General features: G+C 53.8%; 38 protein-coding genes, 6 tRNA genes, 6 rRNA genes and 1 pseudogene (1 of these 51 running past the window's edge). 40 read left to right on the top strand and 11 right to left on the bottom strand.

Going from position 1 to position 57,671, the window contains the following annotated elements:
- The 15 genes and pseudogenes from tuf to B9Z35_RS00075 form a co-directional block, all read left to right on the top strand.
- A pseudogene (gene tuf / locus B9Z35_RS00005) lies at positions 1 to 350 on the top strand (elongation factor Tu); the annotation flags it as partial.
- 11 nt (positions 351 to 361) lie between these two features.
- Positions 362 to 435, top strand: a tRNA-Trp gene (locus tag B9Z35_RS00010).
- Positions 436 to 534: 99 nt separating this feature from the next.
- The gene (gene secE, locus B9Z35_RS00015; protein ID WP_108281656.1) at positions 535 to 918 is read left to right on the top strand and encodes a preprotein translocase subunit SecE; all 384 of its coding nucleotides are present in this window, start codon (positions 535 to 537) and stop codon (positions 916 to 918) included.
- On the top strand, positions 918 to 1,514 hold the full coding sequence (gene nusG, locus B9Z35_RS00020; RefSeq protein WP_108281657.1) for a transcription termination/antitermination protein NusG: 597 nt from the start codon (positions 918 to 920) through the stop codon (positions 1,512 to 1,514). The genes secE and nusG overlap by 1 nt, the downstream gene beginning before the upstream one ends.
- A gap of 115 nt (positions 1,515 to 1,629) precedes the next feature.
- Positions 1,630 to 2,061: a 50S ribosomal protein L11 gene (rplK, locus tag B9Z35_RS00025; protein WP_108281658.1), complete on the top strand. Its 432-nt coding sequence runs from the start codon at positions 1,630 to 1,632 to the stop codon at positions 2,059 to 2,061.
- A gap of 1 nt (position 2,062) precedes the next feature.
- On the top strand, positions 2,063 to 2,758 hold the full coding sequence (rplA, locus tag B9Z35_RS00030; RefSeq protein WP_108281659.1) for a 50S ribosomal protein L1: 696 nt from the start codon (positions 2,063 to 2,065) through the stop codon (positions 2,756 to 2,758).
- A 263-nt stretch (positions 2,759 to 3,021) separates the two neighbouring features.
- Positions 3,022 to 3,522, top strand: coding sequence for a 50S ribosomal protein L10 (gene rplJ, locus B9Z35_RS00035; protein WP_108281660.1), 501 nt, complete (start codon positions 3,022 to 3,024; stop codon positions 3,520 to 3,522).
- A 39-nt stretch (positions 3,523 to 3,561) separates the two neighbouring features.
- On the top strand, positions 3,562 to 3,936 hold the full coding sequence (gene rplL / locus B9Z35_RS00040) for a 50S ribosomal protein L7/L12 (protein WP_108281661.1): 375 nt from the start codon (positions 3,562 to 3,564) through the stop codon (positions 3,934 to 3,936).
- A 258-nt stretch (positions 3,937 to 4,194) separates the two neighbouring features.
- Positions 4,195 to 8,307: a DNA-directed RNA polymerase subunit beta gene (gene rpoB / locus B9Z35_RS00045; protein WP_108281662.1), complete on the top strand. Its 4,113-nt coding sequence runs from the start codon at positions 4,195 to 4,197 to the stop codon at positions 8,305 to 8,307.
- 29 nt (positions 8,308 to 8,336) lie between these two features.
- Positions 8,337 to 12,563, top strand: coding sequence for a DNA-directed RNA polymerase subunit beta' (gene rpoC / locus B9Z35_RS00050; protein WP_108281663.1), 4,227 nt, complete (start codon positions 8,337 to 8,339; stop codon positions 12,561 to 12,563).
- A 74-nt stretch (positions 12,564 to 12,637) separates the two neighbouring features.
- Positions 12,638 to 13,195, top strand: coding sequence for a hypothetical protein (locus B9Z35_RS00055; RefSeq protein WP_108281664.1), 558 nt, complete (start codon positions 12,638 to 12,640; stop codon positions 13,193 to 13,195).
- Positions 13,192 to 14,532: a 16S rRNA (cytosine(967)-C(5))-methyltransferase RsmB gene (rsmB, locus tag B9Z35_RS00060; protein WP_108281665.1), complete on the top strand. Its 1,341-nt coding sequence runs from the start codon at positions 13,192 to 13,194 to the stop codon at positions 14,530 to 14,532. The genes B9Z35_RS00055 and rsmB overlap by 4 nt, the downstream gene beginning before the upstream one ends.
- Before the next feature lie 10 nt (positions 14,533 to 14,542).
- Entirely contained in the window at positions 14,543 to 15,148 is a 606-nt protein-coding gene (locus B9Z35_RS00065) for a DUF4390 domain-containing protein (protein ID WP_233246431.1), read from the top strand.
- Complete coding sequence (locus B9Z35_RS00070) at positions 15,145 to 17,424, top strand: ATP-binding protein (protein WP_108281666.1); 2,280 nt, start codon at positions 15,145 to 15,147, stop codon at positions 17,422 to 17,424. The genes B9Z35_RS00065 and B9Z35_RS00070 overlap by 4 nt, the downstream gene beginning before the upstream one ends.
- A 21-nt stretch (positions 17,425 to 17,445) precedes the next feature.
- Positions 17,446 to 18,114, top strand: coding sequence for a response regulator (locus B9Z35_RS00075; RefSeq protein ID WP_108281667.1), 669 nt, complete (start codon positions 17,446 to 17,448; stop codon positions 18,112 to 18,114).
- A gap of 20 nt (positions 18,115 to 18,134) precedes the next feature.
- Here B9Z35_RS00075 and B9Z35_RS00080 read toward each other — a convergent pair whose 3' ends face one another.
- Positions 18,135 to 18,746: a hypothetical protein gene (locus B9Z35_RS00080; RefSeq protein WP_108281668.1), complete on the bottom strand. Its 612-nt coding sequence runs from the start codon at positions 18,744 to 18,746 to the stop codon at positions 18,135 to 18,137.
- 162 nt (positions 18,747 to 18,908) lie between these two features.
- On the opposite strand from B9Z35_RS00080, the gene B9Z35_RS00085 reads away from it, so the two are divergent.
- Positions 18,909 to 18,984: transfer RNA gene (locus B9Z35_RS00085), tRNA-Phe, on the top strand.
- Positions 18,985 to 19,039: 55 nt separating this feature from the next.
- Here the strand turns inward: B9Z35_RS00085 and B9Z35_RS00090 are convergent.
- On the bottom strand, positions 19,040 to 21,133 hold the full coding sequence (locus tag B9Z35_RS00090; RefSeq protein WP_108281669.1) for an ATP-dependent helicase: 2,094 nt from the start codon (positions 21,131 to 21,133) through the stop codon (positions 19,040 to 19,042).
- Positions 21,134 to 21,196: 63 nt separating this feature from the next.
- Between B9Z35_RS00090 and B9Z35_RS00095 the strand changes: the two genes are divergently transcribed.
- Entirely contained in the window at positions 21,197 to 22,165 is a 969-nt protein-coding gene (locus B9Z35_RS00095; protein ID WP_108281670.1) for an AEC family transporter, read from the top strand.
- Here the strand turns inward: B9Z35_RS00095 and B9Z35_RS00100 are convergent.
- The 5 genes from B9Z35_RS00100 to B9Z35_RS00120 all read right to left on the bottom strand — a co-directional run bounded on the left by B9Z35_RS00100 (position 22,136) and on the right by B9Z35_RS00120 (position 28,900).
- A complete protein-coding gene (locus tag B9Z35_RS00100) occupies positions 22,136 to 22,477 on the bottom strand; it encodes a ferritin family protein (RefSeq protein WP_108281671.1) in 342 nt (113 codons plus the stop codon). The genes B9Z35_RS00095 and B9Z35_RS00100 overlap by 30 nt on opposite strands.
- Positions 22,478 to 22,567: 90 nt before the next feature.
- Complete coding sequence (priA, locus tag B9Z35_RS00105) at positions 22,568 to 24,751, bottom strand: primosomal protein N' (protein ID WP_108281672.1); 2,184 nt, start codon at positions 24,749 to 24,751, stop codon at positions 22,568 to 22,570.
- 347 nt (positions 24,752 to 25,098) lie between these two features.
- Complete coding sequence (gene hemE, locus B9Z35_RS00110; protein ID WP_108282739.1) at positions 25,099 to 26,205, bottom strand: uroporphyrinogen decarboxylase; 1,107 nt, start codon at positions 26,203 to 26,205, stop codon at positions 25,099 to 25,101.
- 25 nt (positions 26,206 to 26,230) lie between these two features.
- Positions 26,231 to 26,635 (bottom strand): CoA-binding protein, encoded by a 405-nt coding sequence (locus B9Z35_RS00115; RefSeq protein WP_108281673.1) that lies wholly within the window; start codon positions 26,633 to 26,635, stop codon positions 26,231 to 26,233.
- A 33-nt stretch (positions 26,636 to 26,668) separates the two neighbouring features.
- Positions 26,669 to 28,900, bottom strand: a complete 2,232-nt coding sequence (locus B9Z35_RS00120; RefSeq protein WP_108281674.1) for a protein-disulfide reductase DsbD — start codon at positions 28,898 to 28,900, stop codon at positions 26,669 to 26,671.
- 71 nt (positions 28,901 to 28,971) lie between these two features.
- Here B9Z35_RS00120 and B9Z35_RS00125 point away from each other — a divergent pair, with 71 nt between their 5' ends.
- Entirely contained in the window at positions 28,972 to 29,793 is an 822-nt protein-coding gene (locus B9Z35_RS00125) for a creatininase family protein (protein ID WP_108282740.1), read from the top strand.
- Positions 29,794 to 29,804: 11 nt separating this feature from the next.
- Here the strand turns inward: B9Z35_RS00125 and B9Z35_RS00130 are convergent, their stop codons facing one another.
- The 3 genes from B9Z35_RS00130 to B9Z35_RS00140 form a co-directional block, all read right to left on the bottom strand.
- A complete protein-coding gene (locus tag B9Z35_RS00130; RefSeq protein WP_108281675.1) occupies positions 29,805 to 30,473 on the bottom strand; it encodes a histidine phosphatase family protein in 669 nt (222 codons plus the stop codon).
- A 74-nt stretch (positions 30,474 to 30,547) separates the two neighbouring features.
- On the bottom strand, positions 30,548 to 31,453 hold the full coding sequence (locus B9Z35_RS00135; protein ID WP_108281676.1) for a DMT family transporter: 906 nt from the start codon (positions 31,451 to 31,453) through the stop codon (positions 30,548 to 30,550).
- Positions 31,454 to 31,506: 53 nt separating this feature from the next.
- Positions 31,507 to 33,408 carry an ATP-binding cassette domain-containing protein gene (locus tag B9Z35_RS00140; protein ID WP_108281677.1) on the bottom strand — a complete coding sequence of 634 codons (1,902 nt, stop codon included), beginning with the start codon at positions 33,406 to 33,408 and terminating at the stop codon, positions 31,507 to 31,509.
- A gap of 474 nt (positions 33,409 to 33,882) precedes the next feature.
- Between B9Z35_RS00140 and B9Z35_RS00145 the strand changes: the two genes are divergently transcribed.
- From B9Z35_RS00145 to rrf (B9Z35_RS00190), 10 genes are all read left to right on the top strand, one after another.
- A 16S ribosomal RNA gene (locus B9Z35_RS00145) occupies positions 33,883 to 35,417 on the top strand.
- 99 nt (positions 35,418 to 35,516) lie between these two features.
- Positions 35,517 to 35,593, top strand: a tRNA-Ile gene (locus tag B9Z35_RS00150).
- A gap of 19 nt (positions 35,594 to 35,612) precedes the next feature.
- Positions 35,613 to 35,688, top strand: a tRNA-Ala gene (locus B9Z35_RS00155).
- A 347-nt stretch (positions 35,689 to 36,035) separates the two neighbouring features.
- Positions 36,036 to 38,912, top strand: a 23S ribosomal RNA gene (locus B9Z35_RS00160).
- A 115-nt stretch (positions 38,913 to 39,027) separates the two neighbouring features.
- Positions 39,028 to 39,140, top strand: a 5S ribosomal RNA gene (rrf, locus tag B9Z35_RS00165).
- A 371-nt stretch (positions 39,141 to 39,511) separates the two neighbouring features.
- Positions 39,512 to 41,046, top strand: a 16S ribosomal RNA gene (locus B9Z35_RS00170).
- A 99-nt stretch (positions 41,047 to 41,145) separates the two neighbouring features.
- A tRNA-Ile gene (locus tag B9Z35_RS00175) sits at positions 41,146 to 41,222 on the top strand.
- A 19-nt stretch (positions 41,223 to 41,241) separates the two neighbouring features.
- A tRNA-Ala gene (locus B9Z35_RS00180) sits at positions 41,242 to 41,317 on the top strand.
- A gap of 347 nt (positions 41,318 to 41,664) precedes the next feature.
- A 23S ribosomal RNA gene (locus B9Z35_RS00185) occupies positions 41,665 to 44,541 on the top strand.
- 115 nt (positions 44,542 to 44,656) lie between these two features.
- A 5S ribosomal RNA gene (gene rrf / locus B9Z35_RS00190) occupies positions 44,657 to 44,769 on the top strand.
- Together the 16S, 23S and 5S rRNA genes with 4 tRNA genes alongside form the textbook arrangement of a ribosomal RNA operon.
- Positions 44,770 to 44,828: 59 nt before the next feature.
- Here the strand turns inward: rrf (B9Z35_RS00190) and B9Z35_RS00195 are convergent.
- A complete protein-coding gene (locus B9Z35_RS00195; protein ID WP_233246432.1) occupies positions 44,829 to 45,806 on the bottom strand; it encodes an MBL fold metallo-hydrolase in 978 nt (325 codons plus the stop codon).
- A 164-nt stretch (positions 45,807 to 45,970) separates the two neighbouring features.
- Between B9Z35_RS00195 and B9Z35_RS00200 the strand changes: the two genes are divergently transcribed.
- From B9Z35_RS00200 to B9Z35_RS00255, 12 genes are all read left to right on the top strand, one after another.
- Positions 45,971 to 46,645 (top strand): GNAT family N-acetyltransferase, encoded by a 675-nt coding sequence (locus B9Z35_RS00200; RefSeq protein WP_233246433.1) that lies wholly within the window; start codon positions 45,971 to 45,973, stop codon positions 46,643 to 46,645.
- Positions 46,646 to 46,713: 68 nt separating this feature from the next.
- A complete protein-coding gene (locus B9Z35_RS00205) occupies positions 46,714 to 47,598 on the top strand; it encodes an HlyC/CorC family transporter (RefSeq protein WP_108281679.1) in 885 nt (294 codons plus the stop codon).
- Between the two features lie 3 nt (positions 47,599 to 47,601).
- Entirely contained in the window at positions 47,602 to 49,236 is a 1,635-nt protein-coding gene (gene lnt / locus B9Z35_RS00210; RefSeq protein WP_108281680.1) for an apolipoprotein N-acyltransferase, read from the top strand.
- A 64-nt stretch (positions 49,237 to 49,300) separates the two neighbouring features.
- Positions 49,301 to 50,206, top strand: a complete 906-nt coding sequence (glyQ, locus tag B9Z35_RS00215; protein ID WP_104797084.1) for a glycine--tRNA ligase subunit alpha — start codon at positions 49,301 to 49,303, stop codon at positions 50,204 to 50,206.
- A 17-nt stretch (positions 50,207 to 50,223) separates the two neighbouring features.
- On the top strand, positions 50,224 to 52,353 hold the full coding sequence (gene glyS, locus B9Z35_RS00220; protein WP_108282742.1) for a glycine--tRNA ligase subunit beta: 2,130 nt from the start codon (positions 50,224 to 50,226) through the stop codon (positions 52,351 to 52,353).
- Between the two features lie 9 nt (positions 52,354 to 52,362).
- On the top strand, positions 52,363 to 52,956 hold the full coding sequence (gmhB, locus tag B9Z35_RS00225; protein ID WP_108281681.1) for a D-glycero-beta-D-manno-heptose 1,7-bisphosphate 7-phosphatase: 594 nt from the start codon (positions 52,363 to 52,365) through the stop codon (positions 52,954 to 52,956).
- A complete protein-coding gene (locus tag B9Z35_RS00230) occupies positions 52,956 to 53,702 on the top strand; it encodes a 1-acyl-sn-glycerol-3-phosphate acyltransferase (protein ID WP_108282743.1) in 747 nt (248 codons plus the stop codon). The genes gmhB and B9Z35_RS00230 overlap by 1 nt, the downstream gene beginning before the upstream one ends.
- A gap of 10 nt (positions 53,703 to 53,712) precedes the next feature.
- Positions 53,713 to 54,768 (top strand): M48 family metallopeptidase, encoded by a 1,056-nt coding sequence (locus B9Z35_RS00235; protein WP_108281682.1) that lies wholly within the window; start codon positions 53,713 to 53,715, stop codon positions 54,766 to 54,768.
- Positions 54,769 to 54,828: 60 nt separating this feature from the next.
- A complete protein-coding gene (locus B9Z35_RS00240) occupies positions 54,829 to 55,260 on the top strand; it encodes a MerR family DNA-binding transcriptional regulator (RefSeq protein WP_108281683.1) in 432 nt (143 codons plus the stop codon).
- Positions 55,257 to 55,706 (top strand): PaaI family thioesterase, encoded by a 450-nt coding sequence (locus B9Z35_RS00245; protein WP_233246434.1) that lies wholly within the window; start codon positions 55,257 to 55,259, stop codon positions 55,704 to 55,706. The genes B9Z35_RS00240 and B9Z35_RS00245 overlap by 4 nt, the downstream gene beginning before the upstream one ends.
- Before the next feature lie 17 nt (positions 55,707 to 55,723).
- A complete protein-coding gene (locus B9Z35_RS00250; protein WP_108281684.1) occupies positions 55,724 to 56,905 on the top strand; it encodes an isovaleryl-CoA dehydrogenase in 1,182 nt (393 codons plus the stop codon).
- Positions 56,906 to 56,953: 48 nt separating this feature from the next.
- On the top strand, positions 56,954 to 57,671 hold the beginning of the coding sequence (locus B9Z35_RS00255) for an LTA synthase family protein (protein ID WP_108281685.1). It continues 1,277 nt past the right edge of the window; only the first 718 of its 1,995 coding nucleotides appear in the window; its start codon is at positions 56,954 to 56,956; its stop codon lies off the right edge, out of view.

The raw sequence follows: 57,671 nt of genomic DNA on the forward strand, positions 1-57,671 counted from the left end.
TGCGCGGTACAAAGCGCGAAGACGTGCAGCGCGGCCAAGTGCTGTGCAAGCCAGGTTCAGTCAAGCCACACACTCACTTCACAGCTGAGATCTATGTGTTGTCTAAAGACGAAGGCGGCCGCCACACTCCATTCTTCAACAACTACCGTCCACAGTTCTACTTCCGTACGACTGACGTGACTGGTGCTATCGAGTTGCCAGAAGGCAAAGAGATGGTGATGCCAGGTGACAACGTGTCGATCACTGTGAAGTTGATCCACCCCATTGCGATGGAAGAAGGCTTGCGCTTCGCTATCCGCGAAGGCGGTAAGACTGTTGGCGCTGGTGTGGTTGCTAAGATCATTGCCTAGCCATTAGATTTAGGGGCGTAGCTTAGTGGTAAAGTTGCGGTTTCCAAAACCGTCGATGGGGGTTCGATTCCCTCCGCCCCTGCCACTAAAGCCTTAAAGCTCTGTGGTTTACCAAGCCCGCCAAGATGGCGGGCTTCGGTGTCTTAATCAACGCATAAAAAACGGTACAGGAAAACCCTCATCCATGTCTGCAGCAAATATTGAAAACGTCTCGACGGCCGCCGACAAGGCCAAGCTGGTCTTGGTGGTGGCATTGGTCGTGGCTGCTTTGGGCGGTTTTTACACGCTGTCTGAGCAAGGTGCGATCGTTCAGTGGTTGACATTGGTCGGCGGTTTGGTTGCTGCGGTAGTGGTGTTCTTGTTGTCGTTGCCAGGTCGTCAATTGGTGGCTTTTGGTAATGATGCGTGGCGTGAAGTTAATAAGGTCGTGTGGCCAACTCGTAAAGAGTCCACTCAAATGACTTTGTATGTGTTCGCCTTTGTGGTGATCATGGCGCTGTTCTTGTGGTTGACCGATAAGACCCTTGAATGGGTGTTTTACGACCTGATTCTGGGCTGGAAAAAATAATGAGCGACATCATCGACAACGCCGCAGCTGATGCGGCTGCAACGCCACCTGCTTACGTGAATCCAGATTTGCGTTGGTATGTGGTTCATGCCTATTCCGGCATGGAAAAAGCCGTCGAACGAAATATCCGTGAAAGTATTGCGCGCGCTGGTATGGAAACCAAATTCGGTCGCATCTTGGTGCCTACCGAAGAAGTGGTGGAAATGAAAAACGGTCAGCGTCGTACCGCTGAGCGTAAGTTCTTCCCAGGCTACGTGTTCGTCGAAATGGTGATGGATGACGATACATGGCACTTGGTGAAGCACACGAATAAAGTGACAGGTTTTGTGGGTGGTGCTAAGAACCGCCCTGCGCCTATTTCTGAGGCGGAAGTCCAGAAGATCGTGAGCCAAATGCAAGACGGTGCGGACAAGCCTCGTCACAAAGTTGAGTTCATGGTGGGCGAGTTGGTGCGTGTCAAAGAAGGCCCGTTCACCGATTTCAATGGTTCAGTCGAGGAAGTTAACTACGAGAAAAGCAAAGTGCGCGTCTCGGTCACCATCTTCGGTCGCGCAACACCCGTCGAATTGGAATTTGGTCAGATCGAAAAGACCTGATCGGTTCAAAAAAAGTTTTTTGGTTTGGTGCTTCCCGACTCGGTGCCAAACATGTGAAGTGAGTCGTTAACCCCGGGGAGTTCGCAAGAACGTTTGCACCCGCAAGGAGAAAAGCATGGCGAAAAAAATCGTCGGTTTTATCAAGCTGCAAGTTCCAGCAGGTAAAGCTAATCCATCGCCACCTATTGGCCCAGCATTGGGTCAACGTGGTTTGAACATCATGGAATTCTGCAAGGCGTTCAATGCCCAAACCCAAGGCGTTGAGCCAGGTTTGCCATTGCCAGTGGTCATCACTGCGTTTGCAGACAAATCCTTTACTTTCATCATCAAGACGCCTCCAGCGACTACCTTGATCAAGAAGGCCATCAAGTTGGACAAGGGCTCTGCCCGTCCTCACGCTGACAAAGTTGGCAAGATCACTCGCGCTCAGCTCGAAGAGATCGCTAAAACTAAGATGGAAGACTTGAATGCTGCCGACTTAGACGCAGCTGTTCGCATCATCGCCGGCTCTGCCCGTTCGATGGGCGTGACTGTGGAGGGCGTGTGAGATGGCCAAGTTGACTAAAAAACAAAAAGCCTTCGTGGGCAAGGTCGAAAGCACAAAGCTCTACGCTTTGGTTGATGCTTTGGGCATTGTCAAAGAGTGCGCCACTGCCAAGTTCGATGAGTCTATCGACGTGTCTGTGCAACTCGGTATCGACGCTAAGAAATCTGACCAAGTGGTGCGTGGCGCCGTGGTCTTGCCTAACGGCACTGGTAAAACTGCCCGCGTGGCCGTGTTCGCCCAAGGCGCTAAAGCTGAAGAAGCTAAAGCTGCTGGTGCTGACGTGGTTGGCATGGACGACTTGGCTGCTATGGTCAAGGCCGGCGACATGCCTTTCGACGTGGTGATTGCTGCTCCTGACGCGATGCGCGTTGTGGGTACTTTGGGTCAAATCTTGGGCCCACGTGGTCTGATGCCTAACCCCAAAGTCGGCACCGTCACACCAGACGTCGCTACCGCTGTGCGCAATGCCAAAGCTGGTCAAGTCCAGTTCCGCGTTGACAAAGCCGGTATCGTGCACAGCACCATCGGTCGTCGTTCATTCGACACCGACAAGCTGCAAGGTAATTTGGCTGCATTGGTCGAAGCTTTGAATAAAGCCAAGCCAGCATCCAGCAAAGGTGTTTACCTGCGCAAAGTTGCCGTGTCCTCCACCATGGGTGTGGGCGTGCGCGTTGATGTGCAAACTGTTGGCGCTTAAGGCGACGACTTTGAATCTGAGCGCGCAAGTCGCGCTCAAAAATCCGAGCCACGTGAAAGCATGGCTCAGAGTGGTGGGCTGAGGCAACTTCTCGAAGTTGCACAGGCCATCCAAGACCGTTGGTGTGGGGCTTGATCCCACTTAATTGAATGACCAACGCAGATGGCGATCCCGCTCGACGGAATTCTTCCTGACAGTTAGGTCGCTGCAAAAGTGGCGTGTCAACGGGTATAGACCTGAAGACACATTTAAAGGAGTAGACCTTGAGTCTTAATCGCAGTGAGAAAGAAGCGGTCATTTCAGAAGTGACCACGCTCGCCGCCCAAGCTCAAACGCTGGTGATTGCGGAATACCGCGGCATCACGGTCGCTGACATGACTAAATTGCGCAACCAAGCGCGTAGCAATGGTGTGAGCCTGAGCGTGTTGAAAAACACACTCGCACGCCGTGCTGTGACTGGTAGCTCATTCGAAGTCGTCGCTGACCAGATGACCGGCCCGCTGATCTATGGCTTCTCTGTTGACGCAATCGCTGCCGCTAAGGTGGTGGCTGAGTTCGCGAAAACCAACGACAAGTTGGTGATCCGTGCTGGCGTTTACGGTGGTAAAGCTTTGGACGCAAACGGCGTTAAGCAATTGGCAAGCATCCCTTCGAAAGAAGTGTTGTTGGCTCAGTTGTGTGGCTTGTTGATGTCGCCTATGTCTCGCACCGCAGTGGTGTTGGGCGCATTGGCTGCTCAAAAAGGCGAAACAGCTGCCGCTTAATGCGCAGCTCGTGTTTTAACTAATTGTTAGGAAATAAAAATGGCATTCGATAAAGACGCATTTTTGACCGCGCTCGACAGCATGACGGTCTTGGAACTCAACGAATTGGTGAAAGCCATCGAAGAGAAGTTTGGCGTGAGCGCTGCAGCTATGGCTGCTCCCGCTGCTGGCGGCGGTGGCGGCGGTGCTGCTGCTGAAGAGAAGTCTGAATTCAACGTTGTGTTGACAGACGCTGGTGCAAACAAAGTGTCCGTGATTAAAGCAGTTCGCGAAATCACCGGTCTGGGCTTGAAAGAAGCCAAAGACATGGTTGACGGCGCTCCAAAGGCTGTGAAAGAAGGCGCTTCTAAGGCTGACGCTGAAGCCGCTAAGAAGAAGCTCGAAGAAGCTGGTGCTAAGGTTGAACTGAAGTAATTCGGTTCGCTTTCGAGGCTGGAGTGTCCCGTTAAGGGCCTCCAGCCTTCTGTGCTTACAGAGCACACCCAAAAGCAGGTCGAAATTAACCTTCTTTTGAGTGTCTTCTGACCCCAACTGCAGAAGATGCCTTGGTTCGGGTTGCGTGCAATGCGCAACCGTCCGCCAACGCTGGTAGAGGCCAGCCGCCAAGCCTGACGTGTGGGACGTGATGTCCCATGCTGAAAACAGTTCTGAAAGATCAAGCCCGGAGATCTCATGGCCTACTCATACACCGAACGCAAGCGTATCCGCAAGAGTTTCGGCAGCCGCGACAGCGTGCTGGAAATTCCATATTTGTTGCAAATGCAAAAAGACGCGTACACCGCGTTCTTGCAAGCTGACGTTATTCCTAAAAAGCGTACCAACGAAGGTCTGCAAGCTGCTTTTGAAGCTGCATTCCCAATCGTGTCGCACAACGGTTTTGTCGAGATGAAATATCTCGAATACAACTTGGCCAAGCCCGCCTTTGATGTGCGTGAATGCCAAACACGTGGTTTGACTTTCTCTTCAGCTGTGCGCGCACGCGTGCAACTCATCATTTACGACCGTGAGTCTTCGACACCACAGTCCAAAGTGGTCAAGGAAGTGAAAGAGCAAGAGGTCTACATGGGCGAAGTGCCTTTGATGACGGACAAAGGCTCCTTCATCATCAACGGTACAGAGCGCGTGATCGTGTCTCAGTTGCACCGTTCTCCTGGCGTGTTCTTCGAACACGACAAGGGCAAGACACACAGCTCTGGCAAATTGTTGTTCAGTGCTCGCATCATCCCTTACCGCGGTTCATGGCTCGATTTCGAATTCGATCCAAAAGACTTGCTGTACTTCCGCGTCGACCGTCGCCGTAAGATGCCAGTGTCTATTCTGTTGAAAGCCATTGGCTTGACTCCAGAAACCATCCTCGCGAACTTCTTCGTGAACGATAACTTCCGCTTGATGGACAGCGGCGCACAAATGGAATTTGTGGCCGAGCGTCTGCGTGGTGAAGTGGCTCGCTTTGACATCACTGACAAAGCTGGCAAAGTGATCGTTGCCAAAGACAAGCGCGTGACTGCACGTCACACCCGCGAGTTGGACGAAAGCAAAACCACGCACATCAGCGTGCCAGAAGACTTCTTGATTGGCCGCGTGTTGGCCAAGAACATCATCGACAGCGACACCGGCGAATTGATTGCCCGTGCCAACGATGAGTTGACAGAAGCCTTGCTCAAGAAATTGCGCGAAGCCGGTGTGCAAGAGCTGCAATGTATCTACACCAACGAACTCGACCAAGGTGCGTACATTTCGCAAACGCTGCGTACAGACGAAACCGTGGACGAATTCGCTGCCCGCGTGGCCATCTATCGCATGATGCGCCCAGGCGAGCCACCGACAGAAGACGCAGTGCAAGCCTTGTTCCAACGTTTGTTCTACAACCCAGACACGTACGATTTGTCGCGCGTGGGTCGTATGAAGTTCAACGCCAAAGTGGGCACTGCTGAATCAACAGGTCCTATGGTCTTGACCAACGACGACATCTTGTCAGTGGTGAAGATCTTGGTGGACTTGCGTAACGGCCGTGGCGAAGTTGATGACATCGACCACTTGGGTAACCGTCGCGTGCGTTGCGTGGGCGAATTGGCCGAAAACCAATACCGTACAGGTTTGGCACGTATCGAAAAAGCCGTGAAAGAGCGTTTGGGCCAAGCCGAGCAAGAACCGCTCATGCCTCACGACTTGATCAACTCCAAGCCCATCTCTGCTGCGCTCAAAGAATTCTTCGGCGCATCACAGTTGTCACAGTTTATGGACCAAACCAACCCATTGGCCGAGATCACGCACAAGCGTCGCGTCTCTGCTTTGGGTCCAGGCGGTTTGACGCGCGAACGTGCAGGCTTTGAAGTGCGTGACGTGCACGTGACCCACTACGGTCGTGTGTGCCCTATCGAAACACCAGAAGGTCCAAACATTGGTTTGATCAACTCTTTGGCTTTGTACGCCCGCTTGAACGAGTACGGTTTCATTGAAACCCCATACCGTCGCGTGGTCGATGCCAAAGTGACGATGGACATCGATTACTTGTCCGCCATCGAAGAAGGCAAATACGTCATCGCTCAGGCCAACGCGGCTTTGGACAAAGACGGCAAGCTGACTGGCGACTTGGTGTCTGCCCGTGAAAACGGCGAATCCATTTTGTGCGGCGCAGAGCGCATCCAGTACATGGACGTGTCTCCAGCGCAGATCGTGTCAGTGGCGGCCTCTTTGGTTCCGTTCCTCGAGCACGATGACGCGAACCGCGCTTTGATGGGTGCCAACATGTCACGCCAAGCCGTGCCAGTGTTGCGTCCAGAAAAACCAATGGTCGGTACCGGTATCGAGCGCGTTGCTGCGGTCGACTCGGGCACTGTGGTAACTGCTACTCGCGGTGGTGTGGTTGATTACGTTGACGCAACCCGCGTTGTGGTTCGCGTGAACGACGCTGAAGCACAAGCTGGCGAAGTGGGCGTGGACATCTACAACCTCATCAAGTACCAACGTTCTAACCAAAACACCAACATCCATCAGCGTCCGATCGTCAAGCGTGGCGACAAGATTGCTAAGGGTGACGTGGTGGCTGACGGCGCTTCAACTGACCTCGGCGAAATCGCCATCGGTCAAAACATGTTGATCGCTTTCATGCCTTGGAACGGCTACAACTTCGAAGACTCGATCTTGATCAGCGAGCGCGTGGTGGCAGAAGACCGCTACACCTCGATCCACATCGAAGAACTCGTGGTGATGGCTCGCGACACCAAGTTGGGTGCAGAAGAAATCACACGCGATATTCCAAACTTGGCTGAGCAACAACTCAACCGTTTGGATGACTCCGGCATCATCTACGTGGGTGCAGAAGTGCAACCCGGCGACACACTGGTCGGCAAGGTCACGCCAAAAGGCGAAACCACGCTCACACCAGAAGAAAAACTGTTGCGCGCGATCTTCGGCGAGAAAGCCAGCGATGTGAAAGACACATCACTGCGCGTGAGCCAAGGTTCGCAAGGTACGGTTATCGACGTGCAAGTCTTCACGCGTGAGGGCATCGTGCGTGACAAACGTGCTCAGCAAATTATTGATGACGAACTCAAGCGTTTCCGCCTCGACTTGAACGACCAGCTCCGCATCGTGGAAGCTGACGCGTTTGACCGTATCGAAAAACTCTTGAACGGCAAAACAGCCAACGGTGGTCCTAACAAGTTGGCCAAGGGCAGCAAAATCGACAAGGCCTACTTGGCATCTGTCGAGAAGTTCCACTGGTTCGACATCCGTCCTTCTGATGAAGAAACTGCAGGCCAGTTGGAAAGCATCAAGAACGCGATGGAACAAACCCGTCACAGCTTTGACTTGGCCTTCGAAGAGAAGCGCAAGAAGTTGACGCAAGGCGACGAATTGCCAGCAGGCGTGTTGAAGATGGTCAAGGTCTACTTGGCAGTCAAGCGTCGCTTGCAGCCTGGTGACAAGATGGCCGGTCGTCACGGTAACAAGGGTGTGGTGTCAAAGATCGTTCCGGTCGAAGATATGCCTTACATGGCCGATGGCACACCTTGCGACATCGTGTTGAACCCCTTGGGCGTTCCTTCACGTATGAACGTGGGTCAGGTGTTGGAAGTTCACTTGGGTTGGGCTGGTAAAGGTATCGGCCAACGCATTGGCAACATGCTCCAAGAGCAAGCCAAAGCTGCTGAAATCCGCGCCTTCATGGAAGAGTTGTACAACGGTTCTGGCCGCAAGGAAGACCTGAGCAAGCTCAACGACACGCAAATTGTCGAGATGGCTGGCAACTTGACCAACGGTGTTCCATTTGCAACCCCCGTGTTCGACGGCGCTGCAGAAGAAGACATCCGCACCATGTTGAAGTTGGCTTACCCAGATGACATCGCCAAGGCGAAAGGTCTGACAGCCACACGTACACAAGCAAACTTGTTTGACGGCCGTACTGGCGAAGCTTTCGAGCGTCCAACCACCATCGGCTACATGCACTTCTTGAAGCTCCACCATTTGGTCGATGACAAGATGCACGCACGTTCTACCGGTCCATACAGCTTGGTCACACAGCAGCCGCTGGGTGGTAAGGCTCAGTTCGGTGGCCAGCGTTTCGGTGAGATGGAGGTGTGGGCTTTGGAAGCTTACGGCGCGTCTTACACATTGCAAGAAATGTTGACCGTCAAGTCCGACGACGTGCAAGGCCGTACCAAGGTGTACGAGAGCATTGTCAAAGGCGAGCACTCGATCGAAGCGGGCATGCCCGAATCGTTCAACGTGTTGGTCAAAGAAATTCGTTCATTGGGCATCGACATTGAGTTGGACCGCGCTTAAGCGGTTTGACGAAAAGAAGGATTTAAAACATGAAATCATTACTCGACCTGTTCAAGCAGTTCACGCCCGATGAGCATTTCGATGCCATCAAAATTGGCATGGCTTCTCCTGAGAAGATCCGTTCATGGTCTTTCGGCGAAGTGAAAAAGCCAGAAACCATCAACTACCGTACCTTCAAGCCTGAGCGCGATGGTCTGTTTTGCGCCAAGATCTTTGGCCCGATCAAAGACTACGAATGCTTGTGCGGCAAATACAAACGCCTCAAGCACCGTGGCGTGATTTGCGAAAAGTGCGGCGTTGAAGTCACACAAACCAAAGTGCGTCGCGAGCGTATGGGTCACATCGACCTGGCCGCACCTTGCGCACACATCTGGTTCTTGAAGTCACTGCCGTCACGTTTGGGCCTCGTGTTAGACATGACCTTGCGTGACATCGAACGCGTGTTGTACTTTGAAGCCTATGTCGTGACCGATCCCGGCATGACACCTTTGAAGAAATTCGCCATCATGTCGGAAGACGACTACGAAGCCAAAGTGGTGGAGTACGGTGACGAATTCATCGCCAAGATGGGCGCTGAAGGCATCAAAGATTTGCTCGAAGGTCTCGACCTCGACGTTGAAATCGAGAAGTTGCGCAACGACCTGACTGGTTCAGAACTCAAGATCAAGAAAAACGCCAAGCGTTTGAAATTGATGGAAGCGTTCAAGAAGTCTGGCATCAAGCCCGAGTGGATGGTGTTGTCTGTCTTGCCCGTGTTGCCACCTGATTTGCGCCCTCTGGTGCCTTTGGATGGCGGTCGTTTTGCGACCTCCGATTTGAACGACTTGTACCGTCGCGTGATCAACCGTAACAGCCGCCTGCGTCGTTTGCTCGAGCTGAAGGCGCCTGAAATCATTGCACGCAACGAAAAGCGTATGTTGCAAGAAGCCGTGGACAGCTTGCTGGACAACGGCCGTCGCGGCAAGGCCATGACAGGTGCTAACAAGCGCGCCTTGAAGTCATTGGCTGACATGATCAAAGGCAAGAGCGGTCGTTTCCGTCAAAACTTGTTGGGTAAGCGCGTCGACTACTCGGGTCGTTCAGTGATTACCGTCGGCCCAACTTTGAAACTGCACCAGTGCGGTTTGCCAAAGTTGATGGCACTCGAGTTGTTCAAGCCTTTCATCTTCTCGCGTCTCGAAGCCATGGGCATCGCGACCACGATCAAGGCTGCGAAGAAAGAAGTCGAATCCGGTTCAGCCGTGGTGTGGGACATCTTGGAAGAGGTGATTAAAGAGCACCCTGTCATGTTGAACCGTGCGCCTACGCTGCACCGCTTGGGTATTCAAGCCTTTGAACCTATCTTGATCGAAGGTAAAGCCATTCAGTTGCACCCACTCGTCTGTTCAGCGTTTAACGCCGACTTCGACGGTGACCAAATGGCCGTTCACGTGCCTTTGTCTGTGGAAGCACAGATGGAAGCTCGTACCTTGATGCTCGCTTCGAACAACGTGTTGTTCCCAGCTTCGGGCGAACCTTCTATCGTTCCTTCACAAGACGTTGTGTTGGGCTTGTACTACGCCACCCGTGACCGTATCAACGGCAAGGGTGAAGGCTTGGTGTTTGCCAACGTGCCCGAAGTGCAGCGTGCTTTGGACGCCGGTGTGGTTGAGTTGACTGCCAAAGTCAGCGTGCGTATCACCGAGTGGACCAAAGATAAGCAAACAGGCGAATTCAACGAAGTGACCAAGTTGGTGGACACCACTGTGGGTCGCGCGTTGTTGTCTGAGATTTTGCCTAAGGGCTTGCCATTCGATGTGATCAACAGAGCGTTGAAGAAGAAAGAAATTTCTAAACTCATCAACGTTGCGTTCCGCAAGTGCGGTTTGAAAGACACCGTGGTGTTTGCCGACAAGCTGTTGCAAAACGGTTTCCGTTTGGCCACACGCGCTGGTATCTCGATTGCGATTGACGACATGTTGGTGCCACCAGAAAAAGGCGGCATCATCGCGGCGTCTGAAAAAGAAGTCAAAGACATCGAACAACAATACGTGTCTGGTTTGGTGACTTCTGGCGAGCGTTACAACAAGGTGGTCGACATCTGGGGTAAGGCTGGCGACGCTGTGTCAAAAGTGATGATGGACCAACTCCGCAAAGAGAAGACCATCGACCGTCACGGTAACGAAGTCGATCAAGAATCGTTCAACTCCATCTACATGATGGCCGACTCTGGCGCTCGCGGTTCTGCCGCTCAGATCCGTCAGTTAGCCGGTATGCGTGGTTTGATGGCCAAGCCTGACGGCTCCATCATTGAGACCCCTATCACGGCGAACTTCCGTGAAGGTCTGAACGTGTTGCAGTACTTTATTTCCACCCACGGTGCACGTAAAGGTCTGGCCGACACCGCGTTGAAGACAGCGAACTCAGGTTACTTGACACGTCGTTTGGTTGACGTGACGCAAGACTTGGTCGTGACCGAAAACGATTGCGGCACAACCAATGGTCAACTCATGCGCGCCATCGTTGAAGGCGGTGAAGTGATTGAGTCCTTGCGTGACCGTATCTTGGGTCGCGTTGCGGCTGATGATGTGGTGAGCCCAGAGTCTCGCGCTGTGTTGGTCAAAGCTGGCGTGATGCTGGACGAAGACATCATTGACGAAATCGAAGCCGCAGGCGTTGACGAAGTCAAAGTGCGCACCGCATTGAATTGCGAAACACGCTTTGGTTTGTGCTCCATGTGCTACGGCCGTGACTTGGGTCGCGGCGGTTTGGTGAACAACGGTGAAGCTGTCGGCGTGATCGCTGCTCAGTCCATCGGTGAACCCGGTACACAGCTGACCATGCGTACGTTCCACATCGGTGGTGCCGCGTCTCGTGCAGCCGTGGCTTCTAGCGTCGAAGCTAAGTCGAATGGTGTGATTGGTTTCAACTCCACCATGCGTTATGTGTCCAACACCAAGGGCGAGTTGGTGGTGATTTCTCGCTCCGGCGAAATCATCATCCACGACGAACATGGTCGCGAGCGTGAGCGTCACAAAGTGCCGTATGGTGCGATTCTGTCGGTCAAGCCAGACCAGGCCATCAAGGCTGGCGTCATCTTGGCCAACTGGGATCCATTGACACGACCCATCATCACTGAATTCGCCGGTAAGGTGCAATTCGAAAACGTCGAAGAAGGCCTCACGGTTGCTAAGCAGATGGACGAAGTCACAGGCTTGTCCACCTTGGTGGTGATTGACCCGAAACGTCGCGGCTCGACCAAAGTGGTTCGCCCACAGGTCAAGCTGATCGATGCCTCTGGCAAAGAAGTGAAGATTCCTGGCACAGACCACGCGGTGACGATTGGCTTCCAAATCGGCGCGTTGATCCAAGTGCGTGATGGCATGGATGTGGGCCCAGGCGAAGTCTTGGCACGTATCCCTGTTGAAGGTCAAAAGACCCGCGACATTACCGGCGGTTTGCCACGTGTGGCCGAACTGTTCGAAGCCCGTTCACCCAAAGACAAGGGTATGTTGGCTGAGATGACCGGTACTGTGTCGTTTGGTAAAGAAACCAAAGGCAAGGTTCGTTTGCAGATCACTGATCCAGAAGGCAAAGTGTGGGACGAACTCATTCCTAAAGAGAAGAACATCTTGGTCCACGAAGGCCAAGTGGTCAACAAAGGCGAGAGCGTTGTGGACGGCCCAGCCGACCCACAAGACATCTTGCGTTTGCTCGGTATGGAAGAGTTGGCTCGCTACATCGTCGACGAAGTGCAAGACGTTTACCGCTTGCAAGGCGTGAAGATCAACGACAAGCACATTGAAGTGATCGTGCGTCAAATGCTGCGTCGTGTTGTGGTCGAAAGCGTGGGTGATTCCAACTACATCGCTGGCGAACAAGTTGAGCGTTCTGAGATCCTCAACACCAACGAAGCACTGCAACGTGATGGCAAAGTCCCAGCGACTTTCACCAACTTGTTGTTGGGTATTACCAAAGCTTCCTTGTCGACCGACTCGTTCATCTCTGCGGCTTCTTTCCAAGAAACCACACGTGTGTTGACCGAAGCGGCCATCATGGGCAAGCGCGACGAATTGCGCGGCTTGAAGGAAAACGTCATCGTCGGTCGCCTGATCCCCGCAGGTACCGGTATGGCTTATCACAAAGCCCGCAAGGTCAAAGACGCCATGGACGACGCCGAGCGCCGCGCCATTGCTGAAGCCGAGGCTGCTGAGTTGGCTGGAGGCTCTTCGGACGAAGAGACTCAAGTCGACCACGGTGCTGGCGAAGAAGCGTAAAGCGACCCCCTCAACAAAGGCCCGAAAGGGCCTTTGTTGTTTGGGCCGATCGGTCAAAGCACAAGGAGTGCAACATGCTTGATGCGTGGTGGTTTTGGTTATTTGTCGCCGTGATGGTGTTTTGGAGCGTGGGTGCGTACCGCCGCTTGGTGGGCTTGCGCACGGCGGTGAACAAACAGTTTGCGGTGCTTGAAGAACTCATGCTGCGCTACCAAGCGCTGGTACAAGAGGCCACCACGGCTGCCGTGACCTCGCCATCAGGTTGGCAAACCGCGGTGTCGCCAGAGTTGGGTGCGAGCCACTGGACGCGCTTGCAAGTGGCAGCAAATTTGTCGGCCATGGCCTTGGCGCGCATGCAAGAGCATCCGCTAGACCCATCCTCATCCATTGCACTTGTAGCAACCAGCCGTGATTTGCAAGCTGCATGGGAAGCCCTCACACATCCGGATGTGTACTACGTGTCAGTGCCAGCTGAGCTGACGCAACGCTGGGCTGAGTTGGGTATTTCTATTCAGCCCGATTTGCAGCGATTTAACCAAGCCATCATCAACTACAACGACGCGATTGACATGTTTCCTGCCACGTGGATGGCTCGCTTGTTCAAGTTCAAACCTGGACGCATTTTGGAATGAGTGAACACAAACCTACATCCGTCCCGCTGTGGCAACAGCTGCAAGCTGTGGCTCAAGCCTTGGCGCAAGTGCGACGTGGTGTGTCTGGCACCGTAGCCTTAGAGGCCGTGCCATCTGCTTTGCGCCCAGGCGTGCAAGCCTTGTTGTTTCAAGCATTGCGCCAACTTGGCCGTGCGCAAGCCTTGCGTGCGCAATTGGCCTCGCGTACGCCCGCACCATTGCCCGACGCTTTGCTATGTACAGCGCTTGCGCTGGCATGGGATCCAGACAACGCACCTTACGAGCCACACACCTTGGTGAACCAAGCCGTTGAAGCCGCTAAGAAAACCCGTAGCTTGCAAATGCAAGCTAATTTTTTGAATGCATGCTTGCGACGTTTTTTGCGCGAGCGTGATGCCTTGGTGGCGGCCACAGACACCGATGTGCAATCGCAGTGGAATCATCCAGAGTGGTGGGTCAAGCGTTTGCAGCAAGATCATCCTGACCACTGGCAAGACATCTTGCGCGCCAACAACCAAGCAGCGCCCATGACATGGCGCGTCAACACCTCGCGCATCATTCGTGAAGCCTTGCAAATGGATTGGGTCAACCACGGCCTGCAGTCGCAGCCTGTTGGCGAGCAAGGCTTGGTACTCTCACAAGCGCATAGCGTGCGTGATATTCCAGGTTTCGCCGAAGGTTTGTGCTCCGTGCAAGACGCGGCCGCACAATGTGCCGCACAGATTCTGCTGAAAGACTTTGCGCCAGCAGATCAAGCGTTGCGTATCTTGGATGCATGCGCTGCGCCTGGCGGAAAAACGGCGCACTTGCTGGAGTTGCTCAATGACAAGTCAGAAGTGACGGCGTTGGATATTGACCCGCAGCGTTGTGAACGTATTGCGCAAAATTTGCAGCGCATTGGGCGTCAAGCCAAAGTCATTGCCGCTGATGCAGCACTTACCAAAACCTGGTGGGACGGGAAGCAGTTTGATGCCATTCTCTTAGATGCGCCATGTACTGCCTCAGGTATCGTGCGTCGTCACCCCGATGTCCGTTGGTTACGTCGCGATGCAGACATCGCCAAATTGGCGGGAATTCAGAAAAACCTACTCAACCAGTTGTGGCCATTGGTCAAGCCGGGCGGTAGGTTGCTCTACTGTACCTGTTCGGTATTCATGGCCGAAGGCGAGAACCAAGCCAAAACGTTTGTTGAACACAACACCAATGCCTGTTTACTGCCGTCTCTAGGGCATTTAAGACCCCAAAATGGCACAACAAGCGCCTTGCTCACCGACAATCTAGACGGTGATCACGATGGCTTTTATTACGCACTGTTCGAAAAAATTCCAGCGGCTTGAAGCGCTCTTTTTGAGCGGCTTTCAAAGCGCAAGGCGACTGTGCGTGTGGATGTGCGTTGCTATGAGCTTGGCTTTGCCAACCCTATCGCAAGCCGATACGCCTGTTGAGTTACAGTCGTTGAAATTAGAGCGCGATGAATCTTCGCTTTACATGAGTGGCAGCTGGCGCTTCGATTTGCCAGCTGCGCTTGAGGATGCGTTGCTCAAAGGCATCACCTTGTACTTTGTGACCGAGGTCGATATCAGTCAAGAGCGCTGGTACTTTTACAACCAACGCGTGGCGCACGCCGAGCGACATGTGCGTTTGTTCTATCAACCACTCACGCGTCGTTGGCGCGTCAATATTTCCCCTCAGTCTTTCAACGTCAGCGGTTTAGGTATGAGCCTAGGTCAAAGCTATGACACAGCAGAAGAGGCCATCGGTGCCGTTCGCCGTATCGTGCAGTGGCGAATCGCCAATGCAGCGGATTACAACCCAGACGCGAAGCAAACCATCAGCATCAATTTCAGGCTCGATCTCAAGCAGTTGCCACGTCCTTTGCAGATTGGCGCGGCAGGACAGAGCGACTGGAATATTGGCTTTAGCAAAACGCAGCGTTTGGAGTTGACGCCATGATTGAGCTTGCAGAAAAGCGTTCGCGCCTTTCTAGCTTTCAGTTGCGGTGGTTATTGGTCATCAGTGCAGCCGTCGTGCTGGGGTTGGGGCTGGTCTTGCTGTTTTTGTTGACGCAAGCCACCGACAACCGTGAACTTTACGAACGCAACTACCGTCAACTGTTTGGCTTGAACGTAGTCGTGGCCACCTTGCTGATGGGGGTTATTGGTTGGTTGTCCCTGCGATTGTTGGTGCGGCTGCGTCAAGGCAAATTCGGAAGTCGATTACTTTTGAAAATTGCTGCCACCTTTGCGCTAGTGGGCTTTGTACCAGGCATTCTGATCTACAGCGTTTCCTATCAATTCGTCTCTCGTTCTATTGAGAGTTGGTTTGATGTGAAGGTCGAAGGTGCCTTGGACGCGGGTCTGAGCTTAGGGCGAACCACCTTAGACACGATAGCCAACGATCTAGGCCAAAAAACACGCTCTGCGACAGCACAAATCAATGACCTACCAGATGCATCGGTGGGCCTTGCTCTGGAACGCCTGAAAGATCAGCTCGGGGCAGACGATGTGATTTTGTGGAGCACCTCAGGCCAAGCTCTGGCAAGCGCGGGTGATTCGCGTTACAAAATTAATCCGGAGCGTCCGACCCCTGCACAGTTGCGACTTGTCAAAACACAAAGCGTGGTGACCGTCATCGATGGCTTGGATGAAGCAGAGGTACAAGGTACCTCAAAAGCACGCGTGAGAGCTTTGGTGCTGGTGTCACCTTCGGGTTTAGGTTTGTTGATAGAGCCACGTGTTTTACAGGTCACCAAGGCCATTCCTCCAACGTTGGTGAGCAATGCCTTGGCTGTGGAAGTGGCTTATCGCGAATACCAAGAGCGCGCATTGGGGCGCGATGGCTTGCGCAGCATGTACATCGGCACATTGACGCTTAGTTTGTTTTTGGCAGTATTTGGTGCCGTGTTGTTGGCCGTGTTGTTGGGTAATCAATTGGCGCGTCCTTTGTTGATGCTGGCCGAGGGTGTGCGCGATGTGGCTGCGGGTGACTTGAGCCCCAAACCTGCCTTGCAAGGTCGCGATGAATTAGGTGGATTGACACGCTCATTTGCATTGATGACGCAGCAACTGGCTGACGCACGTACAGCCGTGGATCGAAGCATGTTGCAGGTGCACACCTCGCGTGCCAACTTGCAAACCATTCTGGATAACCTCACTGCGGGCGTGATCGTGTTGACCGAGGACGGTCGCATCAAATCCTCCAACCCTGGTGCAACACGTATCTTGCGCATCCCATTGGCAGCGTGGGAAGGTCGCGCATTAAGCGACATTGAAGGTTTGGTGGAGTTTGCAGAACATGTGCGCCGTGAGTTCGATGGCTTCTTGGGTGAGCGCAGTCAACATGGTTTGGACCACTGGCAACAATCGTTCGAGCTGCATGCCACGGCCATCAGCCCCGCTGTGATGCTCAGTGATGACAAGCAACAGCACATCACGCTGCTGGCGCGTGGGGCTGTACTGCCTAACAACGGCCGCTTGTTGGTGTTTGACGATATTTCTGAAATTGTTTCTGCCCAGCGTGCGCAGGCATGGGGCGAAGTTGCCCGTCGTTTGGCGCATGAAATCAAAAACCCACTCACCCCTATTCAGCTCTCAGCCGAGCGGCTAGAGATGAAGCTCACAGGAAAGCTGCAAGACCCAGAGCAACTCATACTGAATAAATCGGTCAAGACCATCGTGGACCAAGTCGATGCGATGAAGCGTTTGGTCAACGAGTTTCGCGACTATGCGCGGTTGCCTGTGGCAGAACTCAAACCCCTCGACCTCAACGCTTTGGTGCAAGAAGTGATGCAACTCTACGGTGCAGAAAATGCCGCAGTGCCAGTGTTTGCTCAGCTGGATGAGGCTTGCCCCATCATCTATGGTGATGCCCAGCAGCTCCGCCAAGTGGTTCATAACCTGTTGCAAAACGCGCAAGATGCGACTGAAGGCCAAGCGCATCCTATGGTGTCCATTGCCACTCAGTGGGTTAGCACAACCGGACGTGTGAGACTGGTTGTCAAAGATAACGGGCCAGGGTTCCCCCTAAAAATTTTGAACCGCGCCTTTGAGCCCTATGTCACGACCAAGAGTCGCGGTACAGGGTTGGGATTAGCTGTGGTGAAGAAAATTGCCGATGAACATTCGGCTCGAATTGATTTAAAAAATCGTGGATTGGAAGGTCGGGTGATCGGGGCGCAAGTGTCGTTATCATTCCAAGTTGCAGAATCACAACAAAACCAACTGATTTAATCCAGCGAGACAAGTTAAAACATGGCGAACATTTTGGTGGTGGATGACGAATTGGGCATTCGGGACCTCTTGTTTGAGATCCTCAATGACGAAGGTCACGCAGTAGAAGTGGCAGAAAACGCAGCCCAAGCGCGTTTGGCGCGCCAAGCAGCGCGCCCTGATTTGGTCTTGTTGGACATTTGGATGCCCGACACCGATGGCGTCACATTGCTCAAAGAATGGGCGGGCGCAGGTTTGTTGAACATGCCCGTGATCATGATGAGTGGCCACGCCACCATCGACACCGCCGTCGAAGCTACCCGCATTGGCGCGCAAGCCTTCCTAGAAAAACCCATCACCATGCAAAAGCTGCTCAAAGCAGTGGAGCAAGGTTTAGCGCGCAAGCCCATGGCAGCAGCTTCTCTTAAAGGTGCTATTGCCCAACAAGGGGGCAAAGATGTCGTCGGTGCAACGGCTGTTTCAGCGCCGCAGGCGGTGGTGTTACCACCCACGCATCAAAGTTTTGATTTAGAACTACCCTTGCGTGAAGCGCGTGATGCGTTTGAGCGTGCGTATTTTGAATACCACCTCGCGCAAGAGAATGGTTCAATGACCCGTGTCGCCGATAAAACTGGCTTGGAGCGCACGCACCTTTATCGAAAGCTCAAGCAGTTGGGCGTCGATTTATCTAAGGCTAAGAAAGCAGCTTAGCGAATCGCCGATTGTGTTGATCAGTGCGATTCGCTATTCGCGACTTGCTGTTGGGCGATGTCAATCAAGCGGGTGTGCATAGCTAACCAACGCAATAACAATGCGCCGACGATAGAGCCGTTGATATCGCCAATCACCATATAGGCCACTTGCGTAGACGAAACCAATTGACTCGGGTCTAGCAGGGCCCATACCGAATGATGAAGTAGCGCGTTTAGCAACGCATTCATCAAAGCTAATTTTAAGAGGTCATTGAGCTTTGTCAGTGCCAGAGGACGTTGTTGCAGAATTTGCAAGAGCCACAGCGACAGTACCGCACAGCTAGCAGATGCCGCGGTGTTCAATGTACTGAGTAACGCGCTGTCTTGAAAATAAAAAAACAAAATGAGACCGCCAGTTGCAGTGCCCAGTGTTCCCCACAGCATGCCTAAAACCAAAACATTGATGACCCGCAAGAAACTGGGCAAATAAATGAAGTTGATGTGGTCTGTGAGTTCTAAAAAATGGAATAACCATCCATTGGCTATATGCACGATGGCATACAAAGCGCCAGCAACCAAAACCATCAATCCAATGGTTGTGCGCGCGAGTCGAGGGTGCTCAGCGGCATAGTTATTAGGCTTAGATAGCATATCCTTCATTCTATTGCCATTACAAATTTGACATGTTTTATATCTTCAATTCTGTACTTATGCGGTAAGGTCTCCCCATGCAAATGCTGATTCGTTTGGCTAATAGAAGTTTTTTCTAGAGTCACAGAAAAATTGTTGCAAGAGTGCTACAATATCGAATTCGGCCCGGTAGCTCAGTTGGTAGAGCAGCGGATTGAAAATCCGCGTGTCGGCAGTTCGATTCTGCCCCAGGCCACCAAAACGAAAAAGCCTCAGTAGTTCGCTACTGAGGCTTTTTTATTGGGCTGCCCGGTTTACTTGTTGGCCGCGCTTTCGGCTGATGCCACGATGGCGCGTTTGGCAAACTCAGCCCGCAAGGCTTTGAGCTTTTCGCGCGGGTCTTCTTTGACCGTCTCTTTGTTCAAATCCATCTCCGCAATGAAGCGACTGGGCATGGCCGCAATCATTTCGCGGCCTTTTTTGCGTTTGCGGGTCCAGCTCACGGCCAAGGTGCGTTGGGCACGGGTAATGCCCACGTACATCAGGCGGCGTTCTTCTTGCAGGCGCACGGCGATGTTGTCGTTGGTGTGTTCGTCACCCGGCTCATCGTCTAGGCGGAAGGGCAGCATGCCCTCGGTCACACCCACCAGCATGACGTGTGGCCACTCCAAACCTTTGGAGGCGTGCAGGGTGGAGAGGGTGACCACGTTTTGGTCTTTTTCGCGCTCGGTCAAGGTGGACAGCAGGGCGATGGTTTGTGCCACCTCTAGCAAGTTCTTCACTTCGTTGCCGGTGGTGACGCCCGCTGTGTCGTCAATTTGGCCGCCACAGCGCTGGGCCATCCAGTCGCAAAACTCCATCACGTTGGTCCACTTTGAGGCGGCAGCTTTTTCGCTTTCTTCGGCGTCGTAAAGGTGTTTTTCGTAGCCGATGTCTTTGAGCCAATCGGTCAAGAAAGCGCGGGCATCTTCTGCGCCTGTGGTGAGGCGCGCACGAAACTCTAAGTCGTTCACATAGCGACCAAACTCGTGCAGGCTACCTAAGGCGCGCGCATTGAGCACGGAGGGCAGGCTATTGCTAAACAGCGCCTCAAACATGCTGAGTTTGTATTTGCTGGCGAATTCACCGAGGGCGGCAAGGGTTTGATGGCCAATACCGCGCTTAGGCGTGGTCACGGCGCGCAGAAACGCAGGGTCATCATCGTTGTTGACCCACAGGCGTAGCCAAGAGCACAAGTCACGAATCTCAGCGCGGTCAAAAAAGCTTTGGCCGCCAGACACCTTGTACGGAATTTGTGCCTTGCGCATGGCGATCTCAATGATCCGTGCTTGGTGGTTGGCGCGGTAGAGGATGGCAAAGTCTTGCAACTCGCGGTGGCCGCTGCCGCTGGCGTCCGTGCCCGCGCGCAAGGATTGGATGCGTGCCACCACGCGTTCGGCTTCGTGTTCTTCGTTGTCGGCATCGACCACGCGTACCGGTTCGCCTTCACCGAGTTCGGAGAACAAGGTTTTGGGAAACAGCTTGGGGTTGAGTTGAATGACGTTGTTGGCCGCACGCAAGATGGCGCTGGTGGAACGGTAGTTTTGCTCCAGCTTGATGACCTTCAACGTTGGAAAGTCTTGTGGCAATTTGCGCAGGTTGTCCAGCGTGGCACCGCGCCAGCCGTAGATGGATTGGTCGTCGTCACCCACGGCAGTGAAACGGGCGCTTGAATGATCAGGCCCAACCAAACACTTGAGCACTTCGTATTGCGTGGCGTTGGTGTCTTGGTATTCGTCCACCAGCACATGGCCGAGTTGGTCTTGCCATTTGGCGCGCACTTCATCGTGTTCTTGCAGCAGTTTCAAGGGCATGCCAATGAGGTCGTCAAAGTCCACGCTTTGGTAGGCACTCAGGCGCTCTTCGTAGCGGGCCATGATTTTGGCGATGATGCGTTCGTTGTCGTCTTTGGCCAGCGCCAACGCTTGGGCGGAGTTGAGGCCCATGTTCTTCCACAGGCTGATGGTCCACTGCCATTGGCGTGCGGTGGCAATGTCGGTCGTGCCGCCCGCGTCTTTCAAGATGCCTGTCACATCACCGCTGTCCATGATGCTGAACTGGGGTTTGAGGCCCATCACGCCGCCGTCTTGGCGCAGCATGCGCACGCCCAAGGCGTGGAAGGTGCAAATCAGCACATCGTTGGCGGGTTTGCCAATCAGACCTTTGGCACGCTCGCGCATTTCGGCGGCGGCTTTGTTGGTAAAGGTAATCGCGGCAATCCGCTTGGGCTCAAGCCCTGTTTGAATGAGGCGGCCAATCTTGTGCGTGATGACGCGTGTCTTTCCCGAGCCCGCCCCCGCCAACACCAGACAAGGACCGTGCAAGAAATTGACGGCTTCTTGTTGCGCGAGATTCAGACCAGCAGACATTCGGGAGACAGTTAATGTGAAGCGGGCAATGATACAGAGCTACCCAGCAGGCAAAATAGCTGCGTGCTGAACATTCTTCTCGTAACTTTCCCCTTCTTTGCGCTGGTGCTGGCTGGCTTTGTGGCGGCGCATCGCCGCATGCTGCCACTGGACGCGATACCTGGCCTGAATGGCTTTGTGTTGTTCTTTGCGCTGCCATGCATGTTGTACCGCTTTGGGGCGAGCACGCCCATCGTGCAGTTGCTGGATGCCACTTTGTTCTTTGCCTATTTGCTGTGTGCTTTGTTGATGGTCGGCTTTGTGGTGGCGGTCAGCATGAACAAGCGCATTGGTTGGAACGACGCGTCGTTTGGTGCGTTGGTGGGTGCGTTCCCCAACACAGGCTTTATGGGCGTGCCCTTGTTGGTGGCCTTGCTCGGTGCATCAGCAGCAGGCCCTGCCATCGTGACCATTGTGGTGGACATGGTCATCACCACGTCGTTGTGCATTGCTTTGTCTCGCCTCGATGGTGCGGATGAACATGGCGCGAGTAAGGCTGCGAAAAGTGCATTGAAAGGCGTGCTGACCAACCCCATGCCTTGGGCGATTAGCCTCGGTGCTTTGTCGTCAGCGATGGACTATGAATTGATTGGTCCGTTTGCCAAGACTGTTGGCTTGCTTGCTGATGCGGCGTCTCCTGTCGCACTGTTCACCATCGGCGCGGTGCTGGCGCGTTCACAAATCCGCGTGAAGGAAAGCGGTCATTCACCCATTCTGTGGCGAGACTTTTTGCCTGTGGCGCTGTTTAAATTGATCTTGCATCCCGTGCTGGTTCTGCTCGTGTTGGCAGCCGCGGTGCAAATGGGTTTTGTGATTGAACGATTCACCATGGTGGTGGTGGTCTTGGTGGCTGCATTGCCGAGTGCCAGTAATGTGGCCTTGTTGTCGGAGCGTTTTGGCGCGGATACTGGGCGCATTGCCATGATTATTTTGGTCACCACGGCAGCGGCATTTTTTACCTTTTCAGGTGCTGTGGCGTTGCTCAACGGTTGAGGTGTTAGTCAAACGGTTCCGCGCAATTTTTTCTTCCACTTCTTTTGCACCTTGCGCATAAAGTTTGGCTTCTTCGGGGGCTAATTCATAAAGCAATCTGAGAAGTTCGCCTGCATGGACGATCTCTTCATTGGCGATCTCTTTCAGCACTTGGATGGTGAGCGTGTGATCGGTGGATTCGGCCAGTTGCATGTACATCTGCGTGGCTTCGTATTCAGAGGCCACTAGAAAACGAATGGCGCGTACCAGCTCCCCATGCGTGAGTCTTTTGCCGTGGGCTACCCCTGAGAAAGGTGAGTTGAAATCTTGCATGTGCTTGCTCCTGTTGGATAAGCACTAACCGTACTGACATTCATTCGGTTACTCTGTGCGAAGACGCACAAAGGTATTGCACCGCTTTTGTTAAATCGCCAGCGGGTCTACATCCACCGCCCAGCGAATGACCTGCCGATGCGCGCTGCGCATGGCATGCAAATCTGCCTGCCAATGTGCCAAGAAATGTTGCAGCGCTTTGCGTGAGGTGCACTCAATCAGCATTTGCGCACGCTCGATGTTGGCCACGCGCTGAATCGTCATGGGCACGGCCGGATACAAATCAACCAACAGTTCATCGGCCAATGCCGCGCCTGCATCGCGAGCGGCGTTTAAAAAGCCTTGTGCCGCTTCTTGGCTGCGTGCTTCTGCGCGGACCAAGGCTTGAAAGCTGAATGGCGGCAAGGTGGCTTGCTCGCGTTCTTTGAGCTGTTGTTCGGCGAAGGCAGGGTAGTCGTGTTGCTTGAGCGCTTCGAAGAGTGGGTGCAACGGGTGGTGGCTTTGCACCCACATCTCGCAGGGGCTGACCAAGCTCATGTTGGCGTCGCGCCCTGCACGTCCTGCGGCTTGCATGAGCAAGCTGAATAAACGCTCGGGCGCACGGAAGTCACTGGAGAACAAAGCACCGTCGGTATTCAGCGCGGCCACCAAAGTGACGCGCCGGAAGTCGTGGCCCTTGGCAATCATCTGCGTGCCCACCAGCACATCCACCGCGCCTGCGTGTACCTCGGCCAGCTGGCGCTCAAGTTCGCCTTTGAGGCGCGTGCTGTCGGCGTCGATGCGGGCGATGCGAATGGGCTCGCCATCGGGCCGGCGTACATCCGCTAACAACTCAGCCAAATGTTCTTCGAGTTGCTCAGTGCCTCGGCCCAAGGGGCTGATGTCTAGGTTGCCGCAAGTCGGGCACGCACGCGGCACAGGCTGCGTGAAACCGCAGTGGTGGCAGCGCAGGGTGCGGTCGAGTTTGTGGAACACGCGATAGGCGCTGCAATGCGGGCATTCGCTTTTCCAGCCGCAGTCGTTGCAGTTGAGCACGGGTGCGTAGCCACGACGGTTGAGCAGCACCAAGATTTGTTCGCCACGCGTCACGCGCTCGCGCATGGCGTCAAGCAGGTGGTTGGAGAACACGGTTTTGTAGGGCTGGCGGTTCATGTCCACTCGGCGGACCAAGGGCAAAGCACCTTGACCCACGCGCGAAGGCATGGCCAAGCGCATGTAGCGACCGGCGGGCTCAGTATCGGTGGCGGGACGACTGTGGTGCCAGCTCTCTAGCGAGGGTGTGGCCGATCCCAAAATGACTTTGGCGCCTTCAAGTTGTCCGCGATAGATGGCCAAGTCGCGGGCTGAGTAACGCGCGCCTTCTTGTTGCTTGTAGCTTGGGTCGTGTTCTTCATCCACCACGATGAGTTGCAAATGCGGCATCGATGCAAACACCGCCATGCGTGTGCCCAACACAATGCGCGCTTCTCCGCTGTGTGCTGCTAGCCAGTGTTTCAGGCGCTGCGCTGGCGTGAGGCTGCTGTGCATGGACACCAAACAATCAGCACCCCACTGCGGGCAAAAGCGCGCGCGAAAGCGTTCTTCTAGCTGGGGCGTGAGGTTGATCTCGGGCACCATCACCAAAATTTGCGCTTGCGGGTCGCGCTCTAACTCAGCTTGTGCGGCGCGCAAATACACCTCGGTTTTGCCACTGCCCGTGTTGCCAAACAACAAGAACGGACCTTTGTTGGTCGCAAAATCCGCCAACACTTGGGCCTGTTCGTCGGTCGGTGTGGGAATGGTTTGCGTTGCACCCTTATAGGCCACCACTGCTTTGGGTTTGCGCTTTAAGCGGCGTGCCCATTGCTCGGTGCTGAGATCGCGCAGTTGGCTGGGTAGCGCGGCCAACGCCACCTCGCCCGCGCTGCGTTGGTAGTAGTGAGCAGCAAACTGCACCAACTGACGCCAGTGGGCGCTGAGCGGCGTGAGACCTTCAAGCACACTGGCGATGGCGCGCAGCTGCATGGCGACTGGTGCATGATTTTGCAGCGAGGGGTCATCGGGCATCAACAACGATGGCTGCTCGTTTGTGTTCGTGTTCGCGATTGACGCGTGATCGCCACTTGGGAGGGGCGGTTCGGCCTCGTCCCACACCACGCCCAACAACTCTCGGCTACCCAGAGGCACGCGCACCAAGGTGCCGGGCGTGTGCGCTGCGTCGCTTTCGTACGTGAGCGCGCCACCAATCCCGCTGTGCGCGGGGGTGTGAACCATCACTGAAATTTGGTGCGGCATGTCAAGCGGTGAGTTGGGGTGTTTTGCTCAGGTGTTTTGGCAGAAAAGGCTTTAAGTCGTTGATTTAGAAAGACTTCAGGTTAAACCCAGAATTTCTGTGGATAACTTTGTTGATATCTACAGTTGAGAGGCTCCGAAGGCGCATGAATCAAGGGCTGGAACAAACTGCCTCAAAAAAATGCAAGCCAAGAATCCTATATAAATCAACAACTTAGAAATAATTAAAGTTTTTCAAAATGCTGCAAAAGAAAAAACCAACTTGGTGCGTTGGATCAACTTTTTTGTGCATAAGTGTCAAGTCGAAGTAAAACTTTTGGTGACTTGACACTTGGTTTGTTGACTCGCGATCAGGGTTTTCTTAGTGCGCGTGAGTGGTTGTGCACCGTCTCCACCAACACACCTACGCTCTCCGGCGGGGTAAATTGGCTGATGCCGTGACCCAGGTTGAAAATTTGGGTGGGGCCGGTCGTGGTTTTGTCTGTGTGGGGTTTGCCAAAGGCGTCCAACACGCGGCGCGCTTCAGTCGCAATGGCGTCGGCTGGCGCAAACAACGAGTTGGGGTCAAGGTTGCCTTGCAAGGCTTTGCCGGGGCCGCCCACTTCGCCACCCACTTGGGCGCGAGCTTTGGCGAGGTTGACCGTCCAGTCCACGCCCAACACTTCGCAGTCGAGGTCGACCATCTCTGGCAACCACAAGCCACCGCCCTTGGTGAACACCAAGCGGGGAATGACCGCGCCATCGTGTGAGCGCTTGAGTTGTGCCAACACGCGCTTGGTGTAAGCCATGCTGAACTGTTGGAACATGCCGTCGGCCAGTACGCCGCCCCAGCTGTCAAAAATCATCACGGCTTGCGCGCCGGCTTCAATTTGGGTGTTGAGGTACAGGGCCACCGCATCGGCATTGATTTCCAAAATGCGGTGCATCAGGTCGGGGCGGCTGTACATCAGGGTTTTGACTTGGCGGTAGTCGTCTGAGCCTGCGCCTTCAACCATGTAGCAAGCCAAGGTCCAAGGGCTGCCTGAAAAGCCGATCAAAGGCACGCGGCCGTTGAGTGCTTTGCGAATGGAGGTGACGGCGTCAAACACATAGCGCAGCTTGGCCATATCGGGCACAGCCAGCTCGTTGACGGCCGCTTCATTGCGCACGTTTTTGGCGAACTTGGGGCCTTCGCCTTGGGCGAAAGACAGGCCCAAGCCCATCGCATCAGGCACGGTCAAGATGTCGCTGAACAAGATGGCGGCATCGAGCGGGTAGCGCTCAAGCGGCTGCAAGGTGACTTCTGTTGCGAAGTCGGTGTTGGTGGCCAAGCCCATGAAGCTGCCGGCCTTGGCGCGCGTGGCGCAGTATTCAGGCAAATAGCGTCCTGCTTGGCGCATCAGCCAAACGGGGGTGTGGTCGGTGGCTTGGCGCATGCAAGCGCGCAAAAAGGTGTCGTTTTGGAGTGGTGCAAACATGGCGACATTGTCGCCGAGGACGGGCTTAGCCCAGTTGACGGTGCTCAACCATCAAGCAAAGGTTTTGCACGACGACCAAGCCAGCGTCTGTCGCTTGTTTGGCGGCTGCGTCATTCACTACGCCAATTTGCAGCCACAGCGATTTAGCCCCAATGGCAATGGCTTCTGCTGCGATGGGCGGGATGTCTTCAGAGTTGCGAAAACAGTTCACCATGTCGATGCGTTCGTGCATCGCCGCTTCGGTGAGTGAAGCGTAGGCTTTTTCACCCAGCACTTCGGGTGCATTGGGGTTGATCGGCACGATGCGAAAGCCGTTGTCTTGCATGTACTTGGCCACCCGAAAACTGTCGCGATGCGGTTTGGGCGAGAGGCCCACCACGGCAATGGTTTTGCAGTTGGCGAGGCTTTGACGAATGGCAGCTTTGGTCATGACCGTTAAGTTCCTCGTGACGTCGGTGAGGGTTTAGTTGCGGGTGATGATGGTCGCTGCATTGGGTTTGGCGGGCAGTGCAAAACCTGTGGTGGGTTTTGCTGGGTCGGCGGCGGGCAAGGTGGCCAGCGCTTCTTTCATCTTGCTCACACTAAGTAACTCTGACAACACCAGCGGCGCTTTGCCCGGCGCATGCAGTACATACACAGGCACGCCGCTGCGGCCCAACGCGGTGAGCGCGGCGGTGATGGCGGGGTCACGGCGCGTCCAGTCGGCTCGCATGAGGGTGACTTGGTGTGCGGCAAAGTCAGCCAACACTTCGTTGTTGGAGAGCGTAGATTTTTTGTTGATCTGGCAGGTCACGCACCATGCGGCGGTGAAGTCCACAAACACGGGGCGGCCTTGGGCCAGGCTTTGGGCCACGGCAGCTTCGGACCATGGCTGCCAAACGGCGCTGCCGTTGGATGCGGAGCCGTTGCTTGCGGAGTTGCTTTCTACGGCGCTAGTGGCTGGCGCATTCAATTCTTCTGCAAAGCTAAACGCACCCCAAACCAAGGCTGCCGCAATCAGCCAGGCCAAACCACGCGCAGCCGGTGTGTGTTGTTTGAGCGCCCAAATCAAAGCGGCGAGCAACAGCAAACCACCCAGAGCAAACATGGCGGCATCCAAGCTGGTTTGTTGGCCCAACACCCACAGCAGCCACACCACGGTGGCCAACATGGGGAAGGCCAACAGCTGGCGCAGCGTGACCATCCAAGGGCCAGGGTGTGGCAACAGGCGGGCCACCGCCGGCATGAAGCTGGCTAGCAAATAAGGTGCGGCCAGCCCCAAGCCCATGGCGACAAAAATGCTCAGCGCTTGCCAAGTAGGCAAGGTCATGGCCAGCCCTAACGAGGCACCCATGAATGGCGCGGTGCAAGGCGATGCCACAGCCACAGCCAGCACGCCTGATAGGCCTGCGTCCATGACGGGATGTTTGTATTGAAAGCTGGCCACGCGTGAAGGCAGGATTTGCCCGAACTCAAACAGGCCAAACAAATTCAACGCAATAAGCGTGAAGAAGGCAGCCAGCACACTCACCACCACGGGCGACTGCAGCTGAAAGCCCCAGCCCAATTGCTCACCTGCTGCACGCAGCGCCAACACGCCAGCGCCCAAGGCCAAGAAGCTCAACACCACACCTGCGGTGTAGGCCATGCCCGCCACGCGGTGTGCACGGTGTGCACGACTGTGTTGCGCAAATCCCAACAGCTTGATGGCCAGCACCGGCAGCACGCAAGGCATGAGGTTGAGGATCAGGCCACCGACAAATGCGCCCGCCACAGCCAGCGCAAAGCCAAGCCAGCTTTGATCGGTTGTGGGCGCTTGAACGGCAGGCGCTGTCGACGAGGGGATGTCACTGACATTTGGCCATGATTGTTTGACTGGGCCAGAGACTAAAAAGCCTTGCCGCTGATCACCATCACCGAGCGTGAGTATTGCGCCAAAACTTTTGGGCTCGGTCACGCGCATGTTGCTGAGCGGCAGCTTGACCGTCCACACATCGCCTTGCCAAGTTTGGTTGGCTAAAGGGTGTTGTTCTGCGGCAGATTCAACCAGCTCAGCAGCCTCTGGGAAGAGGCTCAAGGTTTTGCCATGCAACGCAGTGGGTAAACCGCTGACTTGCATGACCAAGAGTTGTGCCTCGAAGCTGATGGTGGCTTGGGCGGTGTTCAGTACTTGGGGTTGTTGCGCCATCAAGTCTTCAAACGCGGCAGCATGCGGCGCAAAACTGCTGTTGACTGGGATGTGCAAATCAAAGTCGCCTTCTTGCGGAATGCATTCGAGACGGCACACCAGCCAGTTGGCGTGCAGCTGAATGTCAAGTCCTTGTTTTGCGTTTGGCTTGAATTGTTTGGATACCGTGAGCGGGACGGCCAGCAACACCGTCTTCTCGAACCCGTAGTTGGTGAGGTTGCCAACCTTGAGTTTGTGCGGCAGTGGCCATTGCACATCGCCTGCCGTCATGCCCGCTGGCAAGTTGAGTTCAATTTGTGTCGGCAGCCCAGAGTCGCCGGGGTTATGCCAGTAGGTGTGCCACTCGGGCTGGTGCGTGAGCTGCAAGCCTAACCACAACGGCTGGCCAGCTTGCACGCCTTGCGGCGCATGGGCCACCAGCTCTGCGCGAATCTGCGGCGTGCTGACAACGGCGGAGGGTGCGTTTTGCGCCCATGCCGTGCCAAATAGGCAACCAGCGACGAAGAGACGAGATATGAGTTTGAGCATGCATCTGATGTTACCTAGGCCGTGACAGCTGTGAGTCACAGGGGCCATGGCGGGAAAGTAAGATGGCGGGCATGACTGCGAACACCAGCACACAGACCTCTCATCGTTGGGCTGAGCTCAATACCCGTGACTTTGCGACGCTTGATCCCGCGCGAACCGTGGCCGTGTTGCCCTTGGGGGCGACTGAACAACACGGGCCGCATTTGCCATTGTCGGTGGACACGGTGTTGGTAGATGGTGTGGTCAATGCTGCGCTGACTCATTTGGCGTCGACTGACCCCGTGTTGGTGTTGCCCACGCAGACGGTGGGCTTGAGCACCGAACACACCGCATTTGCAGGTACGCTGCACTTATCGCCACAAACTTTGATGCAGTTGTGGTGCGACATCGGTGCGTCAGTGGCGCGTGCGGGTGTGAAGAAGTTGTTGTTGTTCAACGCCCATGGCGGCAATGTCGGGTTGATGGATGTGGTGGCGCGCGAGTTACGCGCCCAGCATGGCTTGATTGTTTACAGCAGCAGTTGGTACAACCTACCCATTGATGGCGCGGTGATGGAGCAGTTCTCGGCGGATGAGCATCGTTTTGGCATTCATGCTGGCGATATTGAAACCTCCATGATGCTGGCGCTGGCGCCCGCCAGTGTGAACATGGCAGAAGCGCAAAACTTTGCCTCTACTGCGCAAGACCGCGCCAAACACTATGTGGTGTTGGGTAATGGCAAAAGCGCCAAACTCGGTTGGCACATGCAAGACTACAACCCGCAAGGTGCTACTGGCAACGCGGCCGCTGCAATGTCCGCCAAAGGCGAGACGCTGGTGCAAAGCGCGGGTGAGCAATTGGCGCTCTTGCTCAAAGAGCTGATGGCATTACCCCTGAGCACGGTGCGCGTGTAAACCGTGCACTTTTAAGCGAAGGTGATCCAGTCTTTGTGGCTGGGCGTTTCTAGGTGCGCCAGACCGTTGAAGCTGATCAGGCTGTGGCGTTTGGGGTTGAAACTGAATTCACTCACAGCACTGTTGCGTAAACGCATGTTGAGCTCGATGCTGTTTTCTGGGCTGGTGCGCAGCACATGAGCCACCGCTGTGGCAATCGGACCGCCGCTAGAAACTAGCAATACATTGCCATCGCAATTGGCGCGAATGTGGTCGAGTGCCGAGGTGACGCCCTTCACAAACTCTGTGTAACTTGGCATGCCTTGCGGGCTGACTACACCCGTCATCCATTGTGTGAGGCCGTCGCGTAGCAAGCGGAAATGTTGTTTGTATCCTTCGGGCGTGGTGGGCTTGACCAACTCTCCCGGTAGGATGGTGCGAATGATGGCATCTGCGTCATATTCATTGAGGCCAGGCCAAATCAGGGCCTCGTGTTGCGTGCCCATGCCTTGTTGAATGCCTGTCAAGGTTTGTGAGTGGCGCTTCATAGCGCCTGTGACAACTGCGTCGAACGTGAGGCCTTGCGCTTTCCAGTGCTCGCCGAGACGGCGGCTTTGTTGATCGCCCAAAGGGCTAAGTTGGTCATAGTCGGTAGCACCTAGAGAGGCTTGTCCGTGTCGCACTAAAAAGAGTTGTCCCATGGCAGCTGTGTAGTTTGTTTCAAATCATTCTGGCGATAAATCACATTTGTGCCAGTCGCTACTGAGACGTGTTGTCACCTTGGATGCACAGGCGCTTTTTTGCTAAGAAATACAATCACAATCACGCCAAGGCCAAACACCAGCGATTGCATGTCCAAGGTCTCACCAAGTAATGGAACAGAAAATAGCATGCCTAAGAAGGGTTGGACCAGCTGCACTTGGCTGACACGTACCGTGCCACCCAAAGCAAGACCGCGATACCAAGCAAAGAAACCAAGCCACATTGAAAACACACTCATGTAGGCAAATGCGCCCCAGCTGATGAGTGGTATCTCGATGTCAGGCCAACTCCATATGGCGAGCGGTGTGGTGATGGGCAGTGAGATGACCAAGGCCCAGCAGATGACGTGTTCGGCTTGCATGTGCTTTGACAAGCGACCTCCAAAACCGTAGCCCACGGCTGCGCAGGCCATGGCCACAAAGAGCATGAGGTCTGCTGCTTGTAAATGCAAGGTAGCGAAGGTGCTGCCCGCGCGTAGCAGTGCATAGCCTACAACCCATGCGCATCCCAAGATGCCACACAGCCAAAACATGCGGCTTGGGCGTTGGCGGTGTAGCCATGCCCCCACGATCGCCGTAGCTAAAGGCAGAACACCTAAGATGACACTGGCGTGTACTGCCGGCACATGGCGCATGGCTAAGGATGTGAAAAAAGGAAAACCAAACACCACGCCTCCAGCTGTCATGGCCAATGCGGGCCAATCTTCACGTACGGGGCGTTTGGCTCGCATCCAAGCCAGCAAGCACAAGGACAACATGCCCGCCACCATTGCGCGCCCCATGGCAATGAAAAGCGCTGACATCAGCGGCCCTTGCACAGTGCCTGTGGCAATGCGCGCCATGGGTAAGGTTGCGGCAAAGAGGGTGACACCCAATAAGCCCAACCACAGTCCACGCGAAGATGAAGAGGCGTCTTGCATGCGCAGACTTTAAGCCTGTTTCAAATCAATCACGTTTCTGCGCTGCGTGCTGCTCATGCAGGTGAGGAGAGTTGCTCCCAGCGTTCAAGGGCTGCCATCAAAGCGTCTTCAATCTCGGTGTCACGTTTGTGGATTTGCGCCACCTTTGCGGGGTCGCTGGCGTAGAGGCTGTTGTCGCTTAAGGCGGCTTGTGTTTCTTTGTGTTCTGCTTCTAGTGAGGCAATGAGCTCTGGCAGGGCTTCTAGTTCGCGCTGTTCTTTGTAGCTGAGCTTGCGCGTTTTAGCTGTGGATGGCGCGGCTGTCGCTGCGGGCTTGGCGGCTTCTGCTGCTGCTTTGGCAGTCACAGGTGCGGCTGGCTTGACTTGCGGCGCTAGGCTGCGAGCGCGTTCAGACTGGATGAGCCAATCTTGCACGCCACCTTCGTATTCGCGCCAGAAGCCGGGCTTGTCGTCCGTGCCTTCAAACACCAAGGTGCTGGTGGCCACGTTGTCGAGGAAGGTGCGGTCATGGCTGACGATGAACACTGTGCCGTCATAGTTTTGCAGCAACTCTTCGAGCAATTCAAGCGTGTCAATGTCCAAGTCGTTGGTGGGTTCGTCCAGTACCAGCACGTTCGCAGGGCGCGCAAACAAACGAGCCAGTAACAATCGGTTGCGCTCGCCACCTGAGAGCGAACGCACAGGGGATGTGGCTCGGGCAGGTGAAAACAAGAAGTCGTCCAAGTAGCTTTTGACGTGTTTGCGTTGCGTGCCAATTTCAATCCACTCGCTACCCGGACTGATGAAGTCTTCCAGCGAAGCGTCCATGTCTAAGCCGTTGCGCATCTGGTCAAAGTAGGCCACTTGCAGGTTTGCACCTTGGCGAATTTTGCCGCTGTCGGCTTCAAGCTCGCCCAAGATCATTTTCAACAGGGTGGATTTGCCTACGCCGTTCGGGCCAATTAAACCAATCTTGTCGCCGCGCAAAAAGGTGGCTGAGAAGTTCTTGGCAATCACTTTGCCGCCGAAAGCTTTGTCCACTTCTGTGAGTTCGGCCACGATCTTGCCTGTGGGTGCGCCACTGGCCACGTCTAGCTTGACACGGCCTACAGCATCGCGGCGTGCCTCGCGTTGGGCTCGCAAAGCTTCTAAGCGGCCAATGCGACTTTGGCTGCGCGTGCGTCGTGCCTCAACGCCTTTGCGAATCCAAACCTCTTCACCCGCCAACAGCTTGTCGGCCTTGGCGTTGATAACGGCTTCTTGTGCGGCTTGTTCTTCTTTTTGCAGTTGGTACTGCGAGAAGTTGCCAGGGTAGGTGAGCAAGTGGCCGCGGTCCAATTCCACAATGCGTGTGGCGACTTTGTCGAGGAATGAGCGGTCATGGGTGATGGTGATGATGCTGCCCTTGAAGTCAATCAAGAGTTGCTCCAGCCATTCAATGCTGTCAAGGTCCAGGTGGTTAGTCGGCTCGTCAAGCAAGAGCACATCAGGCGAGGTGACCAAGGCTTGTGCAAGAGCGACGCGCTTGAGTGTTCCGCCTGAGAGGGCATTGATGCGTGCATCTGGGTCAAGGTGCAGGCGATGCAATGTTTCTTGCACACGCTGTTCCCAGTTCCAGCCGTCAAACATTTCAATCTCGTTTTGCATGGCTGTGAGGTCGCCCTCGCCTGCAGAGTACTGTTCGATCAGATGAATCACACGTGCAAGCCCCGCACTGACAGATTCAAAGACGGACGCTGTGCTTTCGAGGTGCGGCTCTTGCGCAACATAAGTCACGCGCAAGCCTTGCTGAACGCGTAGGTCTCCATCATCAGGCTTCTCAAGTCCGCCCAAGATGCGTAACAAAGAGGATTTGCCTGCGCCATTGCGACCAATCAGGCCTACTCGCTCAGCAGTTTCAAGAGAGAACTCTGCGTGATCTAGCAGAGCAACATGCCCAAAAGCGAGTTGGGCGTTTTGTAAAGTAATTAAAGACATGCCGCATTATCAAGGGCCCTGCTAGCAGGAAGCCTGTCAATGTGCGGCCTTCTTGCGGAGAAGGGCCGTAAATGGGCCCATTGCGAACTTTTTTGAAAATAGTTGCGCGCAGCCAAAAAAGTAGTGCTATACTGTCGGGCTCCGCTGATGAGAACTGTTAAGGGTTAACCCGAAACGTGATTGGTGGAGGTGGTAGAAAAGATTTTTAAAATTTCTTCGAAATGTTCAAAAATCCGATGTATACTACAAGGCTTCGCTGATCGCAGCGAAGTTGCTCAAGTAGTTGAGTGGTTCATTAAAAACATACAGCCGATAAGCGTGGGCGTTTGATGGTGATTGCCAAGTTCTTTAGGAACTTAGCTTTAATTAGCTAACAAACGCTCATGAAGTAAAAAAGATGTGAAATTCGTCAAAGAAAATCACGTCGATTCCAATTTATGAGTTGGTTGAAAGACCAAAAAAATTATCAAGATCGAACTATAGAGTTTGATCCTGGCTCAGATTGAACGCTGGCGGAATGCTTTACACATGCAAGTCGAACGGCAGCACGGACTTCGGTCTGGTGGCGAGTGGCGAACGGGTGAGTAATATATCGGAACGTGCCCAGTCGTGGGGGATAACGTAGTGAAAATTACGCTAATACCGCATACGATCTAAGGATGAAAGCGGGGGATCGCAAGACCTCGCGCGATTGGAGCGGCCGATATCAGATTAGGTAGTTGGTGAGGTAAAGGCTCACCAAGCCAACGATCTGTAGCTGGTCTGAGAGGACGACCAGCCACACTGGAACTGAGACACGGTCCAGACTCCTACGGGAGGCAGCAGTGGGGAATTTTGGACAATGGACGCAAGTCTGATCCAGCCATTCCGCGTGCAGGACGAAGGCCTTCGGGTTGTAAACTGCTTTTGTACAGAACGAAAAGGTCTCTATTAATACTAGGGGCTCATGACGGTACTGTAAGAATAAGCACCGGCTAACTACGTGCCAGCAGCCGCGGTAATACGTAGGGTGCAAGCGTTAATCGGAATTACTGGGCGTAAAGCGTGCGCAGGCGGTTATATAAGACAGATGTGAAATCCCCGGGCTCAACCTGGGAACTGCATTTGTGACTGTATAGCTGGAGTGCGGCAGAGGGGGATGGAATTCCGCGTGTAGCAGTGAAATGCGTAGATATGCGGAGGAACACCGATGGCGAAGGCAATCCCCTGGGCCTGCACTGACGCTCATGCACGAAAGCGTGGGGAGCAAACAGGATTAGATACCCTGGTAGTCCACGCCCTAAACGATGTCAACTGGTTGTTGGGTCTTCACTGACTCAGTAACGAAGCTAACGCGTGAAGTTGACCGCCTGGGGAGTACGGCCGCAAGGTTGAAACTCAAAGGAATTGACGGGGACCCGCACAAGCGGTGGATGATGTGGTTTAATTCGATGCAACGCGAAAAACCTTACCCACCTTTGACATGTACGGAAGTTACCAGAGATGGTTTCGTGCTCGAAAGAGAACCGTAACACAGGTGCTGCATGGCTGTCGTCAGCTCGTGTCGTGAGATGTTGGGTTAAGTCCCGCAACGAGCGCAACCCTTGTCATTAGTTGCTACATTTAGTTGGGCACTCTAATGAGACTGCCGGTGACAAACCGGAGGAAGGTGGGGATGACGTCAAGTCCTCATGGCCCTTATAGGTGGGGCTACACACGTCATACAATGGCTGGTACAAAGGGTTGCCAACCCGCGAGGGGGAGCTAATCCCATAAAACCAGTCGTAGTCCGGATCGCAGTCTGCAACTCGACTGCGTGAAGTCGGAATCGCTAGTAATCGTGGATCAGAATGTCACGGTGAATACGTTCCCGGGTCTTGTACACACCGCCCGTCACACCATGGGAGCGGGTTCTGCCAGAAGTAGTTAGCCTAACCGTAAGGAGGGCGATTACCACGGCAGGGTTCGTGACTGGGGTGAAGTCGTAACAAGGTAGCCGTATCGGAAGGTGCGGCTGGATCACCTCCTTTCTGGAAAACTGCAATCTAAATTGAACGTCCACACTTATCGGTTGTTTTGAAGGTTGTCGTCGATTAAGCTCATATTGCTGAGTAAGTCGCGACCGGCTTGGGTCTGTAGCTCAGTTGGTTAGAGCACTGTGTTGATAACGCAGGGGTCGTTGGTTCGATTCCAACCAGACCCACCAAACGTCTAAGTGATTCATTGGGGGATTAGCTCAGCTGGGAGAGCACCTGCTTTGCAAGCAGGGGGTCGTCGGTTCGATCCCGTCATCCTCCACCATTTATTCATTCAACAACAAAGCAGCTTCTGTTGAGGCTTCTTTGTTGTTGATCGATATTGATTGATTAACTAGGCTGTTCATTAAAAATTCATAGAGTAGATATCAGAGTTACTAGCGGAAACTGCACATTCGTAAAGGTTTAGTGCAGACCGTGCCGCTAGTAACATTTTTGATTGCGTCAAAACGAATATTCAAATTTCAATTTGGATTTCAAGTAATGACGAATGTTCTTTAATAGCGATATTGAAGGATTATTCATATTACGGCATAACGCGACAGGTGAGAGACCTGTCAAATCAGTCCTTGAAAACAATTTTTGATCTCGAAAGAGGCGTCAAAGTTATAGGGTCAAGTGACTAAGAGCATATGGTGGATGCCTTGGCAATGATAGGCGACGAAAGACGTGATAGCCTGCGATAAGCTTCGGGGAGCTGGCAAATTAGCTTTGATCCGGAGATTTCTGAATGGGGAAACCTTACCGAAAGGTAATCCTGCAGTGAATACATAGCTGCAGGAGGCGAACCGGGTGAACTGAAACATCTCAGTAGCTCGAGGAAAAGACATCAACCGAGATTCCGAAAGTAGTGGCGAGCGAAATCGGAGAAGCCTGCTAGTGATAGCACAAGACTTAACGGAACAACCTGGAAAGGTTGACTATAGAGGGTGATAGTCCCGTACGTGAAAAGACCTGTGTGGTACTAAGCTAGCGACAAGTAGGGCGGGACACGTGTAATCCTGTCTGAATATGGGGGGACCATCCTCCAAGGCTAAATACTCATCATTGACCGATAGTGAACTAGTACCGTGAGGGAAAGGCGAAAAGAACCCCGGGAGGGGAGTGAAATAGATCCTGAAACCGTATGCTTACAAAAAGTAGGAGCCCGAAAGGGTGACTGCGTACCTTTTGTATAATGGGTCAGCGACTTACATTCAGTGGCAAGGTTAACCGAATAGGGAAGCCGTAGAGAAATCGAGTCCGAATAGGGCGAATTAGTCGCTGGGTGTAGACCCGAAACCAAGTGATCTATCCATGGGCAGGATGAAGGTGCCGTAACAGGTACTGGAGGTCCGAACCGACTAATGTTGCAAAATTAGCGGATGACCTGTGGATAGGGGTGAAAGGCTAAACAAACTTGGAAATAGCTGGTTCTCTCCGAAAACTATTTAGGTAGTGCCTCAAGTATTACCTGCGGGGGTAGAGCACTGTTTTGGCTAGGGGGTCATGGCGACTTACCAAACCAATGCAAACTCCGAATACCGCAGAGTACAGCTTGGGAGACAGAGCACCGGGTGCTAACGTCCGGACTCAAGAGGGAAACAACCCAGACCGCCAGCTAAGGTCCCTAAAATTGGCTAAGTGGGAAACGAAGTGGGAAGGCTAAAACAGTCAGGATGTTGGCTTAGAAGCAGCCATCATTTAAAGAAAGCGTAATAGCTCACTGATCGAGTCGTCCTGCGCGGAAGATGTAACGGGGCTAAGCCAGTTACCGAAGCTGCGGATTTGCAATTTATTGCAAGTGGTAGGAGAGCGTTCTGTAAGCCTGTGAAGGTGCGTTGTAAAGCGTGCTGGAGGTATCAGAAGTGCGAATGCTGACATGAGTAGCGTTAAAGGGGGTGAAAAGCCCCCTCGCCGTAAGCGCAAGGTTTTCTACGCAACGTTCATCGGCGTAGAGTGAGTCGGCCCCTAAGGCGAGGCAGAGATGCGTAGTTGATGGGAAACAGGTAAATATTCCTGTACCGATGTGTAGTGCGATGTGGGGACGGAGAAGGTTAGCTCAGCAGACTGTTGGATATGTCTGTTCAAGCCTGTAGTCGTGCCTGGTAGGTAAATCCGCCGGGCTTAGATGAGGGGTGATAACGAGGATGCTTGCATCCGAAGTGAGTGATACCCTGCTTCCAGGAAAAGCCACTAAGCTTCAGCTACACACGACCGTACCGCAAACCGACACTGGTGCGCGAGATGAGTATTCTAAGGCGCTTGAGAGAACTCAGGAGAAGGAACTCGGCAAATTGACACCGTAACTTCGGAAGAAGGTGTGCCTTTAGTATGTGAACCTGTACAAGGGGAGCAGAATGAGGCCTCAGAGAATCGGTGGCTGCGACTGTTTAATAAAAACACAGCACTCTGCAAACACGAAAGTGGACGTATAGGGTGTGACGCCTGCCCGGTGCTGGAAGATTAAATGATGGGGTGCAAGCTCTTGATTGAAGTCCCAGTAAACGGCGGCCGTAACTATAACGGTCCTAAGGTAGCGAAATTCCTTGTCGGGTAAGTTCCGACCTGCACGAATGGCGTAACGATGGCCACACTGTCTCCTCCTGAGACTCAGCGAAGTTGAAATGTTTGTGATGATGCAATCTCCCCGCGGAAAGACGGAAAGACCCCATGAACCTTTACTGTAGCTTTGTATTGGATTTTGAACGGATCTGTGTAGGATAGGTGGGAGGCTTTGAAGCCGGGACGCTAGTCTCGGTGGAGCCAACGTTGAAATACCACCCTGGTGCGTTTGAGGTTCTAACCTAGGTCCATTATCTGGATCGGGGACAGTGCATGGTAGGCAGTTTGACTGGGGCGGTCTCCTCCCAAAGCGTAACGGAGGAGTTCGAAGGTACGCTAGTTACGGTCGGACATCGTGATGATAGTGCAATGGCATAAGCGTGCTTAACTGCGAGACTGACAAGTCGAGCAGATACGAAAGTAGGACATAGTGATCCGGTGGTTCTGTATGGAAGGGCCATCGCTCAACGGATAAAAGGTACTCTGGGGATAACAGGCTGATACCGCCCAAGAGTTCATATCGACGGCGGTGTTTGGCACCTCGATGTCGGCTCATCTCATCCTGGGGCTGTAGCCGGTCCCAAGGGTATGGCTGTTCGCCATTTAAAGAGGTACGTGAGCTGGGTTTAAAACGTCGTGAGACAGTTTGGTCCCTATCTTCCGTGGGCGCTGCAGATTTGAGGAAGCCTGCTCCTAGTACGAGAGGACCGGAGTGGACACACCTCTGGTGTATCGGTTGTCACGCCAGTGGCATTGCCGAGTAGCTATGTGTGGAAGAGATAACCGCTGAAAGCATCTAAGCGGGAAACTCGTTTCAAGATGAGATCTGCCGGGGCCTTGAGCCCCCTAAAGAGTCGTTCAAGACCAGGACGTTGATAGGTCAGGTGTGGAAGCGTAGTAATACGTTAAGCTAACTGATACTAATTGCTCGTGCGACTTGACCCTATAACTTTGATCTATTGATCAAGGAAGTTATGCCAAGTGACGCATTCAAAAACAAAATCTGATATCTCTCTATGAATTCGTTGCCTTGATTCAATCAAGGTGACAACAAGTTATGCCTGATGACCATAGCAAGTTGGTACCACTCCTTCCCATCCCGAACAGGACCGTGAAACGACTTAGCGCCGATGATAGTGCGGGTTCCCGTGTGAAAGTAGGACATCGTCAGGCTATTACAGCCTCAGAAACCCCCACTCGACCGAGTGGGGGTTTTTGTTCCCAGGCTCTCTATCTGAGGATAGAGATGTTTGGAGATTCTTCTTAATGAAAAATCTCCAAACATTTGCAAAGTGGCACTTAGTTGTGCTATACTGCAAGGCTTCGCTGATCGCAGCGAAGTTGCTCAAGTAGTTGAGTGGTTCATTAAAAACATACAGCCGATAAGCGTGGGCGTTTGATGGTGATTGCCAAGTTCTTTAGGAACTTAGCTTTAATTAGCTAACAAACGCTCATGAAGTAAAAAAGATGTGAAATTCGTCAAAGAAAATCACGTCGATTCCAATTTATGAGTTGGTTGAAAGACCAAAAAAATTATCAAGATCGAACTATAGAGTTTGATCCTGGCTCAGATTGAACGCTGGCGGAATGCTTTACACATGCAAGTCGAACGGCAGCACGGACTTCGGTCTGGTGGCGAGTGGCGAACGGGTGAGTAATATATCGGAACGTGCCCAGTCGTGGGGGATAACGTAGTGAAAATTACGCTAATACCGCATACGATCTAAGGATGAAAGCGGGGGATCGCAAGACCTCGCGCGATTGGAGCGGCCGATATCAGATTAGGTAGTTGGTGAGGTAAAGGCTCACCAAGCCAACGATCTGTAGCTGGTCTGAGAGGACGACCAGCCACACTGGAACTGAGACACGGTCCAGACTCCTACGGGAGGCAGCAGTGGGGAATTTTGGACAATGGACGCAAGTCTGATCCAGCCATTCCGCGTGCAGGACGAAGGCCTTCGGGTTGTAAACTGCTTTTGTACAGAACGAAAAGGTCTCTATTAATACTAGGGGCTCATGACGGTACTGTAAGAATAAGCACCGGCTAACTACGTGCCAGCAGCCGCGGTAATACGTAGGGTGCAAGCGTTAATCGGAATTACTGGGCGTAAAGCGTGCGCAGGCGGTTATATAAGACAGATGTGAAATCCCCGGGCTCAACCTGGGAACTGCATTTGTGACTGTATAGCTGGAGTGCGGCAGAGGGGGATGGAATTCCGCGTGTAGCAGTGAAATGCGTAGATATGCGGAGGAACACCGATGGCGAAGGCAATCCCCTGGGCCTGCACTGACGCTCATGCACGAAAGCGTGGGGAGCAAACAGGATTAGATACCCTGGTAGTCCACGCCCTAAACGATGTCAACTGGTTGTTGGGTCTTCACTGACTCAGTAACGAAGCTAACGCGTGAAGTTGACCGCCTGGGGAGTACGGCCGCAAGGTTGAAACTCAAAGGAATTGACGGGGACCCGCACAAGCGGTGGATGATGTGGTTTAATTCGATGCAACGCGAAAAACCTTACCCACCTTTGACATGTACGGAAGTTACCAGAGATGGTTTCGTGCTCGAAAGAGAACCGTAACACAGGTGCTGCATGGCTGTCGTCAGCTCGTGTCGTGAGATGTTGGGTTAAGTCCCGCAACGAGCGCAACCCTTGTCATTAGTTGCTACATTTAGTTGGGCACTCTAATGAGACTGCCGGTGACAAACCGGAGGAAGGTGGGGATGACGTCAAGTCCTCATGGCCCTTATAGGTGGGGCTACACACGTCATACAATGGCTGGTACAAAGGGTTGCCAACCCGCGAGGGGGAGCTAATCCCATAAAACCAGTCGTAGTCCGGATCGCAGTCTGCAACTCGACTGCGTGAAGTCGGAATCGCTAGTAATCGTGGATCAGAATGTCACGGTGAATACGTTCCCGGGTCTTGTACACACCGCCCGTCACACCATGGGAGCGGGTTCTGCCAGAAGTAGTTAGCCTAACCGTAAGGAGGGCGATTACCACGGCAGGGTTCGTGACTGGGGTGAAGTCGTAACAAGGTAGCCGTATCGGAAGGTGCGGCTGGATCACCTCCTTTCTGGAAAACTGCAATCTAAATTGAACGTCCACACTTATCGGTTGTTTTGAAGGTTGTCGTCGATTAAGCTCATATTGCTGAGTAAGTCGCGACCGGCTTGGGTCTGTAGCTCAGTTGGTTAGAGCACTGTGTTGATAACGCAGGGGTCGTTGGTTCGATTCCAACCAGACCCACCAAACGTCTAAGTGATTCATTGGGGGATTAGCTCAGCTGGGAGAGCACCTGCTTTGCAAGCAGGGGGTCGTCGGTTCGATCCCGTCATCCTCCACCATTTATTCATTCAACAACAAAGCAGCTTCTGTTGAGGCTTCTTTGTTGTTGATCGATATTGATTGATTAACTAGGCTGTTCATTAAAAATTCATAGAGTAGATATCAGAGTTACTAGCGGAAACTGCACATTCGTAAAGGTTTAGTGCAGACCGTGCCGCTAGTAACATTTTTGATTGCGTCAAAACGAATATTCAAATTTCAATTTGGATTTCAAGTAATGACGAATGTTCTTTAATAGCGATATTGAAGGATTATTCATATTACGGCATAACGCGACAGGTGAGAGACCTGTCAAATCAGTCCTTGAAAACAATTTTTGATCTCGAAAGAGGCGTCAAAGTTATAGGGTCAAGTGACTAAGAGCATATGGTGGATGCCTTGGCAATGATAGGCGACGAAAGACGTGATAGCCTGCGATAAGCTTCGGGGAGCTGGCAAATTAGCTTTGATCCGGAGATTTCTGAATGGGGAAACCTTACCGAAAGGTAATCCTGCAGTGAATACATAGCTGCAGGAGGCGAACCGGGTGAACTGAAACATCTCAGTAGCTCGAGGAAAAGACATCAACCGAGATTCCGAAAGTAGTGGCGAGCGAAATCGGAGAAGCCTGCTAGTGATAGCACAAGACTTAACGGAACAACCTGGAAAGGTTGACTATAGAGGGTGATAGTCCCGTACGTGAAAAGACCTGTGTGGTACTAAGCTAGCGACAAGTAGGGCGGGACACGTGTAATCCTGTCTGAATATGGGGGGACCATCCTCCAAGGCTAAATACTCATCATTGACCGATAGTGAACTAGTACCGTGAGGGAAAGGCGAAAAGAACCCCGGGAGGGGAGTGAAATAGATCCTGAAACCGTATGCTTACAAAAAGTAGGAGCCCGAAAGGGTGACTGCGTACCTTTTGTATAATGGGTCAGCGACTTACATTCAGTGGCAAGGTTAACCGAATAGGGAAGCCGTAGAGAAATCGAGTCCGAATAGGGCGAATTAGTCGCTGGGTGTAGACCCGAAACCAAGTGATCTATCCATGGGCAGGATGAAGGTGCCGTAACAGGTACTGGAGGTCCGAACCGACTAATGTTGCAAAATTAGCGGATGACCTGTGGATAGGGGTGAAAGGCTAAACAAACTTGGAAATAGCTGGTTCTCTCCGAAAACTATTTAGGTAGTGCCTCAAGTATTACCTGCGGGGGTAGAGCACTGTTTTGGCTAGGGGGTCATGGCGACTTACCAAACCAATGCAAACTCCGAATACCGCAGAGTACAGCTTGGGAGACAGAGCACCGGGTGCTAACGTCCGGACTCAAGAGGGAAACAACCCAGACCGCCAGCTAAGGTCCCTAAAATTGGCTAAGTGGGAAACGAAGTGGGAAGGCTAAAACAGTCAGGATGTTGGCTTAGAAGCAGCCATCATTTAAAGAAAGCGTAATAGCTCACTGATCGAGTCGTCCTGCGCGGAAGATGTAACGGGGCTAAGCCAGTTACCGAAGCTGCGGATTTGCAATTTATTGCAAGTGGTAGGAGAGCGTTCTGTAAGCCTGTGAAGGTGCGTTGTAAAGCGTGCTGGAGGTATCAGAAGTGCGAATGCTGACATGAGTAGCGTTAAAGGGGGTGAAAAGCCCCCTCGCCGTAAGCGCAAGGTTTTCTACGCAACGTTCATCGGCGTAGAGTGAGTCGGCCCCTAAGGCGAGGCAGAGATGCGTAGTTGATGGGAAACAGGTAAATATTCCTGTACCGATGTGTAGTGCGATGTGGGGACGGAGAAGGTTAGCTCAGCAGACTGTTGGATATGTCTGTTCAAGCCTGTAGTCGTGCCTGGTAGGTAAATCCGCCGGGCTTAGATGAGGGGTGATAACGAGGATGCTTGCATCCGAAGTGAGTGATACCCTGCTTCCAGGAAAAGCCACTAAGCTTCAGCTACACACGACCGTACCGCAAACCGACACTGGTGCGCGAGATGAGTATTCTAAGGCGCTTGAGAGAACTCAGGAGAAGGAACTCGGCAAATTGACACCGTAACTTCGGAAGAAGGTGTGCCTTTAGTATGTGAACCTGTACAAGGGGAGCAGAATGAGGCCTCAGAGAATCGGTGGCTGCGACTGTTTAATAAAAACACAGCACTCTGCAAACACGAAAGTGGACGTATAGGGTGTGACGCCTGCCCGGTGCTGGAAGATTAAATGATGGGGTGCAAGCTCTTGATTGAAGTCCCAGTAAACGGCGGCCGTAACTATAACGGTCCTAAGGTAGCGAAATTCCTTGTCGGGTAAGTTCCGACCTGCACGAATGGCGTAACGATGGCCACACTGTCTCCTCCTGAGACTCAGCGAAGTTGAAATGTTTGTGATGATGCAATCTCCCCGCGGAAAGACGGAAAGACCCCATGAACCTTTACTGTAGCTTTGTATTGGATTTTGAACGGATCTGTGTAGGATAGGTGGGAGGCTTTGAAGCCGGGACGCTAGTCTCGGTGGAGCCAACGTTGAAATACCACCCTGGTGCGTTTGAGGTTCTAACCTAGGTCCATTATCTGGATCGGGGACAGTGCATGGTAGGCAGTTTGACTGGGGCGGTCTCCTCCCAAAGCGTAACGGAGGAGTTCGAAGGTACGCTAGTTACGGTCGGACATCGTGATGATAGTGCAATGGCATAAGCGTGCTTAACTGCGAGACTGACAAGTCGAGCAGATACGAAAGTAGGACATAGTGATCCGGTGGTTCTGTATGGAAGGGCCATCGCTCAACGGATAAAAGGTACTCTGGGGATAACAGGCTGATACCGCCCAAGAGTTCATATCGACGGCGGTGTTTGGCACCTCGATGTCGGCTCATCTCATCCTGGGGCTGTAGCCGGTCCCAAGGGTATGGCTGTTCGCCATTTAAAGAGGTACGTGAGCTGGGTTTAAAACGTCGTGAGACAGTTTGGTCCCTATCTTCCGTGGGCGCTGCAGATTTGAGGAAGCCTGCTCCTAGTACGAGAGGACCGGAGTGGACACACCTCTGGTGTATCGGTTGTCACGCCAGTGGCATTGCCGAGTAGCTATGTGTGGAAGAGATAACCGCTGAAAGCATCTAAGCGGGAAACTCGTTTCAAGATGAGATCTGCCGGGGCCTTGAGCCCCCTAAAGAGTCGTTCAAGACCAGGACGTTGATAGGTCAGGTGTGGAAGCGTAGTAATACGTTAAGCTAACTGATACTAATTGCTCGTGCGACTTGACCCTATAACTTTGATCTATTGATCAAGGAAGTTATGCCAAGTGACGCATTCAAAAACAAAATCTGATATCTCTCTATGAATTCGTTGCCTTGATTCAATCAAGGTGACAACAAGTTATGCCTGATGACCATAGCAAGTTGGTACCACTCCTTCCCATCCCGAACAGGACCGTGAAACGACCTAGCGCCGATGATAGTGCGGGTTCCCGTGTGAAAGTAGGACATCGTCAGGCTATTACAGCCTCAGAAACCCCCACTCGACCGAGTGGGGGTTTTTGTTTTTGTGCTTCGATTAATTGATGTTGATGATGTATTCATCATCAATTGCGCAAGCGTTACTTTTCTCAAGGCTTTTACACAAGTCATAAAACCAAGCTTCAAAACTTTGGCCTGTTGCATACTTATCGGACAATAGCTTTAGGTATTTTGCAGAATCGCCCCAAAGTAAAAACTCATTGATTTTGATCTTCTGAAATTCAAGTAATTTAAATTTCAGTAATACCTTTGCTGCGTAGTTTGCATGCTTTTCAGGTGATCGACGAAATTGTTCCAGTCGACTTCTTGCGCGATCAATTGAGGAAGAAACATCCGTAAAAGCACAACCGTGACCTGGCAAGACCAATTTGGGATCTAACTCTTCAATCGTATTGAGTGTAGATTCGACTTCGTCAAACGCACTAAGGCCTTCGATTTCAGGAAAAACTACACCAAAGCCATTTTCCCAAAGTGCATCGGCAGAAATTAAAACGCCATCGACCTCATTGAAGATGACAACAGAGTTTGGATCATGACCAGGTGCAGCATGAATACGCCAAATTTTCTCGTTGACCGTAACAAAATCGCCATCATGGAGTGAGCCCGTTCTAGTGAAAGGCGGGCAGTGTTGCCCGGTGGGCTCATACGTGAGTATCTGCGCGTCCCATGTGTCTACAAATTCTGCGTGTCCAGGAGGAATTAGCGTCTTTAGCGCTGGGTACATGGCTTGAAGATGTGCATTGCCACCACAATGATCACTGTGCAAATGCGTGTTGATGAGCGTGGTCAAAGGCTGATGTTTCAAAGCAAATGAAACGAGTGCATGCATTTGATCCGCATGAGTCCAATAGCCACTATCGACAAGTACAGCTTGGCTGGCATCTTGTAGCAACACGTTATTTGAGGACAACCATCCTCGTTCAAAAAAGGTAACGCCAGCAGGTAATGTGTGCATGATGTGATTTAGAACTTCGCCAGCATAAGCATTCATTCTGACAGCAAGCAATACAGTCAAGTTTCCTAACTGTGCTGCGCGTTACAGATTGTCAATTTTGTAGATTTAGAGTCGCGGCACTAAAGCCCTGTCAGTCAAAAGCAAGAATAGGGGAAAACCCGTAGAATTCATGCATGACTTTCGTACAGACTCTTGCAAGAACAACCTTAGAAGGGGGAAGACAAATGCTTCGCTTCACAGGTGTATCCCAAGAGCAACTCCGCAAAACCGAGGGGGCTTTGATACCAATTGCACCTCTCAGCATCGAACATCTGCCTCATATTTTGAAGCATCTGCTTGCACTGTCTGAGCACGACCGATATTTAAGATTTGGCTATACCGCAACAGACGCGCACATTCAGCGCTATGTAGACAACCTGAATTTCGATCGGGATGAAATTTACGGAATTTTCAATAGCGAACTTGAAATCATTGCCATGGCGCATCTAGCCTTGATGGAAGAGGCAGGTCGACAATCAAGCTCGGAGTTTGGGGTGTCGGTTTCGGCGCATGCACGAGGTCGTGGTTATGGCGCACGTTTGTTTGAGCGAGCAGTCATACACGCGCGCAATGAAAAGGTGTACCAGATGTACATCCATGCCTTGAGCGAAAACGCTCCCATGATTCGCATCGCCCGTAAAGGTGGCGCGCGAATTGAGCGCGATGGCTCAGAAACAGAGGCCTATTTAAGTCTGCCAAAGCGAAATTTAGACAGCCGTATGACCGAGTTTGTCGCTGATCAGTACGCTAAAACAAACTACAGCATCAAAGAAGATGCCAAGCGTTTCTGGAACTTCTTGGCAAAAGTCCAAGAAATCCGTGAAGGCGTGCGCGACGCACGTCACCAAGCTGCGGAATAAGTGAATAGCCCATCTATATGGGCTATGCTTAAGGCTTGTGAGACTCCCGCAGCACATGCTGCAACACTGTGATACCCCCGCAATCCCGAGAGAAAGAAAACCAAGACAAACGTGGCTATTGGCAACGCTTGGTAGAGTTCATACACCCTGGTCCAGATTCCCGCGAAGAGTTACTTGACGCGCTTTCTGACGCTGAGGATAACCAAGTCATCGGTGCGGAAAGCCGCTTGATGCTCGAAGGCGTGTTGCGCATGGCCGATCTGACAGCGGGCCAGGTCATGGTGGCTGCACCTCGCATGGACCTCATCAATTTAGATGCGCCAATAGAGGAGTCGCTTCACAAGGTCATCGACACGGGGCACTCACGTTTTCCTGTCTACGAAGGCGAGCGCGATAACTTGGTGGGCATCTTGCTCGCGAAAGACTTGCTGAAGCTGCAACGCGCACCTTCTCTGAATATCCGAACATTGTTAAGGCCCCCTGTCTTTATCCCAGAAAGCAAAGGTCTCAATGATTTATTGCGCGAGTTTCGCAACACGCGCAATCACATGGCATTGGTCGTTGATGAATTTGGACGCATTGCAGGACTTATCACGATTGAAGACGTCCTAGAGCAAATCGTGGGCGATATTGAAGATGAATTTGACAGCCAAGAAGATGTGGGCGATATCTTTGCGTTGGCCGATCACACTTATCGCGTCAGTGGGGATGCATCGCTTGAGCGCGTAGGCGAGGCATTTGGCACGCACCTCGAAGTAACCGCTGCAGAAGAGTCCGATGACACCCACTTTGACACCATCGGTGGATTTATTGCGCATGCCATGGGTCATGTGCCGCGCCGCGGCGAGCACTTTGAAATCAATAAATTACGTTTTGAAGTCTTGCACACGCGTGGTGGCGCTGTGAAGTGGTTCAAGGTTTATCCGGCACCAGAAGAAAAAACGCCGCAATAAGGCATGCAAGACAACGCGCAAGCATTCAAGGCATGGCCCATCAGCCTGAACGCAACAACGGTGTTGCTGATGGCCGGTATTGCGCAAGCGCTGTCACTTGCATGGCCGTTCGAGGGCGCATACAAAGGCGAAGCGCAAGGGTGGTTGCAATTGGTGAGCTTGGGCATTCTTGCCTACCAACTTGATCGCAGCAATTCAATCAAGCAGGCATTCGCCAAAACGTGGGTGTTTTCTTTGGCGTGGTTAGCAGGCAGTTTCTGGTGGTTGTTTGTTTCAATGCATCTATACGGTGGCTTGCCCGCGCCCATTGCTGTATCGGCTGTTATCTTGCTCGCTGCAGGCTTGTCGTTGTTCTACGGCTTTGCCGCATTGGCGTATCACATCGTGTGCAAAACGGGCGTAGGCGTTTTGCCTCGCGCTTGTACTTTTGCTGCAGTTTGGTCATTGGCCGAAATGGTGCGCGGCACTCTGTGGACGGGCTTCCCATGGGGTGCAGCGGGCTACGCACATGTCGACAGCATGCTGCAACACTGGGCACCATGGGCCGGTGTCTATGGTTTGTGTGCAGTATCTGCATTCATTGCCATGGCGGCGGCGGCCGAAAGGAAAGACAGCCGTCCCGCAACACGCTCAACGCAAATGTCAATTGTTGTCAGCGTGTTGGTGCTTGGCTACACCTGGTTCACATCTCCAAGCCAAAGCACGAATGAAGGGGCGCACTCAGCGAGCCCTATCAGCGTGACTTTGTTGCAAGGCAACATTCCACAAGATTTGAAGTTTGGCGAAGGCGTCAACCGCGCTCTGAGTGACTACCGCGAAGCCTTGTTATCAAGCGCCAGTGATCTCACGGTCACACCCGAAACAGCAATCCCACTCATCCAGCAACAATTGCCCGATCGTTATTGGACAGAGCTGGAAAACCATTTCAGCAAAGGCTCACAAGCCGCCCTGATTGGTTTGCCATTGGCCACAAGAAGCGAACAAGCTCAGCTGCAGTACAGCAACTCAGCCATTGCGCTGATGCCGCAAGCCACCCCCGCGTCCACTGCCAGCTACCAATACGACAAACACCACCTCGTGCCCTTCGGTGAATTTGTGCCGCCACTTTTTCAGTGGTTTGTTAGCTTGATGAACATCCCCTTGGGCGATTTCACCCGTGGCGATGTCGCCCAACCGAGCTTCGTTTTCAAAGGCGAACGGATCGCCCCCAATATTTGCTATGAAGATTTGTTTGGCGAAGAGTTGGCTCGCAGCTTTGCCGATCCAGACAAAGCCCCCACCTTGATGGTCAACCTCAGCAACATCGCGTGGTTTGGCGACACCGTGGCCATTGACCAGCATTTGAATATCTCGCGTATGCGTGCCTTAGAGCTTGGACGCCCCATGCTGCGCGCCACCAACACGGGCGCTACCGCCATCATCAATGCCCAAGGCCAAGTCACGCACCGCCTGCCCAGTGCCGTGCAAGGCGTCTTGACCGCAGAGGTTTATGGCGTGCATGGAGCCATCACGCCTTATGCCCAATGGGTGTCAGTTTTGGGGCTTTGGCCGCTGGCAGGCTTGGCGGTATTGACCTTATTGATCGTCGCCACCATGGCGCATGCATCTAGGCACGGCCAGAGGCGTTTCGGCCCGTAAAATCAGAGGTTTGCGGGCGTATTGACCTGCAGCCTAAATTGCCAGCGTCTGCTGGCCACTTTGCATGCTGACTTTTCAAGAAATCATTCTCACACTCCAGTCCTATTGGGCCAAGCAAGGCTGTGCATTGCTGCAGCCCATCGACATGGAGGTCGGTGCGGGCACCTCGCACACAGCCACGTTCTTGCGCGCCTTGGGTCCAGAGCCTTGGAAGGCTGCTTATGTGCAACCTAGCCGTCGCCCCAAAGATGGCCGCTATGGCGAGAACCCCAACCGCTTGCAGCACTACTACCAATACCAAGTGGTGTTGAAGCCCGCGCCCAGCAACATTTTGGAGCTGTATTTGGGCTCGCTCGAAGCACTCGGTTTTGACCTCAAGAAAAACGACATCCGCTTCGTCGAAGACGATTGGGAAAATCCAACCTTAGGCGCATGGGGCTTGGGTTGGGAAGTTTGGCTCAACGGCATGGAAGTCACGCAGTTCACCTACTTCCAGCAAGTGGGCGGCATTGACTGCAAGCCCATTACTGGCGAGATCACCTACGGCCTAGAACGCTTGGCCATGTATCTCCAAGGCGTGGACAACGTCTACAACCTGCAATGGACCGATGGCCTCACCTATGGCGACGTGTACAAACAAAACGAAGTGGAGCAATCCACCTACAACTTCGAGCACAGCGATGCCGAGTTCTTGTTCACCGCTTTTGGCGCGCACGAGAAACAAGCTCAACACCTCATGGGTGCACAGCTCGCATTGCCTGCGTATGAGCAAGTGCTCAAAGCCGCGCACACATTCAACTTGCTCGACGCCCGTGGCGCCATCAGCGTGACCGAGCGTGCCGCCTACATTGGCCGCATCCGCAACTTGGCGCGCGCCGTGGCGCAAAGCTATTACGAGAGCCGTGAGCGTTTGGGCTTCCCCATGGCCCCGCGCGAGTGGGTGGAACAAATGCCAAAGAAGACCGCTTGAGCGTAGGACACAAGAACATGACGACACAAAACCTACTCATCGAACTCTTCGTGGAAGAGTTGCCTCCTAAGGCTTTGCAAAAACTCGGCGATGCTTTTTCTAGCGTGCTGTTTGACCAACTCAAAGTCCAAGGCTTGACTGCCACTAATTCAGTCGTGACAGCCTACGCCTCACCACGCCGATTGGCCGCACACATCACCGCGGTGTCGGCATTGGCTGCTGACAAAGCCGTGCAGCAAAAACTCATGCCCGTCACCGTGGGTTTGGATGCCAGTGGCAACGCCACCCCCGCCTTGCTGAAAAAGCTGCAAGCCTTGGGCGCAGGCCCTGAGGCCGTGGCCCAACTCAAACGCGCGCCCGATGGCAAAGCAGAAGCCTTGTTTTACGACAGCATCGTCAAAGGCGCGAGTTTGGCCGATGGCCTGCAAAAAGCCTTGAGCGAAGCCATCGCCAAATTGCCCATTCCCAAAGTGATGAGCTACCAGCTCGAAACTGACTGTGAATTGCCAGGCTGGAGCAGCGTCAACTTCGTGCGCCCCGCGCACAGCTTGATCGCCTTGCATGGCAGCACCGTGGTGCCTGTCAAAGCCTTGGGCTTGACCGCTGGCAACAGCACACAAGGCCACCGCTTTGAAGCCAAGGTGTCGCCCGTCGTGTTGGTCAATGCCGATATGTACGCAGAGACACTGGCCAAAGACGGCGCTGTCATCGCCAGCTTCACCGAGCGCCGTGCTGAGATTGCACGTCAACTCGAAGCCGCCGCAGCCAAAGTTGGCGGCGGTGTGAAAGCGATTGACGATGCAGCATTGCTCGACGAAGTCACCGCCCTGGTCGAACGCCCCAACGTGTTGGTGTGTGAGTTCGAAAAGCAATTCCTCGACGTGCCGCAAGAGTGCCTCATCCTCACGATGAAGGCAAACCAAAAATACTTCCCGTTACTCGACGCAGCCGGCAAGCTCACCAACAAGTTCTTGGTAGTCAGCAACATCACGCCCGATGACGCGTCTGCTGTGACGGGCGGCAACGAACGTGTGGTGCGCCCTCGTTTGGCCGATGCCAAATTCTTCTTTGACCAAGACCGCAAAAAAACACTCGCTTCGCGCGTGGATGGTTTGGCCAAGGTGGTGTATCACAACAAACTCGGCACGCAAGGCGAGCGCACCGACCGCGTGTGCGCCATTGCCAAAGGCATCGCGGCCTTGTTGCCACAAGCCAAAGACGCAGCCTTTGTGCAAGCCGTCGACACCGCTGCACAGCTGGCCAAAACAGATTTGCTCACCGACATGGTGGGCGAGTTCCCCGAGTTGCAAGGCATCATGGGCGGCTACTACGCCCGTCACGATGGTTTGGGCGAGGATGTGGCGCAAGCCATTGAAGACCACTACAAGCCACGCTTTGCTGGAGACGAATTGCCACGCAACACGGTGGGCGTGGTGGTGGCTTTGGCCGACAAGTTAGAGACCTTGGTGGGCATGTTTGGTATTGGCAACTTGCCAACGGGCGACAAAGATCCGTTTGCTTTGCGTCGTCACGCCTTGGGCGTGGTGCGTATGTTGAGCGAAGCTAATTTGGATGTGGGATTGGATGCGTTGATTGCACAAGCCATTCCCACATTCGGCGACAAGATCACTGACCCCGCTGCCGCTTTGTCCTTATTCATTTACGACCGCCTCTCAGGCGGTCTGCGCGAACAAGGCTACTCGGCTCAAGAAGTCGAAGCCGTGTTGGCCTTGCGCCCACAACGCTTGACGGACGTGAGCAAACGTCTGGAAGCTGTTCGCGCCTTCGCCGCATTGCCTGAAGCCTCAGCCTTGGCGGCCGCCAACAAACGCATCGGCAACGTGCTCAAAAAAGCAGGCGAGGTCGATGCACACGTCAACACCGCCTTGTTCAAAGAAGATGCCGAGCAAGCGCTGTACACAGTCATGCAAAAGCTGCTGCCCGAGTCCGAGGCGCAGTTCAACGCGGGCGACTACACCGCCTCGTTGCAAACCTTGGCCACTTTGCGCTCGCCCGTCGATGCGTTCTTTGATGATGTCATGGTGAATGCCGAAGAGATGGACTTGCGTTTGAACCGCCAAGGCATGCTCAAGAAGTTGCACGAAGCCATGAATCGCGTGGCTGATTTGTCCGCCCTCGCTTCTTAAAGCTCAGACATGCAAACCAAACTCGTCATCCTCGACCGCGACGGCACGATCAACCAAGACAGCGACGACTACGTCAAGTCGGCCGATGAGTGGATTGCATTGCCAGACGCGCTCGAAGCAATTGCGCGTTTGAACCATGCGGGCTGGCACGTGGTGGTGGCGTCTAACCAATCTGGCCTAGGCCGTGGTTTGTTTGATGTCGCAGCTTTGAACGCCATGCACACCAAGATGCACAAGCTCTTGGCTGCTGCGGGTGGCCGCATCGACGCCGTGTTTTATTGCCCGCACAGCCCAGAGGAAACATGCAACTGTCGCAAGCCCTTACCTGGCCTGTACGAGCAAATCGGTGAGCGCTACGGCATGGGCCTCAAAGGCGTGCACACCGTGGGTGATTCGCTGCGCGATTTGCAAGCAGGTGCTGCTGTCGGTTGCGCCACTCACTTGGTGCACACAGGCAAAGGCGAAAAGCTCAAGGGCCAGCCACTGCCTTCAGACTTCCCTCAAGGCACTGTGGCACACGATGACCTCAGCGCATTTGCAGACTGGTTGCTTGCTCAGTCCGAGCCCGCGGCCAAAACCAACAAAGCAGGAGCCCACGCATGATCGCCATGCTCCGTTCGACGTTGCACATGGCGTTCATGTTCGTCACCGTCATCCCTTACACCTTGCTCATCTTGCTGGCGCGTGTGTTGGGTGCCAAGGGCAACGTGCGTTACGCCTTTGCACAAAAGTGGCTCACGCTCAGCATCGATGCTGCACGCGTCCTCATGGGCATTCGTTACCAAGTGCAAGGCCAAGAAAACCTGCCTGTGGGTGAAACCAGCCCCGCCATTTTGTTGGTCAAGCATCAGTCCACATACGAGACGTTTTTGATGCCGGCCATCATGCCGCACCCTTTGGCCTATGTGTTCAAAAAAGAACTGCTGTATGTGCCGTTCTTTGGTTGGTCCATTGGCAGCTTGGACATGATCCACATCGACCGCAGCCAACGCGCCAAAGCGTTTGCCAAAGTGGTGGAGCAGGGACAGGCTTTGCTCGACAGAGGTGTGTGGGTCATCATGTTTCCAGAAGGCACGCGCATCCCACGTGGTGAACGCGGCAGCTACAAAACAGGCGGCACACGTTTGGCCATTGCGACAGGCGCACCGGTCATTCCAATTGCGGTGACCTCAGCCAAATGCTGGCCACGTAAAGCCTTCATCAAGACGCCCGGTGTGGTCGATGTATCAATTGGCAAGCCAATTCCTAGCGTCGGTCGCGATGCGGAGGAGTTGATGCGCGAAGTCGAAACGTGGATCGAAGCTGAAATGCACCGCCTCGACCCCGAGGCCTACGTCGGCCAACACTGAGCCCACACGCATGAGCCGCTTCTTGCAACTCGTGCTCGACATGTTCGATGGGGCCACCACCAAAGCCCTGCAAGGGATCGACGCAGACAAGCGACCCGGGCCAAAAAAACGCCAGCCTCGCCAACCCAAACGTCTCAAGCCGCAAAGCTTGATCGGCGGCTTGCATCGCGATGACAACGTCTTGCCACCAGCGCCTGCGTTGCAAGGCCCGCACATGCCGTCGGAGCCCTTGGGTCAAGTTCTACCCAAAGCGCATTACGCACATCCCCGCGCCACACGGCGCATTCAACTCGGCACCACCGATGTGGCTTATGCCTTTCGGCGCGGCAAGCGCCGCACCATTGGTATGGCGATCGGGCCGGATGGCCTAGAGGTGAGTGCTCCGCGTTGGGTCACGCTGGGTGAGGTGGAGTCCGCCCTGCACGAAAAAGCCGATTGGATTGCGCGCAAACTGGTCGAGATGCAAGAGCGTCAGCAGCAGCTTGGAGCTGCGCGCATCGTGTGGGCGGATGGCGTGGTGTTGCCGTATTTGGGAGATCAGCTCAAAGTGGTGCTCGACTCAAGCAGCACGCTCAAAAAGAACAGCGCACAGTTTGAGTCTGCACAACAGACGCAGGTTGGCGATGCACTCTGTGTCGGTGCAGATGCCGTCACGCAAGCTCCTGCACCCTTGTTGCACACGTTGCGCCTAGGGCTACCGCTCAACGCCGAACCCCAGCAAATCCGCGACGCCGTTCAAGCTTGGCTCATGCGCCAAGCCAAAGCTTTGTTTGTGGAGCGGCTCAACCACTACGCGCCACAGCTGGGTGTGCAGTGGCAGCGCGTGTCGCTCAGCAGCGCGACCACGCGCTGGGGCAGTGCCAGCGCCAATGGAGCGATCCGACTCAACTGGCGGCTGGTGCACCACAAACGCGACGTGATCGACTACGTGGTGGCCCACGAACTCAGCCATTTGCGAGTCATGGACCACAGCCCGCGGTTTTGGGAAACGGTGCAAAGCGTCATGCCCGATTACGCCCAACTTAGGCGTGTTCTTAAGGATGAACCCTTACCTCCGTGGTCTTGAGTTGGTTTTTGGAGATTTCCCGTCATAATTGACGTTTACGTAAACGTAAACAAGGAAATCATGGCGACCACCTATTCCATCAGCGATCTAGCGCGTGAGTTTGACCTCACCACGCGAGCCATCCGTTTTTACGAAGACATGGGCCTGTTACAGCCCGAGCGCTCAGGCCCCGGCGGACGTAATCGCGTGTACAGCCACCGCGACCGCACACGCCTCAAGCTCACCCTGCGAGCCAAGCGTTTGGGCCTGTCGTTGACCGAGGCCAAAGACCTGATCGACATGTATGACAGCCCGCGCGATACCGGCCCGCAACTGCAAAAGTTCTTGGTCGTGCTCGATGCGCACAAGCGCGAACTCGAAGCGCAAATGTCTGAGATTCAAGCCAACCTCGACGAGGTCAAAGCCCATGAAAAAGAAGCTCGCGCCTTGTTGGCCAAGCAAGGCGACAAGCCTACTAAAGCGATCAAAGCTACGAAAGCGAGCAAGGCATGACAGCCGCTGCAGCCACTGCGCATCCCGAACTTCACGCCCGCATCGAAGCCAGCTTTGTGCGGCAAGGCATGATGCAGCACCTCGGCGCACGCATCGTGTCGGTAGCGCCTGGTGAGGTCGAAATTGCCTTGCCTTATTCAGAGCGTGTTACCCAACAACAAGGCGGGTATCACGGCGGCGCCATGGGCGCATTGGCCGACATTGCCGCTGGCTACGCAGGCCTCACTTGTGCCGCAGAGGGCCAAGAGGTGACCACGGTCGAATACAAGATCAACTTCCTCGCCGCCTTCTCTGGCGGCGAACTTCGCGCACGCGGCCATGTGGTGCGTGCTGGCAAACGCCTCATCATCACCACCGCTGAAGTGGTTCACCTCGACAACGATGGCGGCGAGTCCCCCTGCGCTTTGATGCAGCAAACCCTCGCCACTGTGAACAAAACCTACTGATCCAACGGAGACGCACCATGAACAACCTACCAGGCCTGAACTTTCAACTCGGTGAAGACATCGACGCGCTGCGCGACGCTGTGCGTGAATTCGCCCAAGCCGAGATCGCCCCGCGCGCTGCGGAGATCGACCGCAACGACCAATTTCCCATGGACCTGTGGCGCAAGATGGGCGACTTGGGCGTGTTGGGCATCACCGTGGGCGAAGAGTACGGCGGCGCCAACATGGGCTACCTCGCGCACATGATTGCCATGGAAGAGATCTCTCGCGCCTCTGCCAGCGTGGGCCTGAGCTACGGTGCGCACAGCAACTTGTGCGTGAACCAAATCAAGCGCAATGGCACCGATGCGCAGCGCGCCAAGTACCTGCCCAAGCTCATCAGTGGCGAGCACGTCGGTGCGCTTGCCATGTCCGAGCCCGGTGCGGGTTCTGACGTCATCAGCATGAAGCTCAAGGCTGAAGACAAAGGCGGCTACTACGTGCTCAACGGCAGCAAGATGTGGATCACCAACGGCCCCGACGCCGACACGCTGGTGGTCTACGCCAAGACCGAGCCCGAGTTGGGCGCACGCGGCGTGACGGCCTTCTTGATCGAGAAGGACATGAAGGGCTTCAGCGTCGCGCAAAAACTCGACAAGCTGGGCATGCGCGGCAGCCACACTGGCGAGCTGGTGTTCCAAAACGTCGAAGTACCAGAGGCCAACATTTTGGGCGGCCTGAACATGGGTGCCAAAGTGTTGATGAGCGGTTTGGACTACGAACGCGCCGTGCTCACAGGCGGGCCCTTGGGCATCATGCAATCGGTGATGGACAACGTCATCCCCTACATCCACGACCGCAAACAGTTTGGCCAAAGCATTGGCGAGTTCCAGCTCATTCAGGGCAAAGTGGCCGACATGTACACCGTGCTGCAAGCCGGTCGCAGCTTTGCCTACACCGTGGCCAAGAACCTGGACTTGCTCGGCACCGACCACGTGCGCCAAGTGCGCAAAGACTGCGCGTCCGTCATTTTGTGGACTGCTGAAAAAGCCACGTGGATGGCGGGCGAAGGCGTGCAGATTTTTGGTGGCAACGGCTATATCAACGAATACCCACTGGGTCGTTTGTGGCGCGATGCCAAGCTGTACGAAATCGGTGCAGGCACCAGCGAAATTCGTCGCATGTTGATTGGTCGCGAGCTGTTTGCCGAGACAATGTGAGACTAGCGCCCGAGTCCCGGGCGCACTTCACATGTGACGCGTGACCGAATGAAAAAACTTCTTGCCCTGTTGATGACGCCTCCTCGTGCCGTGTTGCATGGCATGGGTGTGGGCTTGTGCGTTGGTCTGGTGCTAGCTGCGTGGTTCAGTATGGCACGCGTGCTAATGCTGGCTTACTACTGGCCTTCACCTGGCAGTGCGCTGTGGGCAGAGTTGCCCGTGGCTTTGCTCATGGGGTTTCGTTTCGACATGAAAATGGGGGCCATCGCTACCCTGCTGCTGTTTCCGCTGCTGGGCTGGCGCTGGCGCATGAGTGCGGTGATCATCAAGATATGGGCCAGTTTGTTCGCACTGTTGGCCGTCATTAACTTTTATTACTACGGCTTTTACAAGCTGCCCATTGACAGCGTGATTTTTGGCTTGGCCGATGACGACACTGTCGCAGTGCTGCACACTATCTGGCAAGATTTTCCCATGTTGCAAATCGCCGTGGTGTTGCTCTTGGCCGTGTGGTCTGCCAATGTGGCTGCGTTGCGCGTGGGGGAGCGTGCGTTGCAATGGTTGCAACAACATTGGGCGCGTCCATGGCATTTGCTGCTGATTCCCGCTGTGTTGCTCCTTGTGTTGATGGTCGGTAAGGGCACACTCAAAGGCATGGCCTTGCAACTGGATAACGTCACTGCGACTAGCAAACCGTTTTTGAATAATGTCATTCCCAATGGCGTGACTGCGCTCTACAACGCATGGGACGCGTACCGAACCTCCA

It is taken from the genome of Limnohabitans sp. Jir61 (genome assembly GCF_003063545.1).
Classification (GTDB): Bacteria; Pseudomonadota; Gammaproteobacteria; order Burkholderiales; family Burkholderiaceae_C; genus Limnohabitans.

Coding starts and splice junctions, on each gene's coding strand:
- secE (WP_108281656.1), top strand. CDS start 535: ATGTCTGCAGCAAATATTGAAAACGTCTCGACGGCCGCCGACAAGGCC.
- nusG (WP_108281657.1), top strand. CDS start 918: ATGAGCGACATCATCGACAACGCCGCAGCTGATGCGGCTGCAACGCCA.
- rplK (WP_108281658.1), top strand. CDS start 1,630: ATGGCGAAAAAAATCGTCGGTTTTATCAAGCTGCAAGTTCCAGCAGGT.
- rplA (WP_108281659.1), top strand. CDS start 2,063: ATGGCCAAGTTGACTAAAAAACAAAAAGCCTTCGTGGGCAAGGTCGAA.
- rplL (WP_108281661.1), top strand. CDS start 3,562: ATGGCATTCGATAAAGACGCATTTTTGACCGCGCTCGACAGCATGACG.
- rpoB (WP_108281662.1), top strand. CDS start 4,195: ATGGCCTACTCATACACCGAACGCAAGCGTATCCGCAAGAGTTTCGGC.
- rpoC (WP_108281663.1), top strand. CDS start 8,337: ATGAAATCATTACTCGACCTGTTCAAGCAGTTCACGCCCGATGAGCAT.
- B9Z35_RS00055 (WP_108281664.1), top strand. CDS start 12,638: ATGCTTGATGCGTGGTGGTTTTGGTTATTTGTCGCCGTGATGGTGTTT.
- rsmB (WP_108281665.1), top strand. CDS start 13,192: ATGAGTGAACACAAACCTACATCCGTCCCGCTGTGGCAACAGCTGCAA.
- B9Z35_RS00070 (WP_108281666.1), top strand. CDS start 15,145: ATGATTGAGCTTGCAGAAAAGCGTTCGCGCCTTTCTAGCTTTCAGTTG.
- B9Z35_RS00075 (WP_108281667.1), top strand. CDS start 17,446: ATGGCGAACATTTTGGTGGTGGATGACGAATTGGGCATTCGGGACCTC.
- B9Z35_RS00080 (WP_108281668.1), bottom strand. CDS start 18,746: ATGCTATCTAAGCCTAATAACTATGCCGCTGAGCACCCTCGACTCGCG.
- B9Z35_RS00090 (WP_108281669.1), bottom strand. CDS start 21,133: ATGTCTGCTGGTCTGAATCTCGCGCAACAAGAAGCCGTCAATTTCTTG.
- B9Z35_RS00100 (WP_108281671.1), bottom strand. CDS start 22,477: ATGCAAGATTTCAACTCACCTTTCTCAGGGGTAGCCCACGGCAAAAGA.
- priA (WP_108281672.1), bottom strand. CDS start 24,751: ATGCCGCACCAAATTTCAGTGATGGTTCACACCCCCGCGCACAGCGGG.
- hemE (WP_108282739.1), bottom strand. CDS start 26,205: ATGTTTGCACCACTCCAAAACGACACCTTTTTGCGCGCTTGCATGCGC.
- B9Z35_RS00115 (WP_108281673.1), bottom strand. CDS start 26,635: ATGACCAAAGCTGCCATTCGTCAAAGCCTCGCCAACTGCAAAACCATT.
- B9Z35_RS00120 (WP_108281674.1), bottom strand. CDS start 28,900: ATGCTCAAACTCATATCTCGTCTCTTCGTCGCTGGTTGCCTATTTGGC.
- B9Z35_RS00125 (WP_108282740.1), top strand. CDS start 28,972: ATGACTGCGAACACCAGCACACAGACCTCTCATCGTTGGGCTGAGCTC.
- B9Z35_RS00130 (WP_108281675.1), bottom strand. CDS start 30,473: ATGGGACAACTCTTTTTAGTGCGACACGGACAAGCCTCTCTAGGTGCT.
- B9Z35_RS00135 (WP_108281676.1), bottom strand. CDS start 31,453: ATGCAAGACGCCTCTTCATCTTCGCGTGGACTGTGGTTGGGCTTATTG.
- B9Z35_RS00140 (WP_108281677.1), bottom strand. CDS start 33,408: ATGTCTTTAATTACTTTACAAAACGCCCAACTCGCTTTTGGGCATGTT.
- B9Z35_RS00200 (WP_233246433.1), top strand. CDS start 45,971: ATGCTTCGCTTCACAGGTGTATCCCAAGAGCAACTCCGCAAAACCGAG.
- lnt (WP_108281680.1), top strand. CDS start 47,602: ATGCAAGACAACGCGCAAGCATTCAAGGCATGGCCCATCAGCCTGAAC.
- glyQ (WP_104797084.1), top strand. CDS start 49,301: ATGCTGACTTTTCAAGAAATCATTCTCACACTCCAGTCCTATTGGGCC.
- glyS (WP_108282742.1), top strand. CDS start 50,224: ATGACGACACAAAACCTACTCATCGAACTCTTCGTGGAAGAGTTGCCT.
- gmhB (WP_108281681.1), top strand. CDS start 52,363: ATGCAAACCAAACTCGTCATCCTCGACCGCGACGGCACGATCAACCAA.
- B9Z35_RS00235 (WP_108281682.1), top strand. CDS start 53,713: ATGAGCCGCTTCTTGCAACTCGTGCTCGACATGTTCGATGGGGCCACC.
- B9Z35_RS00240 (WP_108281683.1), top strand. CDS start 54,829: ATGGCGACCACCTATTCCATCAGCGATCTAGCGCGTGAGTTTGACCTC.
- B9Z35_RS00245 (WP_233246434.1), top strand. CDS start 55,257: ATGACAGCCGCTGCAGCCACTGCGCATCCCGAACTTCACGCCCGCATC.
- B9Z35_RS00250 (WP_108281684.1), top strand. CDS start 55,724: ATGAACAACCTACCAGGCCTGAACTTTCAACTCGGTGAAGACATCGAC.